The sequence below is a fragment of the Streptomyces sp. NPDC052299 genome, from assembly GCF_040679335.1.
Lineage (GTDB): Bacteria > Actinomycetota > Actinomycetes > Streptomycetales > Streptomycetaceae > Streptomyces.
Genome location: NZ_JBFAUP010000007.1, coordinates 168,810 through 226,044 on the forward strand (window position 1 = coordinate 168,810; position 57,235 = coordinate 226,044).

At 73.2% G+C, this 57,235-nt stretch carries 48 protein-coding genes (2 of these 48 only partly in view); 12 read left to right on the top strand and 36 right to left on the bottom strand.

The window, feature by feature from the left end:
* The 5 genes in view from AB0L33_RS14450 to AB0L33_RS14470 are tightly spaced (each overlapping or abutting the next) and all read right to left on the bottom strand, a layout consistent with a single transcriptional unit that may run on beyond the window.
* On the bottom strand, positions 1–689 hold the 5' portion of the coding sequence (locus AB0L33_RS14450) for an MFS transporter (RefSeq protein WP_365681134.1). The gene continues 565 nt to the left of window position 1, outside the view; only the first 689 of its 1,254 coding nucleotides appear in the window; it begins with the start codon at positions 687–689; its stop codon lies beyond the left edge, outside the window.
* The gene (locus AB0L33_RS14455; protein ID WP_365681136.1) at positions 686–1,732 is read right to left on the bottom strand and encodes an enolase C-terminal domain-like protein; all 1,047 of its coding nucleotides are present in this window, start codon (positions 1,730–1,732) and stop codon (positions 686–688) included. The genes AB0L33_RS14450 and AB0L33_RS14455 overlap by 4 nt, the downstream gene beginning before the upstream one ends.
* The gene (locus tag AB0L33_RS14460; RefSeq protein ID WP_365681138.1) at positions 1,729–2,796 is read right to left on the bottom strand and encodes a cysteine synthase family protein; all 1,068 of its coding nucleotides are present in this window, start codon (positions 2,794–2,796) and stop codon (positions 1,729–1,731) included. The genes AB0L33_RS14455 and AB0L33_RS14460 overlap by 4 nt, the downstream gene beginning before the upstream one ends.
* Positions 2,793–3,626, bottom strand: a complete 834-nt coding sequence (locus AB0L33_RS14465; protein ID WP_365681140.1) for a DUF364 domain-containing protein — start codon at positions 3,624–3,626, stop codon at positions 2,793–2,795. The genes AB0L33_RS14460 and AB0L33_RS14465 overlap by 4 nt, the downstream gene beginning before the upstream one ends.
* Entirely contained in the window at positions 3,623–4,879 is a 1,257-nt protein-coding gene (locus tag AB0L33_RS14470) for an ATP-grasp domain-containing protein (protein WP_365681142.1), read from the bottom strand. Before AB0L33_RS14470 ends, AB0L33_RS14465 begins: the two co-directional genes overlap by 4 nt.
* Before the next feature lie 249 nt (positions 4,880–5,128).
* On the opposite strand from AB0L33_RS14470, the gene AB0L33_RS14475 reads away from it, so the two are divergent.
* Positions 5,129–6,421 carry a phosphoribosyltransferase gene (locus AB0L33_RS14475; RefSeq protein WP_365681144.1) on the top strand — a complete coding sequence of 431 codons (1,293 nt, stop codon included), beginning with the start codon at positions 5,129–5,131 and terminating at the stop codon, positions 6,419–6,421.
* Positions 6,422–6,463: 42 nt separating this feature from the next.
* Here AB0L33_RS14475 and AB0L33_RS14480 read toward each other — a convergent pair whose 3' ends face one another.
* Positions 6,464–6,904, bottom strand: coding sequence for a DUF2000 domain-containing protein (locus tag AB0L33_RS14480; protein ID WP_365681146.1), 441 nt, complete (start codon positions 6,902–6,904; stop codon positions 6,464–6,466).
* 89 nt (positions 6,905–6,993) lie between these two features.
* On the opposite strand from AB0L33_RS14480, the gene AB0L33_RS14485 reads away from it, so the two are divergent.
* Complete coding sequence (locus AB0L33_RS14485; protein WP_365681148.1) at positions 6,994–7,815, top strand: AraC family transcriptional regulator; 822 nt, start codon at positions 6,994–6,996, stop codon at positions 7,813–7,815.
* Here the strand turns inward: AB0L33_RS14485 and AB0L33_RS14490 are convergent.
* The 4 genes from AB0L33_RS14490 to AB0L33_RS14505 all read right to left on the bottom strand — a co-directional run bounded on the left by AB0L33_RS14490 (position 7,773) and on the right by AB0L33_RS14505 (position 11,284).
* Positions 7,773–8,285: a DUF664 domain-containing protein gene (locus AB0L33_RS14490; RefSeq protein ID WP_365681420.1), complete on the bottom strand. Its 513-nt coding sequence runs from the start codon at positions 8,283–8,285 to the stop codon at positions 7,773–7,775. The two genes, AB0L33_RS14485 and AB0L33_RS14490, sit on opposite strands and share 43 nt — an antisense overlap.
* Before the next feature lie 97 nt (positions 8,286–8,382).
* The gene (locus AB0L33_RS14495) at positions 8,383–10,560 is read right to left on the bottom strand and encodes a discoidin domain-containing protein (RefSeq protein ID WP_365681150.1); all 2,178 of its coding nucleotides are present in this window, start codon (positions 10,558–10,560) and stop codon (positions 8,383–8,385) included.
* 135 nt (positions 10,561–10,695) lie between these two features.
* Positions 10,696–11,016: a YkvA family protein gene (locus AB0L33_RS14500; RefSeq protein ID WP_365681152.1), complete on the bottom strand. Its 321-nt coding sequence runs from the start codon at positions 11,014–11,016 to the stop codon at positions 10,696–10,698.
* A 13-nt stretch (positions 11,017–11,029) separates the two neighbouring features.
* Positions 11,030–11,284, bottom strand: coding sequence for a WhiB family transcriptional regulator (locus AB0L33_RS14505; RefSeq protein ID WP_365681154.1), 255 nt, complete (start codon positions 11,282–11,284; stop codon positions 11,030–11,032).
* 219 nt (positions 11,285–11,503) lie between these two features.
* Between AB0L33_RS14505 and AB0L33_RS14510 the strand changes: the two genes are divergently transcribed.
* Positions 11,504–13,561: a SpoIIE family protein phosphatase gene (locus AB0L33_RS14510; RefSeq protein ID WP_365681422.1), complete on the top strand. Its 2,058-nt coding sequence runs from the start codon at positions 11,504–11,506 to the stop codon at positions 13,559–13,561.
* A 13-nt stretch (positions 13,562–13,574) separates the two neighbouring features.
* Here the strand turns inward: AB0L33_RS14510 and AB0L33_RS14515 are convergent, their stop codons facing one another.
* The gene (locus AB0L33_RS14515; protein WP_365681156.1) at positions 13,575–14,036 is read right to left on the bottom strand and encodes a hypothetical protein; all 462 of its coding nucleotides are present in this window, start codon (positions 14,034–14,036) and stop codon (positions 13,575–13,577) included.
* A 127-nt stretch (positions 14,037–14,163) separates the two neighbouring features.
* On the opposite strand from AB0L33_RS14515, the gene AB0L33_RS14520 reads away from it, so the two are divergent.
* Positions 14,164–15,066 carry a PfkB family carbohydrate kinase gene (locus tag AB0L33_RS14520; protein WP_365681159.1) on the top strand — a complete coding sequence of 301 codons (903 nt, stop codon included), beginning with the start codon at positions 14,164–14,166 and terminating at the stop codon, positions 15,064–15,066.
* A gap of 42 nt (positions 15,067–15,108) precedes the next feature.
* Here the strand turns inward: AB0L33_RS14520 and AB0L33_RS14525 are convergent, their stop codons facing one another.
* Positions 15,109–18,105, bottom strand: a complete 2,997-nt coding sequence (locus AB0L33_RS14525) for a carbohydrate binding domain-containing protein (protein ID WP_365681161.1) — start codon at positions 18,103–18,105, stop codon at positions 15,109–15,111.
* Positions 18,106–18,333: 228 nt separating this feature from the next.
* Positions 18,334–18,933 (bottom strand): TetR/AcrR family transcriptional regulator, encoded by a 600-nt coding sequence (locus AB0L33_RS14530; RefSeq protein WP_365681163.1) that lies wholly within the window; start codon positions 18,931–18,933, stop codon positions 18,334–18,336.
* Between the two features lie 150 nt (positions 18,934–19,083).
* On the opposite strand from AB0L33_RS14530, the gene AB0L33_RS14535 reads away from it, so the two are divergent.
* The gene (locus AB0L33_RS14535) at positions 19,084–21,375 is read left to right on the top strand and encodes a glycoside hydrolase family 3 N-terminal domain-containing protein (RefSeq protein ID WP_365681165.1); all 2,292 of its coding nucleotides are present in this window, start codon (positions 19,084–19,086) and stop codon (positions 21,373–21,375) included.
* A gap of 28 nt (positions 21,376–21,403) precedes the next feature.
* On the opposite strand, the gene AB0L33_RS14540 is transcribed toward AB0L33_RS14535, so the two are convergent.
* The 8 genes from AB0L33_RS14540 to AB0L33_RS14575 all read right to left on the bottom strand — a co-directional run bounded on the left by AB0L33_RS14540 (position 21,404) and on the right by AB0L33_RS14575 (position 32,460).
* The gene (locus AB0L33_RS14540; protein WP_365681167.1) at positions 21,404–22,954 is read right to left on the bottom strand and encodes an MFS transporter; all 1,551 of its coding nucleotides are present in this window, start codon (positions 22,952–22,954) and stop codon (positions 21,404–21,406) included.
* Between the two features lie 186 nt (positions 22,955–23,140).
* Positions 23,141–25,456, bottom strand: a complete 2,316-nt coding sequence (locus tag AB0L33_RS14545) for an arylsulfatase (protein WP_365681169.1) — start codon at positions 25,454–25,456, stop codon at positions 23,141–23,143.
* 37 nt (positions 25,457–25,493) lie between these two features.
* Entirely contained in the window at positions 25,494–27,350 is a 1,857-nt protein-coding gene (locus AB0L33_RS14550; RefSeq protein WP_365681171.1) for an ABC transporter ATP-binding protein, read from the bottom strand.
* Positions 27,347–28,234 (bottom strand): ABC transporter permease, encoded by an 888-nt coding sequence (locus AB0L33_RS14555; RefSeq protein WP_365681173.1) that lies wholly within the window; start codon positions 28,232–28,234, stop codon positions 27,347–27,349. Before AB0L33_RS14555 ends, AB0L33_RS14550 begins: the two co-directional genes overlap by 4 nt.
* Before the next feature lie 5 nt (positions 28,235–28,239).
* Positions 28,240–29,184 (bottom strand): ABC transporter permease, encoded by a 945-nt coding sequence (locus tag AB0L33_RS14560; protein WP_365681175.1) that lies wholly within the window; start codon positions 29,182–29,184, stop codon positions 28,240–28,242.
* A gap of 1 nt (position 29,185) precedes the next feature.
* On the bottom strand, positions 29,186–30,778 hold the full coding sequence (locus tag AB0L33_RS14565) for an ABC transporter substrate-binding protein (RefSeq protein ID WP_365681177.1): 1,593 nt from the start codon (positions 30,776–30,778) through the stop codon (positions 29,186–29,188).
* Positions 30,779–31,082: 304 nt separating this feature from the next.
* Positions 31,083–31,166: a putative leader peptide gene (locus AB0L33_RS14570; RefSeq protein ID WP_361031313.1), complete on the bottom strand. Its 84-nt coding sequence runs from the start codon at positions 31,164–31,166 to the stop codon at positions 31,083–31,085.
* An 88-nt stretch (positions 31,167–31,254) separates the two neighbouring features.
* The gene (locus tag AB0L33_RS14575; RefSeq protein WP_365681179.1) at positions 31,255–32,460 is read right to left on the bottom strand and encodes an ROK family transcriptional regulator; all 1,206 of its coding nucleotides are present in this window, start codon (positions 32,458–32,460) and stop codon (positions 31,255–31,257) included.
* Positions 32,461–33,012: 552 nt separating this feature from the next.
* On the opposite strand from AB0L33_RS14575, the gene AB0L33_RS14580 reads away from it, so the two are divergent.
* From AB0L33_RS14580 to AB0L33_RS14605, 6 genes are all read left to right on the top strand, one after another.
* Complete coding sequence (locus tag AB0L33_RS14580; RefSeq protein ID WP_365681181.1) at positions 33,013–33,963, top strand: TauD/TfdA family dioxygenase; 951 nt, start codon at positions 33,013–33,015, stop codon at positions 33,961–33,963.
* On the top strand, positions 33,960–35,420 hold the full coding sequence (locus AB0L33_RS14585; RefSeq protein ID WP_365681183.1) for a sulfatase-like hydrolase/transferase: 1,461 nt from the start codon (positions 33,960–33,962) through the stop codon (positions 35,418–35,420). The genes AB0L33_RS14580 and AB0L33_RS14585 overlap by 4 nt, the downstream gene beginning before the upstream one ends.
* Positions 35,421–35,545: 125 nt before the next feature.
* Positions 35,546–36,496: a quinone oxidoreductase gene (locus AB0L33_RS14590; protein WP_365681185.1), complete on the top strand. Its 951-nt coding sequence runs from the start codon at positions 35,546–35,548 to the stop codon at positions 36,494–36,496.
* Positions 36,497–36,540: 44 nt separating this feature from the next.
* Positions 36,541–37,152 carry a TetR/AcrR family transcriptional regulator gene (locus AB0L33_RS14595; RefSeq protein WP_365681187.1) on the top strand — a complete coding sequence of 204 codons (612 nt, stop codon included), beginning with the start codon at positions 36,541–36,543 and terminating at the stop codon, positions 37,150–37,152.
* Positions 37,153–37,365: 213 nt separating this feature from the next.
* On the top strand, positions 37,366–39,000 hold the full coding sequence (abc-f, locus tag AB0L33_RS14600; protein ID WP_365681189.1) for a ribosomal protection-like ABC-F family protein: 1,635 nt from the start codon (positions 37,366–37,368) through the stop codon (positions 38,998–39,000).
* Positions 38,997–40,607, top strand: a complete 1,611-nt coding sequence (locus AB0L33_RS14605; protein ID WP_365681191.1) for an ABC-F family ATP-binding cassette domain-containing protein — start codon at positions 38,997–38,999, stop codon at positions 40,605–40,607. The genes abc-f and AB0L33_RS14605 overlap by 4 nt, the downstream gene beginning before the upstream one ends.
* Here the strand turns inward: AB0L33_RS14605 and AB0L33_RS14610 are convergent.
* The 3 genes from AB0L33_RS14610 to AB0L33_RS14620 are packed head-to-tail and all read right to left on the bottom strand — an operon-like array spanning position 40,604 to position 44,288.
* The gene (locus AB0L33_RS14610; protein WP_365681193.1) at positions 40,604–42,736 is read right to left on the bottom strand and encodes a xanthine dehydrogenase family protein molybdopterin-binding subunit; all 2,133 of its coding nucleotides are present in this window, start codon (positions 42,734–42,736) and stop codon (positions 40,604–40,606) included. The genes AB0L33_RS14605 and AB0L33_RS14610 overlap by 4 nt on opposite strands.
* Complete coding sequence (locus AB0L33_RS14615; RefSeq protein ID WP_365681195.1) at positions 42,733–43,725, bottom strand: xanthine dehydrogenase family protein subunit M; 993 nt, start codon at positions 43,723–43,725, stop codon at positions 42,733–42,735. Before AB0L33_RS14615 ends, AB0L33_RS14610 begins: the two co-directional genes overlap by 4 nt.
* Positions 43,722–44,288, bottom strand: coding sequence for a 2Fe-2S iron-sulfur cluster-binding protein (locus tag AB0L33_RS14620; RefSeq protein ID WP_365681197.1), 567 nt, complete (start codon positions 44,286–44,288; stop codon positions 43,722–43,724). Before AB0L33_RS14620 ends, AB0L33_RS14615 begins: the two co-directional genes overlap by 4 nt.
* Before the next feature lie 235 nt (positions 44,289–44,523).
* Here AB0L33_RS14620 and AB0L33_RS14625 point away from each other — a divergent pair, with 235 nt between their 5' ends.
* Positions 44,524–45,189, top strand: a complete 666-nt coding sequence (locus AB0L33_RS14625) for a TetR/AcrR family transcriptional regulator (RefSeq protein WP_365681199.1) — start codon at positions 44,524–44,526, stop codon at positions 45,187–45,189.
* On the opposite strand, the gene AB0L33_RS14630 is transcribed toward AB0L33_RS14625, so the two are convergent.
* From AB0L33_RS14630 to AB0L33_RS14685, 12 genes are all read right to left on the bottom strand, one after another.
* Positions 45,138–46,367, bottom strand: coding sequence for a VWA-like domain-containing protein (locus tag AB0L33_RS14630; protein ID WP_365681201.1), 1,230 nt, complete (start codon positions 46,365–46,367; stop codon positions 45,138–45,140). The genes AB0L33_RS14625 and AB0L33_RS14630 overlap by 52 nt on opposite strands.
* Complete coding sequence (locus AB0L33_RS14635) at positions 46,364–47,605, bottom strand: MoxR family ATPase (protein ID WP_365681203.1); 1,242 nt, start codon at positions 47,603–47,605, stop codon at positions 46,364–46,366. The genes AB0L33_RS14630 and AB0L33_RS14635 overlap by 4 nt, the downstream gene beginning before the upstream one ends.
* Positions 47,606–47,658: 53 nt before the next feature.
* Entirely contained in the window at positions 47,659–49,035 is a 1,377-nt protein-coding gene (locus AB0L33_RS14640; protein WP_365681205.1) for a hypothetical protein, read from the bottom strand.
* A 96-nt stretch (positions 49,036–49,131) separates the two neighbouring features.
* Positions 49,132–49,584 carry an NAD(P)H-dependent oxidoreductase gene (locus AB0L33_RS14645; protein WP_365681207.1) on the bottom strand — a complete coding sequence of 151 codons (453 nt, stop codon included), beginning with the start codon at positions 49,582–49,584 and terminating at the stop codon, positions 49,132–49,134.
* Between the two features lie 60 nt (positions 49,585–49,644).
* Positions 49,645–50,568, bottom strand: a complete 924-nt coding sequence (locus AB0L33_RS14650; protein ID WP_365681209.1) for a hypothetical protein — start codon at positions 50,566–50,568, stop codon at positions 49,645–49,647.
* A gap of 296 nt (positions 50,569–50,864) precedes the next feature.
* Complete coding sequence (locus AB0L33_RS14655; RefSeq protein ID WP_365681211.1) at positions 50,865–51,431, bottom strand: phage tail protein; 567 nt, start codon at positions 51,429–51,431, stop codon at positions 50,865–50,867.
* A gap of 3 nt (positions 51,432–51,434) precedes the next feature.
* Positions 51,435–53,408, bottom strand: a complete 1,974-nt coding sequence (locus AB0L33_RS14660) for a putative baseplate assembly protein (RefSeq protein WP_365681214.1) — start codon at positions 53,406–53,408, stop codon at positions 51,435–51,437.
* Entirely contained in the window at positions 53,405–53,839 is a 435-nt protein-coding gene (locus AB0L33_RS14665) for a GPW/gp25 family protein (RefSeq protein ID WP_164404606.1), read from the bottom strand. Before AB0L33_RS14665 ends, AB0L33_RS14660 begins: the two co-directional genes overlap by 4 nt.
* A 6-nt stretch (positions 53,840–53,845) precedes the next feature.
* Positions 53,846–54,127, bottom strand: a complete 282-nt coding sequence (locus tag AB0L33_RS14670; protein ID WP_018099786.1) for a PAAR domain-containing protein — start codon at positions 54,125–54,127, stop codon at positions 53,846–53,848.
* A gap of 37 nt (positions 54,128–54,164) precedes the next feature.
* Positions 54,165–56,084 carry a VgrG-related protein gene (locus AB0L33_RS14675; RefSeq protein ID WP_365681216.1) on the bottom strand — a complete coding sequence of 640 codons (1,920 nt, stop codon included), beginning with the start codon at positions 56,082–56,084 and terminating at the stop codon, positions 54,165–54,167.
* Positions 56,081–56,878, bottom strand: coding sequence for a peptidase M23 (locus AB0L33_RS14680; RefSeq protein ID WP_365681218.1), 798 nt, complete (start codon positions 56,876–56,878; stop codon positions 56,081–56,083). Before AB0L33_RS14680 ends, AB0L33_RS14675 begins: the two co-directional genes overlap by 4 nt.
* Before the next feature lie 5 nt (positions 56,879–56,883).
* On the bottom strand, positions 56,884–57,235 hold the 3' portion of the coding sequence (locus tag AB0L33_RS14685) for a phage tail protein (protein ID WP_365681220.1). The gene runs 83 nt beyond the window's last position; the window shows 352 of its 435 coding nt (coding positions 84–435); the start codon falls outside the window, past its right edge — the gene reads right to left on this strand; its stop codon occupies positions 56,884–56,886.

Sequence of the window (57,235 nt, forward strand, 5' to 3'; positions counted from 1 at the left end):
GGCAGCAGCAGATAGAGCTGGCTCTCCAGAGCGGTCATCGCCACCATGGCCAGGGCGAACGCCATGAACGGCCGGTTCCCCAGCACCTCGCGCCAGTCCGCGAGCACGCTCTCCTTGACCGGGGCGGCCTGTCCGGCGGGCAGCGTCAGGGCCTGAGCGACGGTCAGGAGCGCGAACAGCCCGGCCGCCGTCAGGGCCGCGGCCCGGAAGTCGACCAGAAGCAGCGCGCTGCCGAGGAGGGGACCGACGAGGGCCCCGGTCGTCGCGAACACGTTGAACAGGGCGAACGCCTCGGCCTTGCGCTCCCCCGCCTCCTGCGCCAGGAAGGCGCGGACGGCCGGGTTGAACAGCGCCCCTGCGAGCCCGCTGAGCATCGAGGCCGCCAGCAGCACCGCTGTCCCGTCGCCGAGGGCGAACAGGCCGAAGCCCGCGGTCCGCAGGGCGCAGCCGGCGATGATCACGCCCCGGGCGCCGAGCCGGTCCGCCGCCGAGCCGCCCAGGATGAACAGCCCCTGCTGGCTGAGGTTGCGCACGCCGAGCACGGTGCCGACGGCGGCGGCGGACATGCCGAGGTCGCGGCTCAGGTGGACGGCGAGGTAGGGGATGAGGAGGTAGAAGCCGGTGTTCACGCCGAGTTGGTTGACCAGCAGGAGGCGGACGGCCGGGCTGAACTCGCGCCATGGCGTCACCGTCGCACCCCCGTCGTGCTCGGATGTACGCCGAGCCCCGGCCGCGCACTCGCGCGTACGGTGCCGTCGTCGCCGCCGATGCCGGTCCAGGGGTCGTGGGCGAGCAGGAGATGGCCGTCCAGGTCGGTCCACCGGGCCCGGTCGGCGAGGTGGACGGCGGGGGCGATGCCGAGTGAGCTGGCGGTGAGGCAGCCGAGCATGAGATCCGTTCCGCTTCCGGCCATCAGGGTGGCGATGCGCAGGGCCGCGCCCGGTCCGCCGCACTTGGCGAGCTTGACGTTGATGCCGTGGACGCGTCCCGCGAGGCGGCGGGCGTCCTCGAAGGAGACCGCGTCCTCGTCCGCGACGATCGGCAGCGGTGACCGCGCGGCGAGCCGGGCCAGCCCTTCCGGGTCCCCCGGTGCGACGGGCTGTTCGACGGCCTCGACGCCCAGTTCGGCGAACCGTCCGAGCAGCCGGGGCGCGGCGGACCCGTTCCAGCCGCCGTTCGGGTCGAGCAGCAGGCGTACGCCGGGGGCGGCGGCGCGGACCGCGCGGACCCGGGCGAGGTCGTCCTCGGGGTCCGCCGAACCGGCCTTGACCTTGACGACCGTAAATCCCCGGTCCGCCAGACGGGCGGCGAGGGCGGCGGCCCGGGCGGGCGTGGTGATGCCGATGGTCCGGGCGGTGGCGGCCGTGGGTGCGGTGGAGGAGCCGAGCAGTCGGTGCACGGGCTCACCGGTGCGTTTGCCGACGAGATCGAGGAGCGCGGACTCCACGGCGGCCGTGACCGCCGGGGGCGCGTCGGTGGCCTCATCGGGCAGTGCGGCCAGGGCGGTCTCGGGGTCGGCGAATCGGGCGAGTGCGCGGGAGGCCCGGTGCAGCCACTGGTACAGGGCCCCGGTGTCCAGCCCGTAGTACACGCTGGTGACGGCTTCGCCGTATCCGTGGAGGCCCTGGTGCTCGACGGTCAGCCGGACGGCGTGCCGGGCGGTCGTGGTGGACCGGGAGATCCGCAGCGGCTCGGCGAGCCGGAGTTCCACCGTGCCGAGGGTGCACTTCATCGAGGCTCCTGGGGGCGGGTGACCGTGGTGCAGCGGGTCCAGCCCGTGGCCTCCGCGGCGCCGGGGTGGGAGATCTCGACGGGGCGGGTCGCGGGGGCACCCGTACGGAGGCCGTGCAGGGCGTTGAAGCCGTCGTCGAAGACGCTGCCGAGGTAGCGGTGCGGGCCGTCCGGGAAGACCGTGGCCACGACCGCGCCCGGGTGCACGCGGGCGGCCCAGGCCGCGACGAGGGCGACGGCCCCGGTGCTCCAGCCGCCGCTGACGAAGTTGCCCCTGGCGAGCCTGCGGCAGCTGTCGGCGGCCTCGGCGGGGCCGACCCAGTGGACCTCGTCGAAACGCTCGTGGGCGACGTTGCGGGGATGGATGCTGCTGCCGAGCCCGCGCATGAGCCGGGGCCGGGCGGGCTGGCCGAAGATGGCCGAGCCGGTGGCGTCGACACCGATCAGCCGCAGCGCGGGCCAGTGTCCGCGCAGCGAGGCGGCGGTTCCGGCGCTGTGCCCGCCGGTGCCGACGCTGCACACCAGCACGTCCACCCGGTCGAGCCGGGCGGCGATCTCGGCGGCGAGCGAGGCGTAGCCGGCGGTGTTGTCGGGGTTGTTGTACTGATCGGGCCAGTAGGCGTCCGGCAGTGCGGTCAGCAGCTCGCGGAGCCGAGTGAGCCGGGCCGCCTGCCAGCCGCCTTCCTCGGCGGGGCGGTCGACCAGCTCGAGCCGGGCGCCGTGGGCGCGCAGCAACTGCCGCATGGACGGTTCGAGTTCGGTGTCGCCCACCAGGATCACGGGGTGGCCGAGTGCCTGGCCCGCGAAGGCCAGGCCGATGCCGAGTGTGCCGGACGTCGACTCCACGACCGGTGCGCCGGGCCGGAGTTCGCCGCGCTCCTCGGCTCCCCGGAGCATCGAGACGGCGGCGCGGGCCTTCATGCCGCCCACCCCGAAGCCTTCGAGCTTGGCCCAGAATCCGGGGTGCGGACAGGGCAGTGGTGCGGTGATCCGGGCGAGCGGGGTGCGCCCGACCAGGCCGAGCAGTTCGCGGTTGCCGGCGGGGCGCAGGAGTGCTGTGGTCACCGGGTGCCTCCGTACTGGTGGATGGTGCCGGGGCCGCCGTCGAGCCAGAAGAAGGGGTACGGCTCCGCGGACACGGCGGTGACCCCGGAGCCGATGAGCCGGGGCAGCACCGCGCTGCCCGTCTGCGCGAACATCACGAGCGGCTTGCCGTACCGCAGGGCGTGGGACCTGAGCTGTTCGAAGCTGCCGTTGCCGAGGGTCATCCCGGAGGCCAGTACGGCGTCGCAGCGGCCGAGGTGGTCCGCCGCGTCGCCGCGTACCGGCTCGTCCCACTCCGTGGTGCCGCCCTTGAGATCGCAGGGCACGTACCGCAGTCCGCGCTCACGCAGCGCTTCGAGGAGGGAGTTGACCACGCCGACGACGAGCACCGTGCGGCCGGGCGGGAGGCCGAGCAGGCCGACGACGGCGCGCGCCCTGGCCCGCGACCTCTCCAGCGAGCCCCCTGCGGGCAGCGGCAGCGGCCGGGCGCCCGAGGCGGGGCCGTGCGGCAGGGCGTGCATGAGGAAGGCGTCGAGTGCCGCGATCCGCACGGGCAGCAGGGGGTGGGCGAGCAGCGCGGCGGCGTCGGTGCCGACGCAGTCGTCGGCCGCGGTGTCCGGCAGTTCGCCCGGCTCGACCGCGCAGGAACCGACGGCGGCGCCGATGCGCAGGCTCAGCACCTCGTTGCGGTAGCCACGGGCCCGCCCCGGATGCCTGACGGACTGGCGGGTGGTGAAGGCGGTGCTGACGCGGAGGGCCCTGGGGTCGTGCCCGTACGCGCCGGCCAGAACCCGGGAGACAAGCTCCTCGCACGAGCCGGGGGCCGAGGCGGTGGCGGTGTGCGCGGTCATCGGGACACCATCCGGGGGCGGAGGCCCGCCAGCAGCGCTTCCACCCGGGCGCGGGCGCCCGGCCCGCCGGGGTCGCCCGCCATCACATGGCCGAGGTAGGCGTTGTTGCTGCCCACCGCGGTGACCCGGGTGCCGGGCGCGGCGAGGCTGAGCTCCAGCACGTCGTCGGCCTCGCCGACCGTATCGCCGCCGTCGATGCCGTCCAGCACTCCCCCGGTGGCGGGCAGCAGGAAGCCGATGGCGGCGCTGCGCAGTCCGGTGTCGTGCACCCGCAGATCCGGCTCCTCGCCGAGGGCCACGCTCACGCAGGCGGCGGCGAGGTCGATGCCGGTCACGTGCCGGACCAGTTCGGTGATGCGGTTCCCGGCCGGGCGTGGGTTGACCTCCACCACACGGGGTCCCGCGGGCGTCAGTTTGATCTCGGTGTGCGCGACGACGCCGTCCAGGCCCAGCGCCTCGACCGCCCGGACCGCCGTGTCCCGGGCCGCTCGGGCGTCCTGGTCGGTGAGGGCCGCCGGGAACATGTGCCCGGTCTCCACGAAGGCCGGTGCGCCGCCGGTGCTCTTGTCGGTCACCCCGATCACCCGGGTCCGTCCCCGGTGCGTGACCGTCTCGACGCTGACTTCGGGGCCGTGCAGCAGCTCTTCCAGCAGGACCACGGGGGAACGCCGTTGTCCTCGCGCGTTGACCGGGAAGTCGGCGAGGGCCCGGTGGGCCTCGGCCAGCTGTGTCTCGTCGTCCACGCGGCGCACCAGCATCCCGGCGCACAGGTCCACGGGCTTGACGACCAGCGGCAGTCCGATGCGGGCCGCCGCCTCGGCGGTTCCGGCCCAGTCGGCGCAGACCGCGTAGCGCGGTCCGGGGACTCCGGCGCGGGCGAGGACGTCGCGGGTGGCGTCCTTGCGGCAGGCGTTCTCGATCGCCTCGGGGGCGGGGCCGGGCAGACCGAGCCGGGCGGCGATCCGGGCGGCCAACGGCAGGTAGTAGTCGCAGGAGGACACCACCGCGTCGAAGCCCATGGCCCGGTGGGCTCGTTCGGCGAACGGCAGCAGGCGGTCCGGGTCGTTGGTGGGGGCCGTCAGCACGTTCCGGGCCGTGAGCAGGGGGTGCCGGGCGCCCTCCGGCGCCGAGCGCAGGTAGTGGTGCAGATCGCGGGTGAGGAAGGTGAATGCGTGCCCGCCCTCCCTGATCGCTCTCGGCAGCAGCCTGCTCATGGACCCGACCCAGCTCTCGACCATCAGCAGATGAGCCACAACTCCCCCTTGTGAACGCATGGTTGCGGAATTCCGGGCACACACCGGCAGACGGCCGACAGACTGCGCACCCGGCTCCGCATACGTTAACGACAATCGTTTTCATTGTCATCTACGCGCCGGGTACCCACACCTTTCCGCCGATTTGCGTGGGCCCGGCGAGCGCGGTTGATTGGAATGAGGTACGTGCGTGGCCCGGCGGGAGCCGGGGTGGGCACCGTGCGTGGTCCTCGATGTGGGGTGAGTCCCGTGCTGTTCGCCGACCGTCCCGACGCGGGCCGGCGGCTCGCCGAATCCCTCCGGCCCCTCGCGCAGAGCGATCCCGTCGTGCTGGGCCTCCCCCGCGGCGGCGTGCCCGTCGCCTACCGCGTCGCACAGGAGCTCGGGGCCCCGCTCGACGTCATCGTCGTCCGCAAGCTGGGCGTCCCCCACCACCCGGAACTCGGCTTCGGGGCCATCGGGGAGGGCGGGGTCCGGATCATCAGCGAGGACATCGTGCGCCGGGCCGGCGTGTCGGACTCCGACATCGCGGCCGTCCAGGAAGCCGAGGAGGCCGAACTTCGGCGCCGGGCACGGGAGTTCCGGGGCGACCGGCCGCGCGTGCCGCTCGACGGGCGCACCGTGGTCCTCGTGGACGACGGGATCGCCACCGGTGCGACCGCGCTCGCCGCCTGCGCGGTCGCCCGGGCGCAGGGCGCCGCGCACGTGGTGCTGGCCGTGCCGGTCGCGCCGCCGTCCGCCGCGGCCCGGCTGCGGAAGGAGGCGGACGAGCTGGTCTGTCTGTCCTCGCCGGCCGGGTTCTCTGCGGTGGGCGAGTGGTACCGGGACTTCGGCCAGACGCCGGACGAGGAGGTCGTCGCGCTCCTCGACCGGGCCGCGCGGCGGACGGGGACCCGGCTGACCAGCGACGTCCTGGTGGAGGCCGCCGGGGTCGACCTGCCGGGGACCCTCACCCCGGCCGGGGAGGCCGGGGCGCTCGTGCTGTTCGCGCACGGCTCCGGGAGCAGCCGGCACAGCCCGCGCAACCGGTCGGTCGCGGCGGCGCTGAACCGGGCCGGCCTCGGCACGCTGCTGTTCGACCTGCTCACCGCGGACGAGGAGGCGGAGGGCGGCCATGTCTTCGACGTCTCGGCCCTCGCCGGCCGCCTGGTGGACGCCACGGCCTGGGTGCGGGGCCATGCGCCCGGGCCCCTCGGCGTGTTCGGTGCCAGCACGGGCGCGGCCGCCGCGCTCCAGGCCGCGGCCGTCCTGGGCGCGGACCGGGACACCGGTATCGGCGCGGTCGTCTCGCGGGGCGGCCGTCCGGATCTGGCGGGGGCCCGCCTGGGCGAGGTCCGCTCCCCCACACTGCTGCTCGTGGGGGGCCGGGACACCGAGGTGCTGGACCTGAACCGCCGGGCCCAGGCGGAGCTGCGCTGCGAGAACCGGCTCGACGTCGTCCCGGGCGCGACACACCTCTTCGAGGAACCGGGCACGCTGGACGATGTCGCCGAGCGGGCCCGCGCGTGGTTCCTGGACCATCTGTCCGGCGCGGGGAGCTGACCGTACGCCCGTCGTCGCGACGCGGGCGGCACCCGCTGCCTCTCACCGGTGCATGGACGCGCCCTTGAGGATCTTGTCCACCGCGCCGCGTGGACCGTGCACCGCGATCCCGACCAGGTCCAGCGCGTCCCGGTGCACCGCCCGTACAGCGGCACGGTTGTCCCGGTCGTTGCCCGTCGCGAAGAGGTCCGAGGTGAACACGGACAGCGCGACGCCGCGGCCGACGGCACGCGCGTGGGCGGTGGTCAGCGTCTCCTTCGTACCCTCGAAGACCATGACCGGCTGGCGGAACATCGGCAGGTACGGCGTGTCGTCGGCGTCGGTGTAGGGCTCGCCGATCAGCTCCGGGGCTGCCGTGGAGAGACCGCTGACCAGGAAGGCGGTGACGTTCAGCCGCTGCCAGGTCTCCAGGTCGTTCCTGAGCAGCACGGCGATCTTGGTGTCGAAGCGGACGGGTGCGGGAGCGGCGGTCTCAGCAGTCATGGCTCCGAGCCTGCCGGGACGCCCGGGGCCCGGTCTTGTACGAACTTTGCACGTCGGAGCGGGGCGACCGCTCGGCGTACGATCGGCTCATGGCCGCAGCACGTCCCGAGATCACCGCGTGGTCACCGCCCGTGGAGGGGATCGCCGAGGTCTTCCACGCGCGTTTCACCGACCACGCCTATCCCATGCACACGCACGACGCCTGGACGCTGCTCGTGGTGGACGAGGGAATGGTGCGCTACGACCTGGACCGCCACGAGCACGGTGTGCTCACCCACACGGTGACGCTGCTCCCGCCGCACGTCCCGCACAACGGCGCGGCGGCCACCCCCGAGGGCTTCCGGAAACGCGTCCTGTATCTGGACACCGGCCAGGTGGACGAGCGGCTGATCGGCCGGGCCGTGGACCGGCCGGTGCTGCACGACCCGGCGCTGCGCGGCCGTATCGACAGCCTCCACCGCACGCTTGCGAGCCCGGGTGACGAGCTGGAGGCGGCGAGCCGGCTCGCCCTGGTCGCGGAACGGCTCGAACAGCACCTGGGCGACCGGGTCGGCCCCGCCCCGTACGTTCGGGACAGCAAACTGGCGCACCGGCTGCGTGAGCTGCTCGACGCGACCTACGTCGAGGGCATCACGCTCCAGGAGGCGGGCGCGCGGTTGCACGCCCATCATGCCCATCTGGTACGGGCGTTCAGCCGAGAGTTCGGCATGGCGCCGCACCAGTACGTCACGGGAAGGCGGGTCGATCTGGCGCGCCGGCTGCTGCTGCGCGGAATCCCGGCGTCGGCGGTGGCCGCTTCGGCGGGTTTCTACGACCAGTCGCACCTGACCCGCCACTTCAAGCGGATCGTGGGTACGGGCCCGGGGCACTACGCGCGGCGTTCGAGCACTCCGCGGACGAAGGCGGCCTGACCCGCGTGCTGGAGGTCGTCCGACAGGACGCTGACCAGCCGCACCCCGAGGGTGACGGGCGGGTCCCACGCCTCGTCCACCACACGGCCCAGCGCGTGGCCGTCCAGGCCGCGGAGGTAGGCGAGCGTGTTCTCGTGGACGGCGTCGTAGTAGCCGAGGAGCAGATCGGCCGAGCCCACGCGGACGGCCGCGACCTCCTTGCTGCTCTGCCCGTAGCCGGTGGCGTCGGCGGGGAGCGGCAGGTCGAAGCGGCCGGCCCAGCCCTGGGCGGTCCAGAGCTGTTCGGTGCCGGCCGCGTCCGCGATGTGGTCGTCCTGGACGCGGGTCAGGTGCCAGACGAGCCAGGCGATCGAGTTGGCGTCGTCGTCGAGCCGTGCGTGCAGGGCGTCGAGGTCCAGGCCCTCCACGGCCGCGTGCACGGTCTCCTGGATGCGGGTGTATCCATCGGTCAGGATGTCGGTGACGTTCATGCGTTCAACCATGGCCGTTCCCCTTCCCCCGCGCGGCCACCGACACGCACGGGGGTGGGCACCGGCGGGGAGGCCCCCGCCGGTGGTCGCCCGGCCGTCAGCTGTAGATGCCGAACTCCCAGAGGGAGTAGCCCCACGCCGTGCCCCGCTGGGTGAGGTTGAGCTTCACGTAACGGGCGGTCTGCGCGATGTCGAGGTCGTCGGCGTCCCCGTCACCGGTGGTCGTGGTGTACACCGACCGCCAGGAGCTGCCGTCGTCCGAGACCAGCACCTCGTAGGACTTGGCGTACGCCGGGTCCCACACCAGCTGGAGGTGGCGGAAGGACTTCCGCTCGCCCAGGTCGACCTGGATGGACTGCGGGTCGCTCCAGTCGCTGGCCCACCGGGTGTCCAGCCGTCCGTCGGTCGCCATCCCCGCGGTGCAGGGGCAGCCGCTGCTGCCGGCCTGGGCGGAACTGGCGGTGGCGGGGCGGCCGAGCGCGATGTTGGTGCCGCTGACCGGAGGCACCACGACCTTCACCGACTTGGTCTCGATGCCGGCGTTGCCGTGGCCGTCCTCGGCCTGGATGTACACCTTCCACACCCCGAGCCGCGCGGGCGCGGTGACCGCGAAGGTGCCGTCGCCGGTGGACCGCCAGGCGGCCTCCACCAGGGCCTTGTCGCCGGTCGCGTAGTTGCCGCTGAGGTAGATCTTGTACGTGATGGGGTCGTTGTCCGGGTCGCGGACGTCCGCCCGTACGGTGAACTCCTTGCCCGCGGGGGCGCCACCGGCGTTCTGGACCGTCATGTCGCTGATGACGGGCGGGGTGTTGTCACCGGCGGTGGAGCCGCTGTACGCCTTCTTCAGGGCGTAGTACGAGAGCCGCTTCTTGCCGTCCGGCACCACGTTGAACCAGACGCCGCCGAAGTCGTGCTCGGTGCCGTAGTGGAAGAAGGTGGCGCCCAGCGCGACACCCTGGTGGGCGGTGACGCAGTTCCACGCCTTGGTGTAGCCCTCGGCCTTCTGCACGTCGGTGGGCTCGTCCGGGACCCCGTTGGCGTCGTCGGGGACCTCCCACTCACCGGCCGGGCCGCCCTCGGTGATGATGTAGGGCTTGGTGTAACCGCCGGCCTCCCAGGTGTTGCGCACGGCGCAGATGTCGCCGTACGAGTTGACCGAGTAGAGGTCCAGGTCGGGGGCGTTGCGCTGGTAGTAGGGCCAGGCACCGGTCCAGGCGTCGGTGGACGTCACGGGGTGGTCGGGGTCGATGGTGTGGATCTTCTTCGCGACGTCGTTGACGAAGGTGGTGTAGGCGTTGCGCTGCTTCTCCAGCTCGTCACCGCTGTAGCAGTTCTGCAGCCCGAGCACCGACTCGTTGCCGACGTTCCACATGAGCACACCGGGGTGGCTCTTGTAGGTGTCCACCCACTTGGCGAACTCGGTGAGCGACGAGGACTTGTAGGCGTCGTCGGTCAGGTAGTTGACGCAGCCGCCGCTGCCGGGGCCGCCGCCGGGCTGCAGCCAGAAGCCGCTGATCACACGGATTCCGTTCGCCGCCGCCGCGTCGAGCAGCGGCTTGGAGGTGCCGTCGGTGCCCCAGGTCCGGATGGTGTTGACGCCCATGGACTTCAGGTCGGGCATGTAGCGCGCCGCGTCGTTGACGGACGGGCCCCAGGTCAGTCCCTTGACCTGGTAGGGCTTGCCGCCGACGGTGAGCTGCCAGTTGCCCTGCGCACCGGTGACGCGGACGGCCCCGCCGGTGCCGGGGTCCGGGTTCGTTGAGCCGGTGGTGCCGTACACCTGGAACTCCCACAGGGAGTAGCCGTAGCCGCCGGCGCGGGCGGTGCCGTGCATCCTGACGTAGCGCCCGGAACCGCTGACCGCGAGGTCGTCGGTGCCGCCGTCGCCGTTGGTGACGGTCTTCAGGGTGCGCCAGTCGGAGCCGTTGTCGGACGCCTGGATCTCGTACGCCTTGCCGTAGGCGGACTCCCAGGTCAGGACGACCCTGCTGAGGTCGGCGGTGGCACCCAGGTCCACCTGGAGCCACTGGGGGTCGCTCCACTCGCTGGCCCAGCGGGTGCCGGTGAGGTTGCCGTCCACGGCGGCCGAGGCCGCGTAGCCGGCGCCCTCGGACGAGGAAGCGGTGGCGGTCTTCCCCTGCGACAGCAGGGATTCCGCGGCCCGGGCGCCGGGCGCGGTCAGCATGACCAGCGACGAGGCGACGAGGGCGAGAAGGGTGATCAGCAGCGTGCCCGCGGGGGGTCTCGCGGGCAGGGCTGAACCGGCTCTGTGCACATTCTCTCCTGGCGGAAGAGTGCGGGACGGGGCCCCGCTACGGGTTGGGAGAGCGCTCTCCCAGGAGAGTGACGTGTACTCGTCCAGCTGTCAACGATCAGGACACGCCGGGTTCACGGCAATGTGCGGGAAGGGTTACGGAACGAGGTTCCGCCCGGTCTCGGCGGGGTGCTCCGGACGGCTGCCGACCCCCGCGGCCCGCGCCGCGGCGTGCAGCGAGCGCAGGGCCAGCAGGAGGAACCCGATGTCATCGAGGTAGACCGGGTCCGGCAGCAGGTCGACCGGCGACACGGTGTACAGCACCGCCGCCCAGACCAGCGCCTTGTTGTGCAGCGGGACACCCGCGTCCACCAGCAGTTTCCTGGCCTTCAGGACGCGCACCAGGAGGACGCCGACGGCGGCCAGCATGAGCAGCACGAGGGCCGCGCCGACGATGATCCAAGCCTTGGTGTCCATGCTTCATCCTGCCTCATCCGGAGCGGCGCGTCCGGTGCCGGGTGCGCCGCTTCAGGGCGCGCCGCTCGTTCTCCCCGAGTCCGCCCCACACCCCGGCGTCCTGGTTGTTCTCCAGGGCCCACCGCAGGCATTCCTCCTGAACGGGGCAGCGTCGGCACACCGCCTTGGCCTCCTCGGCCTGGACGAGCGCCGGGCCGGTGCTTCCGATGGGGAAGAACAGATCCGGGTCCTCGTCGCGGCAGGCCGCGTGCATGCGCCAGTTCTCCATGGACTCTCACTCCTGACGGTCGTGTGCGTCGCGTTTGCCTCGGTACGCTGCGAGTGACCGGCATTTCGCCCCCGAAACCCCGGCGCCCCTTCCTTCGCTTCCTCTTCACGTACCGCGAAGCTGCGGGGGCGGCGGCTGAGGGGCGATCATGGGAGACGGCGGGCCTGCGTCGGGCACGGTGACGGCTGGGAAGGATCGTCCGTGGGCGGCACTGATGACATGCGGATCGGCTGGGGCGAGGCCCGCCGGGCGGGCGCGCGCCGGGCGTCCGAGAGCGGTCTGCTCGACGTCCTCGGAGTCGCCGCGCTCGTCCTGGACACCCAGGGCCGCATCGTCCTGTGGAGCCCGCAGGCCGAACGGCTGCTGGGGTACTCCGCCGACGAGGCGCTGGGCGAGTACGCCGCCCGGGTGCTGGTCGACGAGGAGCACTTGGAGCTGGTGCTGCGCCTGTTCGGCGAGGTGATGAGCAGCGGCGAGGCGTGGGCCGGGATCTTCCCCGTGCGGCACAAGGACGGCACGACCCGACTGCTGGAATTCCGCAACATGCGGCTGCAGGACGACCGGGGTGACTTCTACGCGCTGGGGCTGGCGGCCGACGGGGACGTGCTGCGCCGGCTGGAGCGGGATCTCGCGCTGTCGGTGGGCCTGGTCGACCAGTCGCCGATCGGCCTCGCGGTGCTGGGCCCGGACCTGCGCTTCATGTCCGCTAACCCCGCGCTGGAACGGATGGACGGCACGAGCGCCGCCGGGCACGTGGGGCGGCCGATGAGGGAGGCACTGTCGTTCCTGGCCCCGGACGGCCTGGAGGCGGCCGCGCGGGAGGTCCTGGAAAGCGGTGTCCCGCAGGTCTCGCGCCAGCTGGCCGGCCGCTCCCCCGCCGCCCCGGACAGCGACCGCGCCTGGTCGGTTTCGCTGTACCGGCTGGACGACTCCGCGGGGCGGGTGCTGGGCATCGCCCTGTCGCTGATCGACGTCACCGACCGGTACCGCGCGGCGGCCGAGGCGGAGCGGGCCCGGCAGCACCTCGCGCTGATCGCCGACGCCTCGGTGCGCATCGGCACCACGCTCGACCTGGAGCAGACGGCCCTGGAACTGGCCGAGGTCACCGTGCCGCAGCTCGCCGACGTCGCCGCGGTGGACGTGCTGGACAGCGTCCTGAAGGGGCGGCCCGGTCCGGCGGACGGCCCGCTCCTGATCCAGGCCCTCGCCGTGGTCTCCGCCCGGCCGTCCCCGGTGGTGGAGGCCGCGGACCCACCGGGCCGGGCCGCCCAGTACGGCCCCGACCGCCTGGTCACGCGGTGCGTGCGGACGGCCCGGCCGGTGCGGGTGCCCCGTCTCGACGCGACATCGCTGGCGCGGGTGGCCCGCGACGAGCGGTCGGCCGCCCTGCTGGCCGAGGCCGGTGCGCACTCCTACCTGGCGGTGCCGCTGATCGCGCGGGGGGAGGTGCTGGGGGCGATCGACCTGATCCGGACGGACAACCCGCTGCCGTTCACGGCGGAGGACGAGGCGCTGGCCGCCGAGCTGGCGACCCGGGCCGCGGTCGGCATCGACAACGCCCGGCTCTACCGCCAGCAGCAGGAGACCGCGCTCACCCTGCAGCGCAGCATGCTGCCGCGCAACCATCACGACCCGGTGGGCCTGGAAGTGGTGTCCCGCTACCGGCCGGCCGCCTCGCGGTACGAGGTCGGCGGTGACTGGTTCGACGTGATCGGGCTGCGCGATGGCGGGACGGCCCTGGTGGTGGGCGATGTGATGGGCAGCGGGATCAACGCGGCGACGACGATGGGCCGGCTGCGCACCGCCACCCAGACCCTGTCCCGGCTCTCCCTGGAGCCCGCCGAGGTGCTGGGCCACCTGGACGAGATCACCGCGGGACTGGACCCGTGGTTCGCCACGTGTGTGTACGCCGCTTACGATCCGGGCGCCGGGCGGTGCCGGGTGTCCACGGCCGGGCATCTGCCGCCGGTGCTGATCCCGGACGGCGGTGAGCCGGTGCTGCTGGACCTTCCGGCCGGGGTGCCGCTGGGGGTGGGCGGGGTGCCATTCAGCGATGTCACGGTCCCGCTCGGCCCGGGCGACCGGCTGGTCCTCTACACGGACGGCCTGGTGGAGACCCGGGACGACGACATCGACAGCCGCCTGGCGACGCTGCTGGGGCTGTTGCGGACTCCGGACGCGTCGCTCGACGCGACGTGCGACCGGCTGCTGCGCGAGCTGCGGGACCCGGACGGCCACGACGACGTGGCGCTGCTGATGGCCCGGGTCCACGCGTGACGGCGGCGTGGGCTCAGTGCGAGCACCGACGCCGGGTGCGGCACTTCGCGGCGCATCGCGCGCGCCGGCCGCCCGCGCCCAGGAAGCCGAGGCCGATGCCCAGCATCCAGGAGTCCTTGGCGAGCGCGATCCCGTCCTGCGTCGGCCGCAGGCTGCCGGGCTCCCGCATGCCGGGCGTCCGCAGATAGAGGCCGAAGAGGCCGCCGGAGAACCCAGTGAGGGCGAGTCCGGCGAGCCGGGTCGGCACGAACGGGGTCAGCAGCGTGGCACCCACCGCGATCTCGGACCAGGCGAGCATCCGGGTGAATTGGGCGGGTTCCAGCTTGCCGAGGAACGGATAGGCGTTGCTGGCCATACCGTGCAGCCCCTGGGCGGTCCCCTCGTCGGCCTTGAGCTTGCCGAGGCCGGAGTTGAGGATGAACGCGCCGGTGGCGATGCGCGGCGGGATGTCGCGCGGTTCGGGCAACAGCATCATGGCGTGAGCCTCCATGGAACAGGTCGTCGGCCCCCGGTCGAGCCTAGCCAGCCGGTCTCCCGGGCGCGCGTCGAGCGGCCGGGCGGTGGGCGATACTGAACGCGGCGGGAACACGAAAGGGGGCTCAGTGGTCCAACAAGAAGCGGTGTACGACGTCGTGGTGGTCGGAGGCAGCGGGGTGGACACGATCGTCCGCGTCGACGCCCTGCCGGTCCCGCTCGCCGACTCGGTCATGGTCGGCCCGATCCAGGAGTGGCCCGGCCAGACCGGCGGCAATGTGGCGCTCGGCGTCCGTGCGCTGGGGCTCGACGTGGCGTTCCTCGACTGCATCGGGGACGACGCGACCGGCGCACAGGTGCGCGAGCGCCTGGCGAAGGGCGATGTGGAGTTCCACGCGGCGATCTCCGCGGCCGGGACCCGCCGCGCGGTGAACCTGGTGGACGCGACGGGCCGGCGGATGTCGTTCTACGACGCCCGGGACCCGGAGGACCTGCGGATGCCGCGGGATTTCTATCTGCCCCACCTGCGCCGGGCCCGCCATGTCCATCTGTCGATCACGAACTTCACCCGGTTCCTGTACGACGACATCGAGGCGCTGGGGGTGCCGGTCTCCACGGATCTGCACGACTGGGACGGACTCGCCGACCATCAGCGGGAGTTCGCGCTCCGGTCGGACCTGGTCTTCTTCAGCGCGGCGGCGACCGGCGAGCGCGCGCCCGAGCTGATGAGGGAGATCCTGCGCGAGGGCCGGGCCGGGGCCGTGGTGGCCACGGCGGGCGCCGGGGGTGCGTATGTCCTCACGCGCGACGGCGCGGACGAGCCGGTGCACATTCCGGCGGTGTCGCCTCCCGCGCCGGTGGTCGACTCCAACGGGGCGGGCGACGCGTTCGTCACCGGTTTCCTGTACGGCAGGCTGGACGGGCGTGAACCCGCCGAGTGCGCCCGGCTGGGTGCGGTGGCGGGTGCCTTCGCGTGTACGGCTCCGGGCTCGACGGCCATGATCGGCCGGGCGGAGCTGCTGGGCGAGTGACGGCGTGCGGGTGCCCCGGCGACGGGGCACCCGCACGTACGGCTACTTGAGGTAGGGGCCCGCGGTGCCGATCTTTCCGGGGCCGTTCAGCACGTACACGCGCATGTTGCCCTTGCCCGGGGCGTCGACGGTGAGCTTTCCGTCGGTGACGACCCGGGTGTCGCCGGTGACGGCGTCCTTGTAGGTGCCGTTCGGGATGCCGGTGTACGAGGCGCCGCCCGTGACGGTGACCAGGGCGAAGCTGTCGGTGGTCCCGCTGGTGTAGCGGCGCTTGTACGCCATCTGGCCGGTGATGCCCTCCGTGGAGTACTGGCCCATCTGGAGGGCGGGTACGGCGCGGCGGATCTCGTTGAGCCGCTGGAGGTGCTTCACCAGGGGCTGGGCGAGGGTGTGGGCGACCTCACCGGAGGCGGAGTCGACCTGCGAGAACTCCGAGGCGGTGACGCTGCCCGCGAGGTGGTCGCCGTAGTAGGCGCGGCCGGTGGTGGCCAGGGGGCAGGTGGGCCCGCAGTCGATCTTCTTGCCGGCCTGGAACTCGATCTCCGATCCGTAGTAGAGGGTCGGGATGCCGCGGAAGGTCCACATCAGCGACATGTTCTCGGCCCAGGCGTCGGTGCCGCCCGCGTAGCGTTCGCTGCTCTTGTTGGGCCCGTAGTCGTGGCTGTCGACGTAGACGACGTTGTAGGTGGCGTCGTTGGTGGAGTCGTCGGAGTCCTTGCCGTTGTTGAACGCGTTGGTGGCGTCACCGAAGTTCATGTGCATGCGCATGTCGATGATGTTCATGCCGGAGAACTGGCTGTGGTCCGGGGTGTGGTAGCTGTTGCCGTCCAGGAACGCGTTGGTGGACGTCGGCTGGTTGCCGGTGCCGAGCTGTTCCTCGTACGTGTACATCTCCAGAGCGGCCTTGGTGTCGTCGGGGTCGTACTCCTTGCGTTCCTTCCAGGTGAAGAACTGCGCCGAGTGGTTGACCGAGCCGCGGTTCCACTTGTCGTTGACGAACGCGCCGACCTCGCCGAAGACGAGGAAGTTCTGCGCGGCCCCGGCGCCGAACTTCTGGGTGACCCGCTCCTGGATGGCGGGCAGGAAGCGCCGGTTCCAGGTGGTGCGCGGGATGTGCACCGCGGTGTCGATGCGGAAGCCGTCCACGCCCATGTCGATGTACTTGTCGTAGGCGCCGATCAGGTAGTTCTGCACCGGTGCGGACTCGGTGTTGAAGTCGGCCAGGTCCTCGTGCAGCCAGCAGGAGCGGGAGTCCTCACCCTCCCAGTTGCCGAGCCAGCAGGCGTGGTAGTACTCCTTCGGGAACATCCCCGACGTGGGGTTGGGCCACTGGCAGTTGTAGATGGTGTAGCCCTCGGCGGACTTGCCTCCGGTGGGCTTGCCCCAGTTGAGGCAGGTGTTGCCCGCGGGTTCGGCGGTGGACCACAGGTCGCCGTTGTAGTAGGACTTGCCGCTCTTGGGTTCGACGGTGAGCCCGTCGTACTCGAAGCCCTCGTTCTTCTCGTCGTAGTACCAGCTCCACTGGGTGTCCCGGACGCCGTAGACGGTGGGCGTGAACAGGCCCTTGGCGCCCCAGCGCGAGGAGTGGTTGTAGACGACGTCCTGGTAGATCTTGATGCCCTTGGCGTGGGCGGCGTTGATGAGGTCCTGGTAGGAGGCCCCGGCGGATTCCAGGCGGGGGTCGACCTTGTAGAAGTCGTAGCCGTGGTAGCCGTGGTAGTCGTAGTCGGAGCGGTTGAGAACGACCGGGGTGATCCAGATCGCGGAGAAGCCGAGCCCCTTGATGTAGTCCAGCTTGTTGACCAGGCCCTTGAAGTCCCCCCGGAACATGGGGTCGTTGTTGGCCGCGTTGCCGGACTTGACGTCCTGGCTGCCGCCGCGGTTGTTGCTCGCGTCGCCGTCGTTGAAGCGGGCGGTGAGGACGAAGTAGATCGGGTCCTTGCGGGGGTCGGTGCCGAGGGGCGTTCCCTGGGCCGCCGCCGGCGGCTTGTCACCGGTGGTCGCCTTCGCGGGCGCGGAGGCGGCGGAGGTGTTGCCCGCCGCGTCGACGGCCTTGACGGTGTAGGTGTACGTGGTGTGCTCCTCCAGGCCCGATTCGGAGAGCACGGTGGAGGTCACATCGGTGACGACGCTGCCCTTGGAGCCGCCCGTGCGGGTGACCTGATACTTCGTCACCTTGGTGTTGTCCGTTGCGGGTTCCCAGCTCAGGACGACGGCGACGCCGTCGGCCTTCGCCGTCACTCCGCTCGGCACGGTGGGTGCCTCGGTGTCGGCGGGTGCAGCGGCACAGGGGTCCGCGGCGTCCTTGGTGACCGCGCGGTCCTTCACGGTGCTGAGGCCGGCGGGGATCGTGTAGTCGCCGCCGTTGTTGTTGTCCCAGACGCCGTTGCCGTTGTTGAAGGCGGCCTTCATCGAGGTGGCGTCGCCGAGGTCGACGGTCTTCTTCACCCAGCCGGTGCAGGCCGGTTCCATACCGACCCCGGGCACGGTGGTCCACGAGCCGCCCGCGGGCTGGTAGTGGAGGTTGGTGGTCGTCCAGCCGACGGTGGCGGTGGAGTAGTACACCGAGGCGGTGTGCGCCTGGTCGGACGGGGTGGGGCTGGGGCCGGGGTCGCCACTGTCCGCGCAGGGGTCGCTGTGGGCGACGACCCCGTCCTTGACGGTGATGCTTCCGCTGCCCAGGTCGTAGTTCCTGCCCCCGTTGTTGTCCCAGACGCCCGAGCCGTTGTTGAAGGTCGCCTGGATGCCCTCGGCGCCGGAGAGCGGGACGGTCTTCTTGACCCAGTCGGCGCAGGCGGCCTCCATGGCCACCCCGGGCACGGTGGTCCACGCACCGCCGTCGGGGGCGTAATGCAGGTTGTAGGCGGCCCAGTTCTTGGTCTTGGTGTAGTAGAAGACGGTGGTCGTCGCGTCGGAGGCCGCGACGGGCCGTGCGTCGAGGCCGGTGTCCGGGAGTGCGGTGAGCAGACCGCACACCGCGGCGGCGGCAGCGGCGGAGGCCAGGGCGCGTCTCAGCAACCGGTGGGCGTTGCGTTTCATGGTGTCTCCAGGGCAGGGCCACGGCGGCGGCGAAGCCGTGGCGTCCGAGGCGCGGGAGATGGGGCCCGCGCCGTCCCGCCGGAGACCCTGACGCGCCTCAAGGTCCGAGCGAGCTTGTAAATCAAGCCGGAATGTTGCTGCAATCGCTTGCAGCACGGAAGTTACCGGCACATGACAAGCTCGTAAAGAGGTCCGGGGCGCGCCTTTCGCGCAGGCCGCCGCCTCCGCTCAGAGCGACACCGTCAACTGCGCCTGCACATGGGCGTACAGCACCTCGGCCATATCGGTCTCACCGTCGCTGAGCAGCCATTGGATCTGCAGTCCGTCCATCAGCGCGATGAGCTGCTGCGCCGCCTCCCGCGGGTCGATGCCCTCGCGCAGCACACCCTTCTCGCGCGCCTCGGCGTACGAGACGGCCGTGGACCGGACGGAACGGCGGTACCGGTCCACGAAGTAGGCGTGGGCCGGATGGTCGGCGGAGGTGGCCTCGGCGGAGAGCACGCAGAACAGCTCGACTATGCCGCGCCGCTCGGCGTTGAGCGCCGCGAGCCCGACCAGCCGGCGCAGCCGGTCGACGCCGGTGGGACGGCCCGCCTCCAGCCACTGGCCGTCCACGGTGTCGCGGTGTTCCAGGACGGCGAGCAGCAGGGATTCCTTGGTCGGGAAGTGGTGCAGCAGGCCGGGATGGGAGATGCCGCAGCGGGTGGCGATCACCCGCAGCGAGGCGCCCCGGTAGCCGACCTCGCCGAACATGGCCATGGCCTGGTCGAGGATCTCCCCGCGTTTGGCCCGGCCCTTCGCGTATCCACGCCGCTCGTCGCCGGTCACTCGGCACGCTCCCCGGTCGTCTCGGCGGGCCCCGCTGCGTATGTTTGCATCCTACTTACTTACCACTAGGTCGGTATTCGGCGTACGGTGGTGCCCGGAGCGCACAGCCTCCGCGTACAGAACGTCGCCGACGTCGTGAAAGGACCTCCCGTGGGCTCCTCCCTGCCCTATCTCGACCCCCGCCTGCCCATCGCGGAGCGCGTCTCCGACCTGCTGGGCCGGATGACGCTGCCCGAGAAGGTCGGCCAGATGCTCCAGCTGAACGGCAAGGACGGGGTGCGGCAGCACATCGAGGAGATGCACGCGGGCTCGATCCTGCACGCCTCGCCCGAACGCGTCCTGGAGGCCGCCGAACTGACCCGGCGCACCCGCCTGGGCATCCCGCTCCTGGTCGCCGAGGACTGCATCCACGGGCACTCGTTCTGGGAGGGCGCCACCATCTTCCCGACGCAGCTCGGGATGGCCGCGAGCTGGGATGCGGAGCTGCTGGAGCGCGTGGCGCGGGCGACCGCGGTCGAGGTGGCCGCGACCGGCGTCCACTGGACCTTCTCACCGGTGCTGTGCATCACCCGGGACCTGCGCTGGGGACGGGTCAGCGAGACGTTCGGCGAGGACCCGCACCTCATCGGCGAACTGGCGTCCGCGATGGTGCGCGGCTACCAGGGCGACGGGCTGGACGACCCGACGGCGATCCTGGCGTGCGCCAAGCACTTCGCGGGCTACTCCGAGACCCAGGGCGGCCGGGACGCGAGCGAGGCGGACATCTCGCGCCGCAAGCTGCGTGCCTGGTTCCTGCCGCCGTTCGAGCGGGTGGCCAGGGAGGGCTGCCGCACGTTCATGCTGGGCTACCAGTCGATGGACGGCGTCCCCGTCACCGTCAACAACTGGCTGCTCAACGAGGTGCTGCGCGGCGAGTGGGGCTACACCGGCACGCTGGTGACCGACTGGGACAACGTCGGGCGCATGGTGTGGGAGCAGAAGGTGTACGCGGACCACACCCAGGCGGCGGCCGCCGCGGTCCGGGCGGGCAACGACATGGTGATGACCACGCCCGACTTCTTCGAGGGCGCGCAGCAGGCCGTGGCGGCCGGACGGCTCGCCGAGGCGGACATCGACGCCGCGGTCGCGCGCATCCTCACGCTCAAGTTCGAGCTGGGCCTCTTCGAGAACCCCCGCCACCCCGACCGGGCGCGGCAGCAGGCGGTCATCGGCAGCGCCGGGCACGCCGAGCTGAACCTCGAGGTCGCCCGCCGCTCGCTGGTCCTGCTGGCCAACGACGGCACCCTGCCCCTGGACGGCGGTTTCGAGGCCGGGGCGGACGGGCGGGCGGTGGCGGAGGCCGGGGCGGCGCCGCGTACGGTCGCGGTGATCGGGCCCAACGCCGACGACGCGCAGACGCAGCTCGGGGACTGGGCGGGCTCGTCCGGTCAGGCGGACTGGCTGCCGGACGGTCATCCGCGCGCCATGATCCGTACCGTCCTCGACGGCTTCCGGGAGCACGTGCCCGCCGGCTGGACCGTCACCCACGCGCGCGGCGCCGACATCCTGACGGTGGGCCCCGACCCGGAGGGGGAGTTCTTCCCCGACGGACAGCCGCGCCCCGAGATCGTCGTCCCGTGCGAGCCCTCCGACGAGCTGATCGCGGAGGCGGTCGCCACCGCCGGGGCCGCCGACCACGTCGTCGCCGTCGTGGGCGACCGCATCGAGCTGGTGGGTGAGGGGCGCTCGACCGCGACCCTGGAGCTGATCGGCGGCCAGATCGCACTGCTGGACGCGCTCGCCGCGACGGGCAAGCCGTTCACCGTGGTCGTCATCGCCTCCAAGCCGCTGGTCCTGCCGCCGTCCGCGTACCGTGCCTCGGCGATCGTGTACGCCTTCAACCCCGGCATGCAGGGCGGCCGGGCGGTGGCCGAGCTGGTCCTCGGCCTCGTGGAGCCGTCCGGCCGGCTGCCCGTGTCCTTCGCGCGCCACGCCGGGCAGCAGCCCACGTACTACAACCAGCTGCGCGGCCAGCACGGCTCGCGGTACGCGGACCTGACGCAGCGGCCCGCGTTCGCCTTCGGCGAGGGCCTGAGCTACACGACCGTCGCCTACTCGGACCTGGAGGTGGTGACCGACGTCCTGGGCGCGGGCGACACGCTGCGGGCGCGCGTCACCGTCAGCAACACCGGCGGGCGCCCCGCGCTGGAGACCGTCCAGGCGTACGTGAGTGACCTGGTGACGTCCGTGACGTGGGCGGAGAAGGAGCTGAAGACCTACCGGCAGGTCCGACTGGCCCCGGGCGAGTCGCGCGAGGTGACGATCGAGCTGCCGGTGGCGGCGTGCGCGCTGGTGGACGCCGAGGGCCGGCGGGTCGTGGAGTCGGGGGCCTTCGAGCTGCTCGTCGGTCCGTCGTCGCGCGACGACGACCTGCTGCGCGCGGGCTTCACCGTCAAGGACTGACGGACCGCGGGAGCGGTCGGGCGGGTGTTCAGGCGCCCGGCCGGCCGCTTCCGCTTCCGCGCAGCCGTTCCAGGTCCGAGGGGCGGACCTGGATGACGAACAGTGCGATCAGCGCGGCGGCGACGGCGAAGGCAGCCGCGGCCAGGAACGAGGTGGAGACGCCCGACGCCAGGACCTGGTCGCCCCAGGGGCTGGGAAGCTGTCCCGTCCTGCGGAACCGGGCGAGCTGCGCCGGTGTCGCCTCGGCCATGAACTTGGGCACCTGGTCGGTCGCCTCGTTGCGGCTGGCCGTACCGAAGACCGTGACCAGGATGGAGAGACCGAGCGATCCGCCGACCTGCTGCGTGGTGTTGAGGATTCCGGAGGCCGCGCCCGACTCGTGGGGCGCGACGCCGGAGAGCGCCATCAGCGTCAGCGAGACGAACTGCAGGCCCATGCCGAGCCCGAACACCAGCACCGGGCCCAGCAGACTGCCCAGGTACGAGCTGTGGACGTCGGTCTGCGTCAGCCAGCCGAGCCCGATCGCGGCGAGGACCGCGCCCGTCACCATGAAGGGCTTGGGCCCGAACCTCGGCAGCAGCTTCGAGGTGAATCCGGCGCCGATCGCGATGATGACGCTGACCGGCAGGAAGGCGAGGCCCGTGCGCAGCGGGCTGAAGCCCAGGATGTTCTGCACGAACAGGGTCAGGAAGAAGAACATCCCGAACATGGCCGCCGCGAGGCACAGCATGATCCCGTAGGTGCCGGCGCGGTTGCGGTCGCGGAACATCCACAGCGGGGTGATGGGCTGCCGGGACCGGCTCTCGATGACGATGAACAGCCCGAGCAGCACCACCGCCGCGGCGAACGCGACCAGGGTCAGGGCGTCGCTCCAGCCCTCCTCGGAGGCCCGGATGAACCCGTACACGAGGCTGACCATGCCCAGCGTCGCCGTGAGGGCGCCGAGCACGTCGAAGTGGCCCGGGTGACGCTCGGACTCCTGGATGTAGCGGCGGGTCGCCAGCACGATGAGCGCGCCGATGGGCACGTTGACGAAGAAGATCCACCGCCAGTCCAGCCACTCGACCAGCACGCCTCCCGCGAGCAGCCCGATGGCGCTGCCCCCCGCCGAGACGGCCGCGAACACCCCGAACGCCCGGTTGCGCGCGGGGCCTTCGTGGAACGTCGTCGTGATGAGGGCGAGCGCGGTCGGCGACGCGATGGCGCCGCCGACACCCTGGAGCGAGCGGGCGGCGAGCAACTGCCAGGATTCCTGGGCGAGTCCGCCGAGCAGGGAGGCGATGACGAAGAGGGCGACGCCGGTCATGAAGACCCGGCGCCGCCCGAGGATGTCACCGATCCGCCCGCCGAGCAGCAGCAGGCCGCCGAAGGTGAGGGTGTAGGCGTTGATCACCCACGACAGGTTCTCGGTGGAGAAGCCGAGGGACGTCTGGATGTGCGGCAGAGCGATGTTCACGATGGTGATGTCGAGGACCACCATCAGCTGGCACGAGCAGATGACCAGCAGGGCTATCGTGCCGCCGCGGTCCCTCCGGGGGGTTGCGGTGGCCTGCGCGGGTGTCGCGTGGGAGCCAGTCATGGGTTCGGTGCGGTTGGGTGAACGAGGTCGTTCACCCAACCGACGGTAGACCTGCGTGAGAGTCGCCGCCAATCGATCTCAGGGGGGCGCCTGCGGCGGGCCTTGTCCCCTACCCGCCCATTCCCGTAACCGGGGCTCCGCCCCGGACCCCGCTCCTCAAACGCCGGAGGGGCTGGATTCGGCGACCTACTCGAACGCCGCTGCCGCCTCCCTCAGTGCCTGGGCCACCGCCTCCGGGGAGTCCGGGCCCGGATCCCCCGGGGTGTACGTCACCGAGCGCAGGCGGCCCCGGTACGGGAAGGAGCGGTGGCGTTCGAAGAGGGGCCAGGAGATGGGGGATTTGCGGTCCACGCCGATGCTGATGCCCTGGAAGGGGGCCATGCCGATGAGCTGGTGGACGCTGGGCGGGGTGGCCCGGGTCGCACCGTCGACCTCGATCCGGAAGCTCCACCGCAGGCCGCGTTCGGCGGTGGCGACGAGGCGGACCGTGTGCTCGCCCGGTGCGAGCGGGCCCGCGTCCGTCTCGTGGAGGACGCCGTATTCGTTGTACGCGAAATACAGGCGGCCGTCCTCCACGTACAGGCTGTAGCCGCCGCCCTGGTCGCCGTGCGAGACGAGGACGCCCTCGCCCGTCTCCTCGATCGCGACGGTGACCTCGAAGGAGCGCAGGGAGACCAGGCGCGAGGAGCGGTAGCGCTCCAGTTCGGGGGTGCCGGGCAGCAGGGTGAGGGGGCGCGACAGTCTGCGTTCGGCGGGGTTGCGGCGGGCCATTGCGCCGCTGCCGTCGGGGAGCGGGAAGACACCGTTGCGCCAGGCCGCCTTCTCCCAGGCCGCCGAGAGTTCCTTGACCAGGCCGGGGTGCTCGGCGGCCAGGTCGTGGATCTCGGTCGGGTCGGTCCTGATGTCGTAGAGGGCCCACTCGGAGTCGTCGTAGGGGGCGCCGGGGCGGTGCAGGGTGACGAGCTTGCGGCCGTCGCGGTAGTAGCTGCGGTTGCCGGTCATCTCGCAGTACTGCTCGGGGTGGGTGGAGAGGTGTTCCGGGTCGGCGAGCACGGGGGCGAAGGTGACGCCGTCCGGCTCCTGGAGCGGGACCCCGCGACGGCGCTCGGGGCGTTCCAGTCCGGCGAGTCCGAGGAGGGTCGGGGCGATGTCGGTGACGTACTGGTACTGCGGGCGCGTGCCCGGGGTGAGCCGCCCGTCGCGGGCGCCCCTCGGCCAGGACAGGACGAACGGGACGCGCACCCCGCCCGCGTACGTGTGCCCCTTGTAGAGCCGGAACGGGGTGTTGGAGGCCATGCCCCAGCCGCGCGGGTAGTGCACCAGGCTGCGCGGGCCGCCGATCAGCTCCGGGTCCCGGTCGACGTCCGGGGTCCAGTCCTCGGGCAGGGCGGGGTGGTGGACGAAGCGGCTGAAGTAGGAGCGGGTGCCCTCGGCGCCGCCCTCGCCGGTGCCGCCGTTGTCGGAGGTGAAGACGATGATGGTGTTGTCGAGCTCGCCGAGCGCGTCGAGGGTGGCGGTGAGCCGGCCGAGGTTCTGGTCGATGTTGTCGACCAGTGCCGCGTACACCTCCATGTAGCGCGCGTACAGGCGCTGTTGCTCCTCGGTGAGGCTGTCCCAGGGGGGCACGTCCTGCCCGGCCTCGCTGTTGCGCTCCGGGAGTTCGGTGCCGGGTGGGAAGAGGCCGTCGGCGATCTGGGCGGCGAAGCGGCGTTCGCGCAGCGCGTCCCAGCCCTCGTCGTAGCGGCCCCGGTGGCGGGCGATGTCCTCCTCCTTGGCCTGCAGCGGGCCGTGGACGGCGTTGTGCGCGAGGTAGAGGAAGAAGGGTTTGTCCGGGTCGTGGGCGCGCAGCGACTTCACCATGGAGATGGCCTGGTCGGTGATGTCGTCGGTGTAGTAGTAGTCGTCGGGGAACTCGTCGATGTCCAGCGGGCTGTTGTCGCGGACGAGCTGGTGCGGGTGGAAGAGGCTGGTGAGCCCTTCCAGGACGCCGTAGTACTGGTCGAAACCCTTGCGCAGCGGCCAGTTGTCGCGGGTGTCGGCTGCGTTGGACGCGGAGTCGCGGACCAAGTGCCACTTGCCTACGGCGTAGGTGGCGTAGCCCGAGTCGTGGAGGAGTTCGGCGAGGGTGGGGATGTCGTCGGCGATCTCCATGCCGTAACCCGGGAAGCCCGGGTCGGAGTTGGCGACCATGGCGTAGCCGACGCGGTGCGGGTTGAGGCCGGTGAGCAGGGCGGCGCGGGCCGGGGAGCACAGCGGCATGGTGTGGTAGTTGCTGAGCCGTACGCCGTCCTCGGCGAGGCTGTCGAGCACGGGGGTGGGTATCTCGGAGCCGAACGGGCCGATGTCGCTGTAGCCCATGTCGTCGACGAGCACGACGACGATGTTGGGGGCCTTCTCCCCCGGTGTCCGGGGCGCCGCCCAGGCCGGCTCGGAGTCGGCGAAGGTGCGGCCGATGCGGCCGGGGAAGCCGTCGTAGGGGTCGCGGCGGGTGCTGGTGGTCATCGGCGGGCGGCTCCGTCTCGGGTCGGGGCGGGGTGGGTCATGCGAGGGCTCCCGTCTTCTCGGCGTGCTCGGTCCGGGCCGGCGGCGGCACGGGTTCGGGCGCGGCGGCGAGCAGGGCACGGGTGTACGGGTCGCGGGGGCGGTCGCACACCTCGTCGGCGGTGCCGGTCTCCACGACGCGGCCGCGGTGCATGACGGCGATGCGGTGGCTGATCTGCCGGACGACCGCGAGGTCGTGGGCGATGAAGACCAGGGAGAGGCCCAGGTCGCGCTGGAGGTCGGTGAGCAGTCCGGTGATCTGGGCCTGGACGGACACGTCGAGCGCGGAGACCGGTTCGTCGCAGATCAGGACGGACGGCGCGGGGGCGAGGGCACGGGCGATGCCGATGCGCTGGCGCTGGCCGCCCGAGAAGGAGCGGGGATGGCGTCCGGCCACGGCCGGGTCCAGGCCCGCCAGCTCCAGGAGCTCCGCCACCCGCTCCCGGCGCGCGTCGCGGTCGCCGATGCCGAACGCGACGAGGGGTTCGGCGACGATCTCGCCCACGGTCATGCGCGGGTTGAGCGAGGCGTAGGGGTCCTGGAACACCATCTGGACCTGGCGGCGCACCGCGTGCAGCGCCCGGCGCGAGGGCCGGGTGACGTCCTCGCCGCGCAGCCGCAGGGTGCCACCGTCGGCGGTGTGGGCGTGGGCGAGGACCCGGGCCAGGGTGGACTTACCGGAGCCCGACTCGCCGACGATGCCCAGCGTCTCGCCCTCCCTGAGCGTCAACGACACCCCGTCGAGAGCGGGCACACCGCGCTTCCGGGCGCCGCGTCCCCCGTACCTCTTGGTGAGGCCGTCCGCCTCCAGGACGACCGCTCCGGGCGCGGGGCGGTCGATGCGGGCGGGCGGGGCCGGGGCGGGCAGGGGTTCGGTGCGTCCGGCGGCGGGGAGGCAGGCCACCCGTACGTCTCCGGCGGCCCGCGCGAGCGGCGGGGTCGCGGTGCGGCAGCGCTCCTCGGCCAGGGTGCAGCGGTCGGCGAAGGCGCAGCCGTCCCCGAGGAGCGTGAGGTCGGGCGGGCTGCCGGGGATGCCGGTGAGCCGGGTCCCGGACGGGGTCGCGAGGCGCGGGACGGCGGCCAGGAGCCCGGCGGTGTACGGGTGGCGTGGGCGGGTGAGCACTTCGGCGGTGGGCCCGTCCTCGACCACGGTGCCGCCGTACATGACGAGCACCCGTTCGCAGGCGCGGGCGACGACGCCCATGTTGTGGGTGATGAGCACGAGGGCGGTGCCGGTCTCGCGGTTGAGGTCGCCGAGCAGGGTGAGGATCTGGTCCTGGACGGTGGCGTCGAGTGCGGTGGTCGGCTCGTCGGCGAGGAGGACGTCGGGTTCGCCGGCGAGGGCCATGGCGATGAGGATGCGCTGGCGCTGGCCGCCGGAGAACTGGTGCGGGTAGTCGTCGGCGCGCCGGTGCGGGTCGGGGATGCCGACCCGGTCCAGGAGTTCGACGGTGCGGGCGCGGCGGGCGGCCTTGTCGCGGTTGCCGTGGGCGCGCAGTGCCTCGTCGATGTGGCGGCCGGCCGTGAGGACGGGGTTGAGGGCGGTCATCGGGTCCTGGAAGACCATGCCGATGCGGGCGCCGCGCACCGCGCGCAGCTCCGCCTCGTCGGCGGCGGCCAGGTCGCGGCCGTCCAGCCGGACCGTGCCGGTGGTGATGCGGCCGGTGCCGGGCAGCATGCGGTTCAGGGCGAGCGCGGTGGTGGATTTGCCGGACCCGGACTCGCCGACGACGGCCAGGGTCTCGCCTCTGCGCAGGGTGAAGGAGACCCCGCGCACGGCGCGCAGCGGTGAACCGTCGGGTGCGGTGAACTCGACGCCGAGGTCGCGGACCTCCAGCAGCTCGGGGGCGGTCATCGGCGTATCTCCCGGTTGAGCGCCTCGGCGATGAGCGAGAGTCCGAGGACGAGCGCGGTCACGGTGATCAGGGGTCCCGCGGCGAAGTGCGGGGACTGGGCGAGATAGGGCATGGACTGGCTGAGCACCGCGCCGAGGGTGGGTTCGGGCGGCCGGACGCCGACCCCGAGGAAGCTCATCGCGCCCTCGATGAAGACGGCGACGGTCAGCGAGACGGCGATCTGCACGACGAGCGGGTCGGCCGCGTTGGGCAGGATGTGCCGGACCAGCACCCGGCGGGCCGAACCGCCACCGACCCGGGCGGCGGTGACGTACTCCCGTTCCCGCTGTACGAGGACGCCGCTCCGCAGCAGCCGGCCGAAGACCGGGACCTCGGCGAGGGCGATGACGAGCATGACGGGAACGCGTCCGGGGCCGAGGATCGCGGTGACGGCCAGCGCCAGGATCAGCCCGGGGAACGCGAGGAGCAGGTCGAAGACGCGCTGGACGACGGTGTCGACGACGGGGTGGGCGGCGGCGGCCAGGGCGAGCAGGCAGCCGAGCACGGCACCGGCGGGCACGGCGATCGTGATGATGGTGAGGTCGGTGCGGATGCCGTACAGCACCCGGCTGAGCAGGTCGCGCCCGAGGTCGTCGGTGCCGAGGAGGTGTCCGGGGGTGCCGGGCCCGGCCAGGCTCCGACCGCTCTGGTCGGTGGGCCCGTGCCCGGCGAGCAGGGGTGCGAGGAGTCCGGCGAGGACGATCACGCCGACGAGGACGAGGCCGGTGCGGGCGCGGGCGGTGGACAGCGCGGTGCGGTAAGGGTGGCGGGGGCGGGCCGTGGCACGCGGTTTGCGTGCGGCCGCGGGCGGCGCGGAGTTGAGGAGGTCGGTCGTCTGGGTCATCGGGGTCACTCCCACCTGATCCGGGGGTCGAGCCAGGCGTACACGAGGTCGGTGAGCAGCTGGACGAGGACGAAGACGGCGACCAGGAGCAGCAGCAGGTCCTGGACGACCGGGTAGTCGCGCCGCTGGAGTCCCTGTTCGGCGAGTTGTCCGAGGCCGGGCCAGGCGAAGATCGCCTCGACCAGGACCGCACCGCCGAGCAGGTTCCCGACCTGCATGCCGAGCAGGGTGACGACGGGCGGCAGGGCGTTGGGCAGGGTGTGGCGCCACAGCAGGCGGCGCGGGGCGATCCCGGCGGCGGTGGCGGTGCGGATGTGGTCCTCGGCGAGGCCGCGTTCGATGCCGTCCTTGAGGTAGCGGCCGAGCACGGCGGCGCTGGGCAGCGCCAGGCAGAGCGCCGGCAGCACGAGGTACTGGACGGCGAGGTCCGGCGCGGTCAGGAAGGCGACCCGGCCGCCGGGCGGCAGTACGGGGAGCGCCACGGCGAAGACCAGGACGAGCAGGACGCCGCTGACGAACGGTGGCACGGCCAGGGCGGCGGTGGTGATCACGCGCACGGTCCCCGTCAGCCACCGGTTGCCCGATGTGGCCCCGATGACGCCGAAGGCCGTACCGAGCAGGATCACGAACAGCAGGGCGGCGGCGGTGAGTTCTATGGTGGCGCCGAGTCCGTCGCCGATGAGGTCGGCGGTCTGTCCGCCGATCGCGTACGAGGGTCCGAGGTCGCCCTTCAGGAGCGAGCCGATCCAGTGGGCGTACTGGGAGAGCAGGGGTGCGTCGAGGCCGAGCCGTTCGCGGATGGCGGCGACGGTCGCCGCGTCCGCGTCGGGTCCGGCGAGCGCGGTGGCGGGGTCGCCGGGGACCAGCCTGAGGATGGTGAAGATCAGGAAGGAGGCGGCGGCCAGGACGAGGAGGGCGGACGGCAGCCGCCGGATCAGGTAGCTGCGCATGTCACACCAGGTAGGCGTTGTCGAGGTTGAGGTAGGAGAACTTGTTGAGCGTGACGCCGTGCAGCCGGGCGGCGGAGACCTGGACCTGACCGCGCACGACGAGGTCGATGAGGAACGCCTCGTCCAGCAGGATGGAGGAGATCTTCTGGTGCAGGGCGTTGGCGGCGGCCGTGTCGGTCTCGGGCTCGGTCCACGCCTCCCGCACGACCTCGGTGTAGTGGGCCGAGCGGTACTTGGAGGTGTTCTTCGCCTCGTTGAAGGGATACGCGCTGACGGCGAGGGTGGACGGCTGCACCTGGGCGAATCCGTGGCCGAGGGACCACAGGGCCGGCATGCCCTGCGAGATCAGCTTCTTCTGTGCGGTGGCCCCGTCGGTGGGCTGGAGCGTGACGTGGACGCCGACCTGCTTGAGGTCGTACTGGATGGACTCGGCGATGGCCGTCTCGCCGGGCAGCGCGATGTGCAGCATGGGCAGGTCGAGCCTGGTGTGCCCGGCGGACTTCAGGAGTTCCCGGGCCTTCGCGGGGTCGTGGGTGTAGTGGGTGCGGTTGGCCTCGCTGTAGGCGGGCGAGGACTTGGGCCAGGGCGCGGCGGAGGCGAGGCCGTAGCCGCCGAGGGTCTGGGCGACGAGCCGGTCGCGGTCGACGGCCCAGGCGAGCGCCTGGCGGACGGTGCGGTCGTTCAGCGGGGCGACCGTGGTGTTGACGCCCAGATAGACGGCGCCGGCACCGGTGTCGTAGTCGCTGATGGTGAGTCCGTTGTCGGCCTTGACGACGCCGAGGCTCTTGCCGGGCACGTCGAAGGAGAGCTGGGACTGGCCGGAGCGCAGGGACGAGATCAGCGCGTCGGCCTGGGCTATGACCCGCAGTTCGACTCCGTCGAGGTAGGGGCGGCCGGGCTGCCAGTACGTGTCGTTGCGGGTGAGGCTCAGTCCGGAGCCGGGGCTCCACTTCTTCAGCTTGAACGGGCCGGTACCGATGAGCTTCTTCCCGGCGACGGCGTCCTCGACGCTCTCCGAGTCCGCGATGATCATGAACTCGAACAGGTCGAAGAGGTTGTTGACCGGGTGTGCCAGCTTGAGCACCAGCTCGTGGTCGCCGCGCTTCTCGAACCCGGTGATCGTGGCGGCGGTGCTGCGCAACTGGGCGGCCCGCACCGGATTCTGAAGGTTCTTCACGGCGAAGATCACGTCGTCGGCGGTGAAGGCGCGGCCGTTGTGGAAGGTGACGTCGTCGCGGAGGCGGAGCGTGATGCTGCGCCCGTCCTTGGCATACGTCCAGGAGGTGGCGAGTTCCGGTTTGGGGTGGAGCCGGTCGTCATACCGGGTGAGCGTGTTGTAGATGAGGCGTTGCTGAAGGGACTGGCCGCTCTGCGCGAACAGCAGGGCGGGCGTGAAGTCCGCGTTCACGGCGACGTTCAGCACGCCGCCGCGCCGGGGAGCGGCGCTCGTGCCCTGCGCGGCGGAGGAGGTCTCCGACACGGCCGAGCGGCAGCCCGCGAGACCCAGTCCGAGGAGCAGTGCGCCGCCGCCCGCGGCGCGCAGCGTGGAGCGCCGGGACGGTCCGGAGGGCGTGAGGGGGTACAGCTCGGTCATCGATGCCTGCCTGTGACAGTGGTGGGAAAGGGGGAGGTGGAAGCGCGCACCGGAGCACGTACGCGTATTCGTTCCGCTGCGGGAGGAATGGAGCGAGGAGGCTGCGCTGCGCGACAGGCGCACCGGACCGGGGCCGCTGCGGCGGCCGTACGGAATCGGCGCGGGTGGGCGTAAGGGGCTCCCGCGGCACACGGGGGCGGGGGAAGCCCGAAGGAGAGGCGATTCCCGGTTCTCAGCGGGTTGTTGTCACCCGTGAGAGGTCAGCGGGGCGGCGGCCATGGGCCTCTGCCCGCCGCGATCCGGGTCAGCGGCGGACGGCACAGACCGCGCTGGCCTGTCGACAGAGGTCGACGTGCCTGCGGGAGACGAGGCGCTTGTCCGGGTTCACGGGAGCAATATGACAGCGGCTTCGCCGGACGGTCAACCTGCCATGTCCGCATCCTGGTACGAAGCGCTTTCCGTCCTCCGGCGGCCGGCTACCGCACCGATGCCGCCAGCGGGCTTCTGAACAGGGGGTTCAGGACGACGGCACCGGCGGCGACGGGGAGAACCGCCGTCCCGGCATGCGGACTGACGATGCGTTCCGGGTCCCGGCAGACGCGCGAGTGGTCGACCGCGGCGCCCCTGATCTCCTCCAGGTACTCCGGGTTGGTCAGGCTGGCGTGCTCGGTGACGACGACCAGGTCGGGGTTGAGGACGTCGAGCAGCAGGGCCGTCGCCCGGCCCACCGCGCGGGCCCGTTCGCGCAGCAGCCGGTCGGCGCGCCGGTCACCGGCGGCCGCCGCGTCCACCACCAGAAAGGCGTCCGGCCAGGGCACGATGCCGCGCCGCACGGCGGTGCGCGCCATGGCGGTGTTGGAGGCGGTCGCCTCCAGGCAGCCCGAGCGCCCACAGGGGCAGACCACCGTGGAGTCCGGGACGGGGAGGTGAGCCACGTCCCCGGCGCCGGACCCGGGCCCCTGGTGCACCACCCCGGTGATGCCGAGGGCCGCGTCGACCACGTTGCCGATGAACAGGTGGACGAGGCTGCGCCGTGCCTCGGGCCGGCCGAACAGGATCTCGGACTGCGCGACGGCCCGGGCGTGGTTGTCGACGCGCACCTCGAAACCGTCCAGGCCACGTGCGAGTTCGGCGGCGAGCGGGCGGCCGGCCCAGCCGAGCGAGGCGTGCCGCACGGCCGTGCCCGACCCCGGATCGACCCAGCCGCCGAGGGCCGCGCCCACCCCGAGCAGGGGGCGGTCGCGGCGGACGTCGTCCAGGAAGGCGCGCAGCCCGCGCACGATCCTCGGCGGCAGCTCCCCGGCGGTGATGCCGTCGTGCGGGAAGGTGCGCCGGTCGAGCAGGCGGCCGCGCAGGTCCAGCAGGCCGAACGTCGAGGCGGGCACCCCGATGTGCACCCCGGCGACCAGGGGCCCGTCGCTCTCGCCGGTGTGCAGGTCGACCGGGATCTGCGGGCGGCCCACCCCGTTTCCGGTGCTCAGCTCGGGCAACTCCCTGACCAGGCCGAGCCGTACGAGGTCGGTGCACTGGCGCGACACGGCGGCCTGGCTCAGCCCGGAGCGATCGGCGATCGTCCGGCGGGCGACGGGCCCGTGATCGAGGACGGTGCGCAGCACGGTGGCGGCGTTGGTCTCGCGCCTGCCGTCACCGGTGGCGCGGAAGAGGCGGGGGGCAGCGGTCATGGGGGCCTTCCTTCGGTCCTGCGCCGGTGGGGCGCTCGCAACGTTACGGCGGCGTGAATTCGCACGGGGGCGGTGACCGGGCCCGCGGGCCGCTCCCGCGCAGCACTCGGGCGACGGGGTGAACTCGCAGGCCAGCAAGGGTTTTTCGGCGCCCTTCGAGGGCATCCGGCGGACCCGTGCAGGCGCCGATTGAACCACTGCCGCACGCCTCGCGGCGCCCCGGCGGGCGCTTGACGTATCCGGCGGGGCGCTGCGAGTCTCCGGGACATGTTCGCGACGGCACTCACCGATGCGCGGCCCGCCCGCATCGGCCGCCCCGCTCCTCAGCCCGTGTGTCCGGGCCCCTGTACCGCCGCCTGACCTCACCGGCGTGTCGCCGCGCCGCGCTCCCCCTCCGGAGCCGGCCACCCTGCGCGAACCCGCTCCGGGCAGTGCACCGGCTCCGCCCGTGGGCGCATCCCGCCCCAATTAATTCCGCTCCACAATTAATCGCCTCGCCCACTGCCGCGCCCCGCGCCCGGCCGTGGCGGGCACCTCCTCGAAGGGAATCCCATGTCCTCCACCACCACCGCCCCCGCCGTCACCGTCCAGCAGCTCGGCGGCCGCATCGGCGCGGTCATCTCCGGTGTACGGCTCGGCGGCGACCTCGACCCGGAGACGGTCGCCGCCGTCCGGGCCGCGCTCCTCGCCCACAAGGTCGTCTTCTTCCGGGAGCAGGACCACCTGGACGAGGAGAGCCACGAGGCGTTCGGCCGGCTGCTCGGCACGCCGGTCGCCCACCCGACCGTGCCGTCCGCCGACGGGCGGTACTCGCTCGGCATCGACTCCGACCACGGCGGCCGGGCCAACCAGTGGCACACCGACGTCACCTTCGTCCCCGCCTATCCGGCCTTCTCCATCCTGCGGGCCGTCGTGATCCCCCCGTACGGCGGCAACACCCTGTGGTCCAACACCGCCGCCGCCTACGCGGAGCTGCCCGAGCAGCTGCGCACCCTGGCGGACGGGCTGCGGGCCGTGCACTCCAACGACTACGACTACGCTGCGGTGCGGCCCAACGCCCTGCCGGAGGCGCTTCAGCAGTACCGCGAGGTGTTCACGTCGACCAAGTTCCTCACCGAGCACCCGGTGGTGCGCGTGCACCCCGAGACCGGCGAACGCGTCCTGCTGCTGGGCAACTTCGTCCAGCGGATCAGCGGGCTGACGGGCCGTGACTCGCGGGCCCTGGTCGACCTGTTCCAGTCGCACATCGAGCGCCCGGAGAACACCGTGCGCTGGGACTGGCAGGTGGGCGACGTGGCCATCTGGGACAACCGCGCCACCCAGCACTACGGGGTGGACGACTCCGACACCCACGAGCGCAAGCTGCGCCGCGTCACCATCGACGGCGACGTCCCGGTCGGCGTCGACGGCCGCTCCTCCACGCTCATCAGCCCCGAGGCCGTGCCGGACCCGTCCTTCGGCATCCCGTCCGGCGCCTCCACCACCGAGGCGACGGCTGCGTGAGCGAGCACTCCACGGCCCCGGAGGGCGGCGTCCCGGCGCCGCCCTCCGGGGCACGCCCGCAGGTGATCGTGGTCCTCACCGACCAGCAGCGCTGGGACACGGCCGGGGTACACGGCAACCGGGCAGGTGTGACCCCCGAGTTCGACCGCATCGCCCGCGAGGGCACCCTCTTCGAACAGGCGGTCACGCCCAACCCGGTCTGCGCGCCGGCCCGTTCGTCGCTCCAGACCGGCCGCTACCCGACCGCCACCGGTGTCTTCCGCAACGGCCTGCCGCTCCCGGGGGACATCCCCACGCTCGCCGGCGAGTTCGCGGCGGCCGGATACGCCACCGGCTACATCGGGAAGTGGCACCTGGCGGGCGACGACAACCCCGACGGGCCCGTGCCCCCGGCCCTGCGGGGCGGTTACGGCACATGGCTCGCGTCGGACCGGCTCGAATTCACCTCGGACGCTTACCGCACGGTGGTGCACGACGAGGACGGCGCCCCGGTGCGGCTGCCCGGCTACCGCTCGGACGCGCTGATCGACGCGGCGATCCGGTTCGTCGCCGACCACTACGACCGGCCGTACCTCCTCTTCCTGTCGCTGCTGGAGCCGCACCACCAGAACCCCACCGACGACTACCCGGCCCCGGCAGGCTACCGGGAGCGTTACGAGGGCGCCTGGCTGCCGCCCGACCTGGCCGCGCTCTCCCCTGGGGCCGAGCAGGGCGGGGCGCACCGCCATCTCGCCGGGTACCTGGGCCAGATCAAGCGGGTCGACGAGGGCATGGGCCGTCTGCGCGACGCCCTGCGGAGCCTGGGCACCGAGCAGAACACGGTCCTGGCGTGGACGGCGGACCACGGCTCCCACTTCCGCACCCGCAACAGCGAGTACAAGCGCTCGGCCCACGAGGCCTCGGTCCGGGTGCCGCTGGCCGTCACCGGGCCGGGCTTCGACGGCGGCGGGCTCGTCCGCCGGCCGGTCTCCACGGTGGACCTGATGCCGACCCTGCTCGCGGCGGCCGGCCTCCCGGTCCCGCCGGGCGTACAGGGGCGCTCCCTGCTGCCGCTGACCGGCGGGGGACGCGATCCGGAGCGGCTCGGATCCGTGTTCGTACAGATCAGCGAGGACCGGGTGGGGCGGGCGGTGCGCACCTCGCGCTGGAAGTATGCCGTGGAGGCACCGGGCGCGGACGCCTGGAACGACCCGGGCGCGGACCACTACACGGAGACGGAGCTGTACGACCTGGCGGCCGACCCGTACGAGCTGGACAATCTCGCCGGCCTCGACTCGCATCGCGCCGTCGCCGACGAGCTGCGTCGGGAGCTCCTGGCCTGGCTGGCCCGGATCGAGAACGCGAAGCCCGCCGTCGTACGGGCCCCGGCACGCCCGCCCGGCCAGCGGCGCGCGGATTCCTTCCCGGCCGGAACGCCGTGGGAGGGGGTCCGGTTCGGCCACAGCCCGCGCGAGTGACGTCGCGCGGCGACGTCCCGCCGCATCACGCACTGGACTTGCCGGTCCATTTTTGCCTTTCTACGGTGGCCTGACCTCACCGCGGCACACGGCTCGCGGTGACGGCTCACGGAGAGGCACATCCGATGCACGCGATCCGCATCACCGAGCACGGCGGCCCCGAGGTCATGGCCTGGACCGAACTGCCGGAACCCACCCCCGGCCCCGGCGAGGCCCTGGTCCGGCTCGGGGCCGCCGGGGTGAACTTCATGGACGTGGGCGCCCGGAAGGTGGGCGGCCCGGGCTGGGCCGCACCGACCGTGCTCGGCGCCGAGGGCATGGGATACGTGACCGGCCTCGGCGAGGGCGTCGAGGGGCTGGCCGTCGGCGACCGGGTCGCCTGGTACTACCACCCGGGCAGCTACGCGGAGCTCCTGACAGTCCCGGCGGACCGGCTGGTCAAGGTCCCCGACGAGACGGCGGCCGCGGTGATGATGCAAGGGCTCACGGCGAACCACTTCACCACCGAGACGTACGCCGTCGGCCCCGGCGACACCGCCGTGGTGCACGCCGCCGCCGGTGGCGTGGGACTCATGCTGACCCAGATGATCAAGGCGCGCGGCGGCCGGGTCATTGGCCTGGTCTCCCGCCCGGAGAAGGCTGCCGTCGCCGAGGAGGCCGGTGCGGACCACGTCATCGTGTCGTCCGGGGCCGGGTTCGAGGACCGGGTGCGCGAGCTGACGGGCGGCGAGGGCGCCCATGTCGTGTACGACGGCGGCGGGACCTCGACGTTCCGGTCCTCGCAGCTGGCCCTGCGGCTGCACGGGGTGCACGCGTACTACGGCCCCTTCATGGGCGTACCGTCGCTCTCGGTGACCGATCTGCCGAGCAGCATCCTGTTGTCGTACCCGACCGTGCAGGACCACGTCCCCACCCGGGAGGCGCTGGTCGCCCGGGCCGGGGAGGTCTTCGCGATGGTGCGGGCGGGGCACGTGTCCCCGCGCATCGGCGGCCGGTACGCGCTCTCGGACGCGGCGCGCGCCCACAGCGACCTGGAGTCCCGCCGGACCACCGGGAAGCTGCTGCTGATCCCCTGAGCGGGCGCCCGGCCCGTTACAACCGTGAGAGAGGGAGAGACATCGTGCCGCTGACCCCCAAGGGCGCCGCGACGAAACAGCGCATCGTCGAGGGTGCCGCCGCGGCGATCCGGCGGCAGGGTGTGTTCGCGCTGACGCTCGACGACGTCCTGGCGCTCACATCGACCAGCAAGAGCCAGCTGTTCCACTACTTCCCGGGCGGGAAGGACGAGTTGATGCTGTCAGTCGCCCACCACGAGGCGGACCGGGTGATCGGCGACCAGCAGCCGGAGCTGGGCGCCCTGACCTCGTGGCCGGCCTGGCTGAGCTGGCGCGACAAGGTCGTCGCCCGCTACCGCGAGCAGGGCCGGGAGTGCCCGCTCGACATCGCGGTCTCCCGGATCGGGCCGGCCTCGTCGGGTGCGCAGGCCGTCGCCACCGAGCTGCTGGAACGCTGGCAGAACGCGCTGGCTTCCGGCATCCGGCACATGCAGTCGATCGACGAGATCGACGCCGACCGGGACGCGGACCGCTCGGCGGCGGCCCTGCTCGCCGGGATCCAGGGAGGTGTGGTGATCCTGCTGTCCACTGGCAGCCTGAACTACCTGGAAGCGGCCCTGGACCAGGGCATCGCCGATCTGCGCCGCCGGACCGGCACCGTAAATGAGAAGCCGTGAGCGGGGGCAGCTGCTAAGATCGACGGGCTGTTCAGCGTGTACGAGGAGACCAGACATGGCAGGCGACGACGACATCTCCGGGTGATCCCGGAGCTCCGTAGCCGCAGCGGGCGCCCAGGGCGCCGCCGCAGTGGCCATGTCGTTGTTCCCTCAGGCCATCTCTCCGGGGCCGTGGTGTCTGCCGTCCCCGGATTTCACACGCGAGGTCCTCTCATGTCCGACGCATCCCTCATCTGCTCGAACCTCTCCTTCTCCTGGCCGGACGACACCCCGGTCTTCTCCGGCCTGTCCTTCAGCGTGGGCAGCGGCCGCACCGGTCTCGTCGCCCCCAACGGCTCCGGCAAGAGCACCCTGCTCAGGCTGCTGGCCGGAGAGCTGCGCCCGAGCGCCGGTTCCGTCACCGTCGACGGCACCCTCGGCTACCTCCCGCAAAGCCTCCCCCTGACCGGTGACCTGTCGGTCGCCGAGGTGCTGGGCGTCGACGCGGTGATCCGCGCGCTGGACGCCGTGGAGTCCGGTGACGTGGACGAGAAGCACTTCGCGGTCATCGGCGACGACTGGGACATCGAGGAGCGCACCCGTGCCCAGCTCGACCGGCTCGGCCTGGACGGCGTCGCCCTGGACCGCAGCATCGGCACGCTCAGCGGAGGGCAGGTCGTCTCGCTCGGCCTCGCGGCGCAGCTGCTGAAGCGGCCGGACGTCCTGCTGCTCGACGAGCCGACGAACAACCTCGATCTCGACGCACGGCTCCGGCTCTACGACACGCTGGAGTCGTGGAACGGCACGCTGCTCCTCGTCAGCCACGACCGCGCGCTCCTGGACCGCATGGAGCGCATCGCCGAACTCGGCGGCTCGGAACTGCGGCTGTACGGCGGCAACTTCACGGCGTACGAGGAAGCCGTGCGGGCCGAACAAGAGGTGGCGGAGAAGAACGTCCGCAACGCGGAACAGGAGCTGAAGCGGGAGAAGCGCGAGATGCAGCAGGCCCGTGAGCGGGCCGAGCGGCGCGCGAGCAACGCGGCCCGCAACCTCAAGAACGCGGGCCTGCCGCGCATCTTCGCCGGGAACATGAAGCGCGGTGCCCAGGAGGCGGCCGGCAAGTCCGGGCAGACGCACGCCGCCCGGGTCGGTGAGGCGCAGGCCCGCCTGGACGAGGCGGGGCGTGCCGTACGCGACGAGCAGCGCATCACGCTCGACCTGCCGGACACCGATGTGCCGGCCGGGCGGACCGTGCTCCTCGCCGAGGAGCTGCGGGTGCGCCTCGGCGGACGGGAACAGTTCGCCGGCGACGGCGTCGGCCTGACGATCCGGGGCCCCGAACGCATCGCGCTGACCGGGCCCAACGGCGCCGGGAAGAGCACCCTGCTGCGGCTGGTCAACGGGGACCTGCAACCGGACAGCGGGACGGTCCGGCGCGCCGACGGCCGGATCGCGTACCTCTCGCAACGGCTCGACCTGCTCGACCTCGGCCGCACGGTCGCCGAGAACTTCGCCGCGTACGCCCCGCACCGGGAGGAGGCCGAGCGGATGAACCTGCTCGCGCGCTTCCTCTTCCGCGGCGACCGCGCCCATCTGCCGGTCGGGGTGCTGTCAGGCGGCGAGCGGCTGCGGGCCACGCTGGCCTGTGTCCTGTGCGCGGAACCGGCCCCGCAGCTGCTGCTCCTGGACGAGCCGACCAACAACCTGGACCTGGTGAGCGCCGGCCAGCTGGAGAGCGCCCTCGCTTCGTACCGGGGCGCCTTCGTGGTGGTCAGCCACGACGAACGGTTCCTGGAACGGATCGGCGTGGACCGATGGCTGCGGCTGGCGGACGGGGAGCTGCGGGAGACGGGGGCGCCGGCATCATGAGCAACGCCTTCCTCGCCCACGAACTGGTCCGCGTCCTCGGCCCGAAGCGCGTCCTGGACGGGGTTTCGCTCACGGCGTCGCCCGGCGAACGCATCGGACTCATCGGCGAGAACGGTGTCGGCAAGTCGACACTCCTGCGGCTGCTCGCCGGGGTGGACGAACCCGATGCCGGTCAGGTCGTCCGGCCCGCCGATGTCGGATTCCTGCACCAGGAGATGCCGTTCGACGCGGACTCCACCATCGCCGGTGTACTGGACGACGCGCTGCGCGAGGCCCGGGCGGACCTCACCGAGCTGGACCGGCTCTCCGGCCTGCTCGCCCGTACGCCGGAGGACTCCCCGGAGCACGCGCGGCTCCTGGAGACCTACGGCGGGCGACTCGAACAGGCCGAGGAGCGGGAGGTCTGGGACGCCGACCGGCGCGCGTCCGTCGTGCTCGACGGGCTCGGGCTCGGCTCCCTGCCGCACGGGCGGACGCTCCGCTCGCTCTCGGGCGGGCAGCGCGGCCGGCTGGCGCTCGCGGCACTGCTGGTGCGCCGGCCGGGCGCCCTGCTCCTTGACGAACCGACCAACCATCTGGACGACGAGGCCACCGCGTTCGTGGAGGAGCAGCTGCGCTCGATGCCGGGGCCCGTGGTGATCGCCGGCCACGACCGGGCGTTCCTGGACGCCGTCTGCACGGACCTGATCGACCTCGATCCGGCGGTCGACGGCCCCGTGCGGTACGGCGGCGGGTACAGCGCGTACCTGGCGGAGAAGCGGGCGGAACGGGCCCGGTGGGAGCGGCGGTACGCCGAGGAGCAGGAGGAGATCGGGGAGCTGCGCCGGTCGGCCGCGGTGACCGCGCGCCAGGTCGCGCCCGACCGGGGGCCGCGCGACAGCGAGAAGATGGGGTACGGGCTGCGGGCGGGCCGGGTGCAGAGCCAGATCGCGCGCCGGGTGCGCAATGCCTCCCGGCGGTTGGACGAGGCGGAGCGCCGCCAGGTCGCCGAGCCGCCCAGCCCGTTGCGGTTCCGGTATCCCGAGCGGGCCGAGCCGCCCGGGCCGGGCACGCTGGTGTCGCTGCGCGGGGTGCGGTTCCCCGGCCGGCTTGCCGTCGACCGGCTCGACGTGGAGGCGTCCGACCGCCTGCTCGTGACGGGCGGCAACGGTACGGGGAAGTCGACGCTGATCGCGGTGCTCGCCGGCCGGCCGGTCGCGGCCGGTGAGGTGGTCCGGCGGCCGGGCCTGTCCGTCGGGGTGCTCGCGCAGGACAGTGTGTTCGCCCGGCCGGACCGTACCGTCGGCGACACCTACGTACGGGTGCTGGGCGCCGAGCGGGCGGAGCTGGTGCCGTTGGTCTCGCTCGGGCTGCTGCGCGAGGCGGATCTGGCCAAGGAGGTGCGGCAGTTGTCGGCGGGCCAGCGGCGCAGGCTCGCGCTCGCGCTGCTGATGGCCCGCCCACCGGAACTGCTGCTGCTGGACGAGCCGACCAACCACCTCTCCCCCGCACTCTGCGACGAGCTGGAGGAGGCGCTCGGCCCCGGGCCGGGTGCGGTCGTGGTCGCCAGCCACGACCGCTGGCTGCGACGGCGCTGGCGGGGGCGCGAAGTGCGGCTGGGCGATTAGGGCGTGTTGGCCGCCGCTCGCAGGACGCGGTCCGGACGGATCGGCAGGGCGCGGTGGCGTACGCCCGTCGCGTGCCACACCGCGTTGGCGATCGCGGCCGCGACGCCCACGATGCCGATCTCGCCGATGCCCTTGATGCCGACGGGGTCGCCGGGCACCGGATCGTCCACCCAGTCCGCCTCGATGAGCGGCACATCGGCGTGGCAGGCGACGTGGTATCCGGCGAGGTCGGCGTTGACGTGCCCGCCGGTCGCCGCGTCGCGGACCGCTTCCTCGTGGAGCGCCATGGAGAGCCCCCAGGTCATGCCGCCGATGAGCTGGCTGCGGGCGGTCAGGGGGTTGACGATGGTGCCCGCCGCGAAGATGCCCAGGAGGCGTCGGGCCCGTACCTCGCCGGTGGTGACGTCGACGGCGACCTCGGCGAACTGCGCGCCGAAGGAGTGCCGTTCCTGCTGCGGCAGGGCGGCGATGGCGTCGGCGGTGTCCGCGCGGGCGGTGATCCCCTCCGTCGGGATGCCGCCGCCCGGCCCCAGCCGTTCGCGCAGGTCGGCCGCCGCGAGGCGCACCGCCCAGCCCCAGGAACGGGTGCCGGTGGAGCCGCCCGCGACCATCGCGTGGCCCAGGTCGCTGTCGCCGATGCGCACCTGGACCAGGCCCGGGTCCACCTGGAGCGCTTCGGCGGCGACGAGCGTCATGGCGGTGCGGGCTCCGGTGCCGATGTCCGCCGCGTTGACCCGCACGGTGAAGGTGCCGTCGGGCTCGGCGGTCACGGCCGCGGTGGAGCGGCCGACGCCGGAGGGGTAGGAGGCGGCGGCCGTCCCGCTCCCGATGAGCCAGCGGCCCTCGCGGCGCAGGCCGGGACGCGGATCGCGGTCCGCCCAGCCGAACCTGCGGGCACCCTCCTCGAAGCAGGCGAGCAGGTTGCGGCTGCTGAACGGCAGCCCGGAGACGGGGCCCTTGGCGGGTTCGTTGCGCACCCGCAGGGCGATGGGGTCCACGCCGCACTTCTCGGCGAGTTCGTCGAGGGCGGATTCGATGGCGAAGGAGCCGGGTGCCTCGCCGGGGGCGCGCATCCAGGTGGGCGTGGGCACGTCGAGTGGCAGGACGCGGTGGCGGGTGCGGTGCGCGTCGGCGTCGTACAGCACCCGGCCGAGCACGGCGCTGGTCTCGACGAACTCGTGCACGCTCGACGTGAGGTTCAGCGCCTCGTGGTCGAAGGCGCACAGCCGTCCCTCGGCGTCGGCCGCGACCCTGACGCGCTGGGCGGTGGGGCTGCGGTAGCCGACGAGCGAGAACATCTGACGGCGCGTGATCACGACGCGTACGGGTCGGTGGAGGGCCGTGGTCGCCATGACGGCGGCGACCTGATGGGCGCTCAGGCCCTTCGATCCGAAGGCGCCGCCGATGTGTTCGGAGCGCACGCGCACCGAGGCGGGGTCCAGCGAGAAGAGCTGGGCGAGTTCGCCGACCACCCAGGAGGTGCCCTGGTTGGAGTCGATGAGGTCGAGCCGTCCGTCTTCCCAGCGGGCGGTCGCGGCGTGCGGCTCCATCGAGCAGTGGTGTTCCTCGGGCGTCGTGTACTCGGCGTCCACGACGAAGGCGGCACCGTCGATCCGCGCCCGGACGTCTCCCTTGTCCGTGTCGGCCCGCACCATCGACGAGTCCCCGGGCCGGTGGGCGTCGGCGCGCCCGGCACGGAACTCCACGTCGTGCGGTTCCTCCTCGTAGCGGACGACCAGGGCCTCGGCGGCCTCCCTGGCCTGTTCGGGGGTCTCGGCCACCACGAGGGCCACCGGCCAGCCGGCGAACGGGACCCGGTCGTGCTGGAAGAGGCCGACGACCGGGTTGGGCCGGCCGAGCATGCCCACGTAGTCGGTGGTGACGCGTGGCGCGTTCCCGTGGTGGATGACGGTGAGCACGCCCGGCATGGCGAGGACGGGTTCGTCCGCCACGGCGGTGATCCGGCCCCGGGCGATCGTGGAGAGGACCAGCCAGCCGTGAGCGAGCCGGTCGAAGGGGACCTCTCCCGCGTAGCGCGCGGCGCCGGTGACCTTGTCGCGGCCCTCGACCCGGGCACGGCCCGATCCCACGGCCCCGGTGGCGGTGGTGGTGCCGGTCGTCGTGGTCATCGGGCGGCCTCCTCGGCGAGTCGGGTGAGCTCGGCCACGACGAGGTTGCGCATCAGCGTCACCTTGTAGCCGTTCTCGGGCAGCGGCCGGGCGGCGGCCAGTTCGGCGTCGGCCGCCGTGGCGAACGCGGCCCCGTCGGCCGGGCCGCCGGTGAGCGCCCGTTCGGCGGTGCGGGCGCGCCACGGCCGGGAGGCGACGGCGCCGAACGCGAGGCGGACGTCGCGCACCACTCCGTCGCGTACGTCGAGGGCGGCGGCGACCGAGCCGATCGCGAAGGCGTACGAGGCACGCTCGCGGACCTTGCGGTAACGGGAGTGGGCGGCGACCGGGGAGGGCGGCAGCGTGACGCCGGTGATCACGGCTCCGGCGGGCAGCGCGGTCTCGATGTGCGGGGTGTCGCCCACCGGAAGGTAGAACGCCTCGACCGGCAGCTCGCCCGGGCCGTCGGCCGTTTCGTACGAGACGACCGCGTCGAACGCCGCGAGCGCGACCGCCATGTCGGAGGGGTGCGTGGCGACGCAGTGCTGCGACGCGCCGAGGACGGCGTGGTTGCGGTGGTCGCCCGCGAGGGCGGGGCAGCCGGTGCCAGGGGCACGCTTGTTGCAGGGTTTGGCGAGGTCGGCGAAGTAGCCGCAGCGGGTGCGCTGGAGGAGGTTCCCTGCGACGGTGGCCATGTTCCGCAGCTGCCCGGACGCTCCGGCGAGCAGCGCCTGGGCGAGGGCCGGATAGTGGCGGCGTACGTCGGGGTGGGCCGCCAGGTCGCTGTTGGTGACGGCGGCGCCGACGCTCAGGCCGCCCTCGGGGCTGAACCCGACGTCGCCCAGTGGGAGTTCCCGTACGTCGATGAGGAGGTTGGGGCGCTCCACGCCCGCCTTCATCAGATCGACCAGATTGGTACCGCCGCCGAGGAGGCGGGCACCGGGGTCGGCACCGAGGAGGGCCACCGCTCCGGCGACGTCATGGACCCGTTCGTATCCGAACTCCCTCATGCCACCGCCTCCTTGGGCTCGCCCACGGTGTTCCCGACGTCCTCGGCGGCGCGGGCGACCGCCTGCACGATCTGTGCGTACGCCCCGCAGCGGCAGAGGTTGCCGCTCATGCGCTCGCGGATCTCGTCGGCGGTGAGCGCGGGCACTCCGGCCTCGGGCCGCACGTCCTCGGTCGCGGCGCTGGGCCACCCGGCGGCGTGCTCCTCGATGACCGCGAGGGCGGAGCAGATCTGGCCCGGGGTGCAGTAGCCGCACTGGTATCCGTCGAGCTCCAGGAAGGCCTGCTGCACGGGGTGCAGGCGGTCGCCGTCCGCGACGCCCTCGATGGTGGTGATCTCGCGCCCCTCGGCCGCCACCGCGAGCTGGAGGCAGGCCACGGCCCGCCGGCCGTCGAGCAGCACCGTGCAGGCACCGCACTGGCCCTGGTCGCAGCCCTTCTTGGTGCCGGTCAGGTCGAGGCGTTCGCGTAACGCGTCCAGCAGGGTGGTGCGGTGGTCGACGGTCAGCGTGTATTTTTCGCCGTTGACGCGCAGGGTGACGGCGCTGGACGTCGATGGGTCCATGATCAGCCTTCTTTCGCAGGTGCTCGGGCGCTCGCACGAAACGGTGTACGACCGGTGCGGGAGGCGGCGGGCGCGCCGTGCGGGGTGGGGGGCCGACGGGAGCCGGTCGGTCAAGTGGCCTGACCCGGCGCTCTGGTGGAGGCAAGCGGACAGCTGTCCGCTTGGTTGTCGAACCTAACGGACGGCTGTCCGGCGAGCAAGGCCGTCCCCGGCCGCGGCTCGGGAGGGGGAAGCGGTGCGGGACGCGAGGAGCACGCCGACGCGCCCGGACGCGCAGCGCAACCGCGAGCGCATCCTGGCCGTCGCGCTCACCGAACTCACCCGGGCCGCGGACACGCCGGTGAGCGTGATCGCGCGGAAGGCCGGAGTCGGCCAGGGCACGTTCTACCGCAACTTCCCGCACCGCGAGGCGCTGGTGCTGGAGGTGTACCGGTACGAGATGCGGCAGGTCGCCGACGCGGCGGCGCAGCTCCTCGGGGACCACCCGGCCGACCGCGCGCTGCGCGAGTGGATGGACCGTCTCGCCCGGTACGCGATGGCGAAGGCGGGCCTGGCGGACGCCCTGCGCGCGGCGACCCGTGGACACGGCAGCCTGGCGCAGGTCGGCCACGGCCCGGTGACCGAGGCGATCGCGCTCCTGCTGGCGGCGAACGAGGCGGCGGGCACGATTCGCGCCGGGGTGACCCCGGACGACTTCCTCCTCGCCATAGCGGGTCTGTGGCAACTGGACCCGCACAGCGACTGGCAGCCCCGTGCCGCCCGCCTCTTCGACCTGGTGGCGGACGGGCTGCGGGCGGGGGCGTCCGGGGGCGGACGCGAGCACCGTCACCCTGATCAACGGCCGCCAGGTCAGCCGATGTTGACGACGCGCGCCCACTCGGGCGGCGAGTCCGGTACGTAGTCGGGGTCGTTCTCGTCCCAGGAGTCCCGGTCCGGCCGGTCGAAGAGGCCCACCACCGTCCGGCACGCGGGCCGCGCGGAGGGCCACGGGGTCTGGCCGTCGGTCAGGGCCACGACGACGTCGGGCCGGGGGTGCGTCCGCAGTGCCTCGGCGAAGCCCGTACGCAGATCGGTTCCGCCGCCGCCCACGAGCGGGATGCCCTCCGCGCGGCACAGCGGGTGCACGACCCGGGCCGCCGCGTCGCAGGACAGGACCCTGACCAGGTCCCGGCGACCGCCCACGGCACGGGTGATCGCGGACACCTCGAGGAGGGCGCTGCCCAGCTCCGCGTCGCTGACCGAGCCCGAGGTGTCGATGACCACGGACACCTGCGGTGGTCTGCGCCGCAGGCTCGGCAGGACCACCCCGGGCAGCCCGGCCGAGCGCCGCGAGGGACGACCGTAGGAGTAGTCGTCGCCCGCGCCGGGGCCGGAGACGGCCGACCGGACGGCGGCGCCCAGCAGGTCGCGCCACGCCTGGGGCGGGTGGAACGCCTCCTCCGCCCACCGTTTCCACGCCTTCGGCGCCCGGCCGGGGCGGCCGGTGATGCCCTGCGCGACCCGGAAGCGCACCGCGTCCCGCTCCTGCTCGCTGAGCCCGTGCGCGCCGTCGGGCCCGAGGTCCCACTCCCGGTCGAGCCCGTCGGAGCCGCTGCCGCAGTCCAGCCAGGCGAAGTCCTGCGTACGGGAACCGAGCCGGAACAGGCGCAGGTACTCCTCCATCAGCTTTCCCTCGGGGAGCCCCAGCGTCGCGGGCCAGACGGCTCCCCCGGGGGCGGCCAGCCCGTCCCCGTACACGTCGTCGTTGATCTCGCAGTCGGCCGCGATGTTCATCCGCAGCCGCTCCCCGGCACCCGTCAGTCCGTGTTGGCGCGCGAACCGGTCGCCGCGCCCGTGGTGGTCGCGCAGCAGGTGCGACACCTCGTGCACCCACACCCCGGCGAGCTCCTCCACCGGTGTGCGGTCCACGAACCACGGCGACACGTAGCACCGCCAGTAGCGGTCGACGGCCATCGTCGGAACGCGCCGCGACTCGACCACGTGCAGGGCGAACAGCGCCGTCGCGAGGAAGGGGCGGGCCCGGACGGCCTGCAACCGGGCGGCGAAGAGCTTGTCGCGGTCCAGCTCGGCCCCGGTCACCGGCCGCCCTTCGTCGCCGCGGCGGCGCGGGCCGCCGCGTCCTCGGCGCGCCGTGACACCGACACGACCCCGGCCAGCGCCTCGATCGACGCGGGCACGTCCCACTCCTCCCGCCTGAGCGCGGCGAGGGTGGTCGCAGGAACGACGACCAGGTCCGGCGCGCCGGTCTCGACCGCCCGCACCAGCAGCGTCCAGGCGGCGTCCCAGCGCGACCTGTCGAGGCGATTGCGCACCGCCGCGACCACCCCGTCGAGCACCGCCTGCCGCAGGTCCCCCCGTTCGGGCAGTACGGCGGCCGCCGGGTCGGCCAGGAGCGATTCCGGGTCGGGGAGGTCCATCCGGTCGATGGCCGCGAGGAGTTCGAGCCCCGGCCCGTCCCCGACCGTGCCCCGGACGAGCAGGGAGAGCACGTCGCGGGAGACCCCGGCGGCGGTGGCGAAGGCGATCAGGGTGAGGGTCATGTCCCAGCTCCGGGGCGACGGCCAGGGGCCGCCCCTGCGGGTCTCGCCGCTGGGCAGCCGGTGAACGAGCGCGGGACGGGCCGCGAGGAGTCCGCACACGGCGCGCCGGGCGAAGTCGACGGCCTCGCCGAGGCGTTCGGGCCGGAGCCTGGGCAGGGTGGCCCGGGGCCAGGTCCCGCCGAGACCGCGTACGACGACGTCCTGGTCGTGGGTCCACTGGAGGTGGACGAACCGGTTGGCCAGCGGCGGGCTCAGCTCCCAGCCGTCGGCCGCCGACGAGCGCGGGTTCGCGGCGGCCACGATCCGTACGCCGGGCGGCAGTCGCAGCGCACCGACGCGCCGTTCGAGCACGAGACGGAGGAGGGCTGCCTGCACGGCGGGCGGCGCCGTGGACAGCTCGTCCAGGAAGAGCAGTCCGCGCCCGGCCCGGACCAGCCGCACGGCCCAGTCCGGCGGGGCCATGGGGACGCCCTGCTCGGCCGGATCGTCGCCCACGACGGGCAGCCCGGAGAAGTCGGACGGCTCGTGCACGCTGGCGATGACCGTGGTGAGGGGCAGCCCGAGGTCGTCGGCGAGCTGGGTGAGGGCGGCGGTCTTGCCGATGCCCGGTTCGCCCCACAGCAGGACGGGGAGGTCGGCGGCGACGGCCAGCGTCAGGGCCTCCAGCTGGGTGTCGGGGCGCGCCTCGGTCGTCGTGTCGCGGAGCAGGGTGGTCAGGGCCCCGGCGATGTCGAGCTGGGAGGCCGCAGGCGGGGCGGAAAGGGTGTTCACGGGCATGGGTCATCACCTTGGGAGTCGTGGTGGGCTTGGAACGGGTGCGGGCGGGCGCGTCAGCGCACGCCCGCCCGGCGCGGGCGCGTGCGGCGTGCGGGGGCGGGCGGGGTGACGGGGTGGCAGGTGCTGGGACCGGGCTCGATCAGGTCGGCGCGGTAGAGCCCGTAGGTGATGCGGCGGAGCGCCGCGGACTCCAGTTCGTCGCGCAGCGGGCCGTCCCGGAGCTGCGCGCCGGGGCCCAGGAGGGCTTCGACGACGGCGAGGGCGCCGCCGATGTCGCCGTGATCGAGCCGTTCCCGCACCCCGGTGAGGCAGTCCGGGCGGCGGTGGGCCTCGTCGATGGCCCTGAGGCACGGCAGCGGGGTCCCGGTGAGGGCGACCAGCAGCTCCTCCCGACGGACCTCGGCCGGGTCGTGGTCCAGGGCGGACAGCACCCCGTCGACCAGGCCGATCCGGTGCCGGGCGCCCCGGCAGTCCACGACGCGCGGGTGCCCGGAGCCGGCCGGGGCCGGTGGCGGACCGGTCGGTGTGTGCCCGGGAGCGAGCGCGTCCGCGACGAGGGGGTGCAGCCGGTCGGGCGTGATCGCGCCGGACCGCAGGAGCTCGAGGTCGGGCAGCGCCCAGGTGGCCGCGTCGGGCAGCACCAACGGGGCGCGGGCGGCGGCCGCCCGGGGGTCCGCGAACCGCAGGGCGGGCCGCTCGCCGCCGTCCACGTCCAGGTGCAGCCGGTGTCTGCCGCCCAGCCGTACGGTGACGGGGCCCGAGGTGCGGCCCTCGGCGGCGAGCAGCAGTGCGGCCTCCGCCGCCCAGCGCCCGACGGCGCAGCGGCGCCCCGGCGGGACCCGGCCGAGGACTTCCGGGTCCCCGCCGCTCGCGCCTCCGGCACGGACCCGCAGGTCGGCGGCGCTGCGGGCGTCCCACAGATGGCGGTGCAGGTCGAGCCGGAACCGCCGGCTGGGGTGGGGGTGCGGATGCAGGCGTACGGTCCCGGCGCCCGTGCCGTCCCACAGGCCGAGGCTGATCCGCTGCCCGGCGTCCGCCCACGCGGGGGGTGTCCTGGCCACCAGGTGCACGGGAGCCGGGGCGCGCGCGGTTCCGGGACGCGGCTCGGAGTCGTACCGCGCGAGCGCGATCGTCAGTCCGGGGCGCAGCAGACCGCGCGGGGCGATCCTCGGGAGGTGCCAGCGCAGCAGGTCCGGTGCCAGGTGGCGGAGGTCGGCGCGTACGCGGGTGGCGAGTTCACGGCCATGCGTGCGGGCCAGGACTCGGGGTGTGAAGTCGACGTCGACACCGGCGGCGGCACACGCGCCGGCCCAGTCGCCGGTGCGGCGCCGGGCGGTGGCGGTCTCGATCATGGAGGGCGGCACGGCGAACTCGCGCACGCGCAGCCAGAAGGGCAGGAAGGGCTCCTCGTCGGGCCGGTGAGTGGTCATCAGCACTCACCTTGCGCGGACGGGGCCCCCAATCTCTGGAGAGAGTGAGTTGTCATCGCGGGACAGAGTAGCGTCCGGCCCCCGGCGGCGCAGCCCTTATTCGGTCAGGCCGGCCGCCAGGGTGGCCCTCAGCTCCCAGCACGCCTCGGTGTCCGCCCTGGCCGGTTCGCCGGTCACCTCGACGACGTCCGCCGCCCGGCGCCAGCCGAGGCCGGTGGTGATCGTCTCGATGCCGCGCACGGCGCCCGTGACGTCGTTGCCGCCGTGCACGTAGTAGCCGAAGGGGCGGCCGCGCGTCGTGTCGAGGCACGGGTAGTAGATCTGGTCGAAGAAGTGCTTGAGCGCCCCGGACATGTAGCCGAGGTTCGCCGGGGTGCCGAGGACCAGCCCGTCCGCTTCGAGTACGTCGGACGCCGTCGCGGCGAGCGCGGCGCGCCGTACGACGCGCACGCCCTCGATCTCGTCCGTCGTCGCTCCGGAGACGACGGCCTCGAAGAGGGCCTGGCAGTTCGGCGAGGGCGTGTGATGCACGATCAGGAGAGTGGGCACAGCACCGAAGCCTGCCGTCCCCCTCCCTCCGTCGCAAGCCGGGCGCGCGGTCCGGCCGGGTCAGGAGCGGTGGCCGAAGAACTCGACCTCGGCGACCGCCACCCGGCGGCCCTTGCCGGTGCCGTACGCGGAGTCGACGGTCAGCCGGATGCGGACGGTCTCCGACCCCCGTACGTCGAACGTCTGCTGGCCGGCCTGGTCGGTGAGCCGGATCGTCTTCGTGCTCCTGGTGCCGTCCCGTGCGGTCAGTTCGGCGACGAGCCTGGCCGGGCGGGCCTGCGTCAGATACTCGTCCGCTCGCGTCGACGTGCCGGAGAACACCGCCATCTTCCGCAGGCGGACCGGCGCGTCGAAGGTGCACTCAAGGAACTCCCCCGCCGCGCCGCCGGTCTTCTCGGGCGCCCAGTACCGGTTGTTGAAGCCGTCCACGGCGGCGCCGGCGGGATGGCCGGGGGCGGCGCTCGACGCGTGGCAGGCGGAGGGCGGCATCGACTCCGGCGCGCCGGTCTCCTCCTTGGCGAGGCCCAGCAGTCCGGACAGGTGCGGCAGCGCGAACCACACCCCGGCCAGGACGAGGAGCAGCGCGAGGGGCACCCCGAGCCGCGGCCCCCGCCGTCGGCGTCGCGGACGCGCCCCTGCCTCGTGGCCCCTCGCCGGGTCCCGGCGGAAGAGGCGGCGCCACCAGGGCGGGCGCGCGTCCGGCGGGGGCCCGGGGTCGAGGAGCAGGGCGCACCGGACGCACAGGGTGCGGTCGGGCGCGTTGTCGGCGCCGCAGCCGGGGCACCGGACGGGGGCGGCGGACCGGACCGGTGCGGCGGGCGGCTCGGGCTCCGACGTGTCGGGCGTCCAGGCGGCGGGGCCGGGCGGCGCGTCCGGCCGGTCCCCGGGGCGGCGAGGGGCGGCCGGGCCGGGGCGGTCCGGGTCCTGGGCGCGGACCGCGGGGGCCGGCGGGCGTTGTGGCGGGATGGCGGGGAGGGGGTTCACCGCGTGGGGCGGGAGCGGTGGGGTGGGGGCGGCCGGGCGCGGGGGTACGGGGGCCGGGGGCGCGGGGGCCGGGGGCGACGGGACCGGAGGCACGGCCGTCGGGGGAAGGGGACCCCGGCGCGGTTCGGGGGTCACGATCGGTCCCGGGGCGGGCGGCGGTCCCGCCTCCGGCGGAGCGGCGGGCGTGCGCGGCGCCGGGGGCGCGGGCTCGTCGCCGTCCTCCCACGCCAGAAACGCCTCGCACGACACGCAGAATTCGCGCCCCGGTTCGTTCCTCGTCCCGCACGACTCGCAGATCACCGCGTCGCACCCCCCGCGCCCCCGTCCGGGGGCAGGATCTCCAGCGTGAAGCCCACGTGGGCCGGCACCTCCGTGCCGATGAGTTCTTCCAGCCGGGACCGGTCGACGGGCCGGCCGTGGCCCTCCCGGACCCGGATCGTCACCCAGGGGCGCGGCGTGCCCGGGAGCGTGGTGCCGGTTCCGGTGGACCAGGCGGTGCCGCCGCTTTCCGTGATCTCCGGGTCCGCTCCGGTCGCCAGGCGTACCGCCTCGGCGAGTCCGCCCGCCGTCCCGCGCCGGGCGTGCCGGGCCACCGCACCGCGTACCGTCTCCCGGCGCCGCTCGACCGGCCCGTCCTCGGGGGACTCCGCCGCCACCCACTGCGACAGCCAGGCGAGGAAGTCGTCGGGGGCGCTGCGCGGGTCCAGGTGGGCGGGGAGGTTGTCGATGGTGAGCAGGACGGGGGCGAGGACGTCGTCCAGCGCGGTGAGGAAGCGGCGGATGAAGTCGTGCTCCAGGTAGAGGGCCGGGAGCTGGTCGATGAGCGGGTGCGGGGTGGGGAGCCCGGGGACGCCGGTGCGCATGGGTCAGGCTCCCCTCACGCGGAGCTGGTGCTCGTAGCTGAAGACCAGCGCGTGCCGGTCGAGCGGGATCTTGGTGGTGGCGTCGGTGCGCTCACCGGTCACCGGGTCGGCGCGGTAGAGCCGTACGTCCTCCACCAGGTCCACGCCCGGCACCCGCTGGAGCACGGCGAACGCCTCCCCGGACTGGACCGGGCGCCCGAACGGCCAGCCCTGTCCGCCGGGCCCGCCGGTCAGGGCGTTGAAGTAGCCGTACAGCGCGGCCAGTGCCGCGTCCCGTACGCGGTCGCGGTCCGCGCCGGGCTCGGCCTGGACCGAGGCGACGACGGTGACGCCCTGGTAGAACGGCGGTTCCACGACGAGGCGGGCGCCGATCGGGCGTCGCTCGTCCAGGTGCCCGGCGATGAGGCGCAGGGTCTGGGCGGGCGGGATGAGCTCGTCGAACTCGATCCGGCCCTGGTCGTCGCTGCGCCCGGCCGGCACGACGAGGAGCCGTACGCCCTGTGCGGTGGCGTCGCTCTCGTCGCCGTCGGCCCCGGCCCGGATGCAATGGACGCGGGCGGCGTCCGGGGCCACCTCGCGGGCGAGGAGTTCGTAGTCGTGCGGGACGACGGCGCGGTGCAGGGTGCGCAGGGTCATCGGGCCGCGCACCCGGGCGCTTTCGACGCTCTCACCGTCGACACCGCCGAGCGCGGGCCTGCGGTTCTCCACGCGCGCCACATAGGGGATGGCGCTGCGCAGGATCTTCAGGGTGGACCGGGCGACGTTGCCGCGCAGCCCGCCGCCGGTGCGGTACGAGCGCACGCGGACCGTGGCGCCCTTGGCGGGGACGGCCCCGTAGTAGCGGATGGAGCCGTCCCGTTCGCGCACGGCGGGGCCGAACTCGACGCGGCCGGAGTTGGGGTCGAGGGTGATGTGCCGGTCCTCGGGCCCGGAGTGCGCGAAGTCGTCGACCCTGGTCCAGCGGGTGTACTCCGGCTCGGGGCCGCTCGCCGGGTCCGTCACCTCGACCACGAAGTCCCCCGGCACGACGGGCGAGCGGGCCAGGGTGAACGCCTGGCCGGGTACGCCCTCGGCCGCGCCGAGCACTTCGTCGGTGATGGTCTCGGCGTGCTCGGCCGCGACCGTGGCGCCGATGGTGAAGGCGGTGACCGACCGGACCACGGGCGGCGCCAGGTAGGTCGGGCGGCCGGGCTCGGCCTCGATCAGGCGGCAGCGCAGCCAGCCGCCGGTGCGCCGGACGACGGCGGCCGGGGTATGGGTCCTCGGCAGGTGCAGGATGAGTTCGCCGGAGCGGTTGAAGCCGCCGGTGTCGTCCTTCTCGACCTCGCACACCGCCCAGCCGGTGCCGTCCCACGCCTCCCAGACCAGGGGCGGGCGCAGCGGGTCCACGCCGACGCCCTCGACGCGGCAGTCGAGCCGCAGGACGACGACACCGGCCGGCACGGCGGCGGACAGGCCCACGTAGAGGCAGTCGCCCGGGGCGGGGGTGGCGCCGAAGCAGGCCACGTCCCGCCCGATGGCGAGCTGTTCGGTGCGGTCGACCACCTCCTCGGCGGCGGGCCAGGTCGCGAGGTGGGCGAACGAGCAGGGCAAGATGGTCAGTTCGGACGAGGTGGTGAAGACGACCGCCTCCTCCGTCTCCGTACGGACGGTCGCCACTTCGGTCCCGGCGCGCACCACGACGGGGTCGGGGCGGGGTGCGGACAGCCGGAACGTCACCTCGGTGCGCGCGGCCGTCGGCGGGTGCAGCCGTACGCCGATCAGGTCGAGGAAGGTGAGGTAGCTCTTCTCCGGCACCCGGTTCACCCGGTAGACGAGCTGGTCGACCATCGTCGCGAACGCCTCGATGAGCGTGACGCCCGGGTCCGACACGTTGTGGTCGGTCCATTCCGGGCAGCGCTGCTGGACCAGGCGTTTGGCCTCGTCCACCAGGCCCTGGAAGCGGCGGTCGTCCAGATGGGGACTGGGCAGCGTCACGCGCCGGCCTCCTCGTCGTCGGGGTTCGTCTCCGGCCCGTGCGGGGGGATCACGTAGAACGGGAAGACGAGGTTGCGCGGGTCGTTGGAGCCGCGCACGGTGTAGCCGATGTCGATGTAGAGCACCCCGCTGTCCGCCGCGTCGAACCGGACGGTGACGTCGGCGACCTCGATGCGCGGTTCCCAGCGTTCCAGGGCGAGGCGCACCTCGTAGGCGAGCTGCCCGGCCGTTCCGGCGTCGGCGGGGGCGAACACGTAGTCGTTGACGGCGCAGCCGAACTCGGGCCGCATCGGCCGCTCGCCGGGCGAGGTGGCGAGGATCAGCCGGATCGACTCCTCCAGTTCGCGTTCGCCGCGCACCAGCGCGATGGACCCGGTGGCGTCCGTACGCGGCGGGAAGGCCCAGCCGGCCCCGATGAACTGCTCTCCCATGTCCGTTCAGCCTCCGATCAGCACCGTGGCGCAGCCCGACAGGATCGGCGCCCCGCAGCCGCTCAGGTCCCCCACGCGGGCGGCCGGCCTGCCGCCGATGAACACGCTGCGGCTGCCCGGGGGCGCGATCGGGGACGGTGGGTGGCCGAGCGGCGAGGCGCACTGGTGGAGGGTGCCGACGGTGGCCGCGGGTCTGCCGCCGATCAGCACCGAGACCACCCCGGGCGGCCCGACCGTGCCGGGATGACCCGTGGGGTCGCCGACCCGGGCGGCTGCTGCTGACGGCATGCGGTGCGCTCCCTTTCGCTGTGAATGTGCCGGTACGTCAGTTGAGCTGGATCATCGGTGCGTTGACGGAGACCGAGCCGCCGCTCTTCAGGTCCGTGCGGCGACTGCCGTCGACCGTGACCTGACCGCCGCGCAGCTCCACGGCGCCGTCCGTGGAGAGGGCGACCTTGCCGTTGCCGCCGTCGAGGGCGACTCCGTTGCGGGAGGTGAGGGTGACGCTCTCGCCGGTCAGGGTCAGTGCCCCGCGTCCGGCGTCCAGGGAAACGCCCTTGGCGGCCGTGACGGAGACCCGTTCCTTGGCCTCGATGGTGACGCTGCCGTCGCTGTTGATGACGACGGCGGTGCCCCGGCGGTCCAGGGCGATGGTGAGCTTCCCGTCGCCGGTCCGCAGCCGTACGCCCTGCGGGCCGTTGGCCGCGTCCAGCAGTTCGAGCTGGTTGCCGCTCTTGGACGCGAAGGCCCGGCGGTTGACGGCACCGGTGGTGGGGTCGACCAGATCGCCGCCGCCCGCGTCGGAGGCGCCGGGGGTGACCGGGGCCCCGGGCGCGCCGGGGGCTCCGGGTGCGCCGGCTCCCCCGCCGGGCCGGTCCTTGCCGTTGTACAGCCCGGCCAGCACGTACGGCCGGTCCAGGTGCCCGTGCTCGAAGCCGACCAGCACCTCGTCGCCGACCTCCGGGATGAACGCCTCGCCGCCGCCCGTCCCGCCGGACTGCGCGGTGCGCGCCCAGTCGCTCGCGTACTCGTCCGAAAGCCACGGGAAGCGCACCTTCACCCGGCCCGAGCCCTCCGGGTCCTGGGTGTCCGTGACCGTCCCGCTGACCAGCCCGGCCCAGCGGGGACCGCTCCCGGAGGCACCGGCCGCCCCGGTGAGCCCGAACAGCGACCTCTCCTGCTGACCGGACACGGTGATCCAGGTCTCGTAGCCGCGTACGGAGTCGAAGACGTGGCGGGAGGAGGTGACGGTGTAGCGGCCCTCGAAGGGCGCGCCGACCGCGTTGAGCGCGACCGCGCTGCCTGCCGTGACCTCGGGGTTGCCCCTGATGACCGCCTCCAGCTCCGCGAAGGAGCCCGCGATGCGCTCGGCCAGCGCCTTCGCCGCCTGGTCCACCTGCGCCTGCGTGCCGTACGCGGCGTCGGTGACGACGAACCGGGCCTCGCCGAAGGGGGCACTGACCTCGGCCGCCGTGACGCCGAGGTCCAGCGTCGCCGACTTCCCGGCGGGGGACCGGCCGACCAGCGGTTCCTTGGCGCCGATGTCCCAGCCGCGCACCTCGACCTCGGAGACCTGTTCTGCGGCCGACACTCCGGCGCGGCAGCGCAGCAGGTTGCTGCCGAGTTCGAGGACGAGCGGGTCGCGGTCGGCGCGCGCGGAGCTGTCCGGTGCCCCGCTCGCCTCGGCGGGCCGGGTGATGTGCAGCTGTCCGTCGCGCACGTAGGCCTGGGCGCCCGCCTCTTCGGCCAGTCCTCGCACGAACTCCCAGTCGGTGACGTTGGGCTGGGCCATGTGCTCGATGACCGGTCCGGCGATGTCCACGGTGCCCGGTTTGAGTCCGGCGCGCTGGGCGACCTGGCCGCAGATGTCGGACAGGGTCATGTTCTGGTAGCTGGCGACCCGGCGGCCCCGCAGCAGCCGGTGCGACGCGTCGAGCCCCCGGACCACGGTGAAGGTGCCGGTCTCGTCCAGCTCGACCTCCAGCGCGGTGACCGCGCCTTCGAGGAGCGGTTTCGGGGCGCTGCCGCCGCCGGCCCGGGCGAGGAGCCGGGCCTCGCTGCCGATCTTCAGGCCGGTCTGTTCGAGCAGGACCCGGTCCGGGTCGCGGAACCGGAGCAGGAAGAGGTCGGGGAGCGTCCGGCTGTCGTCCACGTAGCCCTCGACCAGGGTGTTGAGGAACTTGGCGGGCAGCGGGCGGCCGTCGAACTCCACCACCAGCGCGCTGGCGACCCCGGGGCGAGTCATCGGCCCGCCCCCCGGCCGCCGTTGTCGTCCAGCCGGCTGAGCTCGTCCAGCGCGGGCAGCAGCAGCTGGGTGCCCGGGGCGAGCCTGATCGGGTCGTCGATGCCGTTGGCCTCGGCGATGACCCGCCAGGCGCCCGCGTCGCCGTACTCCCGGTGCGCCAGCGACGGCAGCGAGTCGCCCGACGCGACCCGGTGCACCCGCCGGGCCGCCAGCGCCCCGGACGTCGGGTTCTGCCCGGGCGTCTCCCCGCTGATCTCCTCCATCGTCACCTGGCACACGGCCCGGATCGGCACGCCCGATGTGGTGAACAGGGTGTATTTCGCAGCGACTTGGCTCACGTAGCCGGGAAATCCGGTCAGCCCGCCCCAGTGGAACACCACCCAGGGCGGCGAGGAACGCTGCTGCTGCCTGGTCTCGTTCGTCGGCACGCAGCACGCGAACAGCTGCTCCACCGCCGTCACGACCCGGGTGTCCTGGGTGTCGCCCGCGTCGAAGAACATCTCGACGGTCAGTTTGCTGGGCTGCGAGCCCTGGTACTCCGGCGGCCCGGAGCTCTTCGCTCCCTTGGCCGGGGTGCGTTTCCAGGAGGCCGCCTTCGTCAGGCTCAGCTCCTTGGGGTTGAACTGGAAGTCGATCCGCCCGCACGGCCCGCCGGGGGTGAGCCCGCCCCCGGTGGGCGGGGTGCGCAGCTCCAGGTAGGCGTGCTCCAGCTTGGGCCTGGCGGAGCCGCCCTTCGCGGCGGACGCCACCTTGGACGTCCCGGCCGCGCTGAAGGCGATGGGTCCCGGGCTCACGCCGCTCAGCCCTCCATCACATAGCCGTGGTGGGCGATCTCGATCGTCTCCATCGCGACCTTGGGCGACTCCGGGGTGAAGGAGGGCCCGGTCCAGCGGACCGGCACGACTTCGAGCAGCCCCCACTGGGCGACCTTGCGGCCGTCGCCGGTCCGCGCCTCGATGTGCGCGGTCTTGCGGCTGAACCCGGTCGTCATGGTGGCGAACCAGCGCGCCACCTTCTCCGTCTCCCGGGTCAGCGGACGCGAGAGCTTGACGTTGGAGTACTTCAGCCGGGTCGGCAGCTGCCACACGTGCCCGTTGTTGCCGCCCTCCTCGCGCGTCTCCAGGACGACTTCGCAACCCAGCCCGTCACAG

Coding starts and splice junctions, on each gene's coding strand:
- AB0L33_RS14665 (WP_164404606.1), bottom strand. CDS start 53,839: ATGGGAGAGCAGTTCATCGGGGCCGGCTGGGCCTTCCCGCCGCGTACG.
- AB0L33_RS14635 (WP_365681203.1), bottom strand. CDS start 47,605: ATGCCCGTGAACACCCTTTCCGCCCCGCCTGCGGCCTCCCAGCTCGAC.
- AB0L33_RS14640 (WP_365681205.1), bottom strand. CDS start 49,035: ATGACCACTCACCGGCCCGACGAGGAGCCCTTCCTGCCCTTCTGGCTG.
- AB0L33_RS14485 (WP_365681148.1), top strand. CDS start 6,994: ATGGCCGCAGCACGTCCCGAGATCACCGCGTGGTCACCGCCCGTGGAG.
- AB0L33_RS14580 (WP_365681181.1), top strand. CDS start 33,013: ATGTCCTCCACCACCACCGCCCCCGCCGTCACCGTCCAGCAGCTCGGC.
- AB0L33_RS14565 (WP_365681177.1), bottom strand. CDS start 30,778: ATGACCGAGCTGTACCCCCTCACGCCCTCCGGACCGTCCCGGCGCTCC.
- AB0L33_RS14500 (WP_365681152.1), bottom strand. CDS start 11,016: ATGGACACCAAGGCTTGGATCATCGTCGGCGCGGCCCTCGTGCTGCTC.
- abc-f (WP_365681189.1), top strand. CDS start 37,366: ATGTCCGACGCATCCCTCATCTGCTCGAACCTCTCCTTCTCCTGGCCG.
- AB0L33_RS14510 (WP_365681422.1), top strand. CDS start 11,504: ATGCGGATCGGCTGGGGCGAGGCCCGCCGGGCGGGCGCGCGCCGGGCG.
- AB0L33_RS14655 (WP_365681211.1), bottom strand. CDS start 51,431: ATGCGCACCGGCGTCCCCGGGCTCCCCACCCCGCACCCGCTCATCGAC.
- AB0L33_RS14675 (WP_365681216.1), bottom strand. CDS start 56,084: ATGACTCGCCCCGGGGTCGCCAGCGCGCTGGTGGTGGAGTTCGACGGC.
- AB0L33_RS14575 (WP_365681179.1), bottom strand. CDS start 32,460: ATGACCGCTGCCCCCCGCCTCTTCCGCGCCACCGGTGACGGCAGGCGC.
- AB0L33_RS14505 (WP_365681154.1), bottom strand. CDS start 11,284: ATGGAGAACTGGCGCATGCACGCGGCCTGCCGCGACGAGGACCCGGAT.
- AB0L33_RS14670 (WP_018099786.1), bottom strand. CDS start 54,127: ATGCCGTCAGCAGCAGCCGCCCGGGTCGGCGACCCCACGGGTCATCCC.
- AB0L33_RS14545 (WP_365681169.1), bottom strand. CDS start 25,456: ATGACCACCAGCACCCGCCGCGACCCCTACGACGGCTTCCCCGGCCGC.
- AB0L33_RS14590 (WP_365681185.1), top strand. CDS start 35,546: ATGCACGCGATCCGCATCACCGAGCACGGCGGCCCCGAGGTCATGGCC.
- AB0L33_RS14550 (WP_365681171.1), bottom strand. CDS start 27,350: ATGACCGCCCCCGAGCTGCTGGAGGTCCGCGACCTCGGCGTCGAGTTC.
- AB0L33_RS14525 (WP_365681161.1), bottom strand. CDS start 18,105: ATGAAACGCAACGCCCACCGGTTGCTGAGACGCGCCCTGGCCTCCGCC.
- AB0L33_RS14465 (WP_365681140.1), bottom strand. CDS start 3,626: ATGACCGCGCACACCGCCACCGCCTCGGCCCCCGGCTCGTGCGAGGAG.
- AB0L33_RS14560 (WP_365681175.1), bottom strand. CDS start 29,184: ATGCGCAGCTACCTGATCCGGCGGCTGCCGTCCGCCCTCCTCGTCCTG.
- AB0L33_RS14620 (WP_365681197.1), bottom strand. CDS start 44,288: ATGGACCCATCGACGTCCAGCGCCGTCACCCTGCGCGTCAACGGCGAA.
- AB0L33_RS14540 (WP_365681167.1), bottom strand. CDS start 22,954: ATGACTGGCTCCCACGCGACACCCGCGCAGGCCACCGCAACCCCCCGG.
- AB0L33_RS14605 (WP_365681191.1), top strand. CDS start 38,997: ATGAGCAACGCCTTCCTCGCCCACGAACTGGTCCGCGTCCTCGGCCCG.
- AB0L33_RS14490 (WP_365681420.1), bottom strand. CDS start 8,285: ATGAACGTCACCGACATCCTGACCGATGGATACACCCGCATCCAGGAG.
- AB0L33_RS14515 (WP_365681156.1), bottom strand. CDS start 14,036: ATGATGCTGTTGCCCGAACCGCGCGACATCCCGCCGCGCATCGCCACC.
- AB0L33_RS14455 (WP_365681136.1), bottom strand. CDS start 1,732: ATGAAGTGCACCCTCGGCACGGTGGAACTCCGGCTCGCCGAGCCGCTG.
- AB0L33_RS14610 (WP_365681193.1), bottom strand. CDS start 42,736: ATGACCACGACGACCGGCACCACCACCGCCACCGGGGCCGTGGGATCG.
- AB0L33_RS14615 (WP_365681195.1), bottom strand. CDS start 43,725: ATGAGGGAGTTCGGATACGAACGGGTCCATGACGTCGCCGGAGCGGTG.
- AB0L33_RS14555 (WP_365681173.1), bottom strand. CDS start 28,234: ATGACCCAGACGACCGACCTCCTCAACTCCGCGCCGCCCGCGGCCGCA.
- AB0L33_RS14480 (WP_365681146.1), bottom strand. CDS start 6,904: ATGACTGCTGAGACCGCCGCTCCCGCACCCGTCCGCTTCGACACCAAG.